The sequence below is a fragment of the Ruegeria sp. AF5 genome (assembly GCF_056541905.1).
Window position 1 is genome coordinate 112,142 of the sequence record NZ_JBQFYZ010000002.1, and the last position, 56,445, is coordinate 168,586.

At 57.8% G+C, this 56,445-nt stretch carries 54 protein-coding genes (2 of these 54 only partly in view); 33 read left to right on the forward strand and 21 right to left on the reverse strand.

Annotated elements, in window-relative coordinates; all coding sequences use genetic code 11:
• The 4 genes from ACR0DS_RS04050 to ACR0DS_RS04065 form a co-directional block, all read right to left on the reverse strand.
• Positions 1-573, reverse strand: the 5' portion of a protein-coding gene (locus tag ACR0DS_RS04050; RefSeq protein ID WP_209596891.1) for a glutamine synthetase family protein. The gene continues 786 nt to the left of window position 1, outside the view; the window shows 573 of its 1,359 coding nt (coding positions 1-573); its start codon is at positions 571-573; its stop codon lies off the left edge, out of view.
• Complete coding sequence (locus ACR0DS_RS04055) at positions 573-1,253, reverse strand: type 1 glutamine amidotransferase (protein WP_480473448.1); 681 nt, start codon at positions 1,251-1,253, stop codon at positions 573-575. The genes ACR0DS_RS04050 and ACR0DS_RS04055 overlap by 1 nt, the downstream gene beginning before the upstream one ends.
• Positions 1,254-1,312: 59 nt before the next feature.
• Positions 1,313-2,632, reverse strand: a complete 1,320-nt coding sequence (locus ACR0DS_RS04060) for a glutamine synthetase family protein (RefSeq protein ID WP_480558228.1) — start codon at positions 2,630-2,632, stop codon at positions 1,313-1,315.
• Between the two features lie 67 nt (positions 2,633-2,699).
• Positions 2,700-3,128 carry a hypothetical protein gene (locus tag ACR0DS_RS04065; RefSeq protein WP_480616689.1) on the reverse strand — a complete coding sequence of 143 codons (429 nt, stop codon included), beginning with the start codon at positions 3,126-3,128 and terminating at the stop codon, positions 2,700-2,702.
• Between ACR0DS_RS04065 and dusA the strand changes: the two genes are divergently transcribed.
• The 4 genes from dusA to ACR0DS_RS04085 are packed head-to-tail and all read left to right on the forward strand — an operon-like array spanning position 3,090 to position 6,427.
• Positions 3,090-4,040 carry a tRNA dihydrouridine(20/20a) synthase DusA gene (dusA, locus tag ACR0DS_RS04070; RefSeq protein WP_480558224.1) on the forward strand — a complete coding sequence of 317 codons (951 nt, stop codon included), beginning with the start codon at positions 3,090-3,092 and terminating at the stop codon, positions 4,038-4,040. The genes ACR0DS_RS04065 and dusA overlap by 39 nt on opposite strands.
• A gap of 18 nt (positions 4,041-4,058) precedes the next feature.
• Positions 4,059-4,883, forward strand: a complete 825-nt coding sequence (locus ACR0DS_RS04075; RefSeq protein ID WP_480558222.1) for a sulfite exporter TauE/SafE family protein — start codon at positions 4,059-4,061, stop codon at positions 4,881-4,883.
• Positions 4,880-5,662 (forward strand): hypothetical protein, encoded by a 783-nt coding sequence (locus ACR0DS_RS04080; protein ID WP_480558220.1) that lies wholly within the window; start codon positions 4,880-4,882, stop codon positions 5,660-5,662. Before ACR0DS_RS04075 ends, ACR0DS_RS04080 begins: the two co-directional genes overlap by 4 nt.
• Positions 5,663-5,698: 36 nt before the next feature.
• Positions 5,699-6,427: a SpoIIAA family protein gene (locus ACR0DS_RS04085; protein ID WP_480558218.1), complete on the forward strand. Its 729-nt coding sequence runs from the start codon at positions 5,699-5,701 to the stop codon at positions 6,425-6,427.
• A 622-nt stretch (positions 6,428-7,049) separates the two neighbouring features.
• On the opposite strand, the gene ACR0DS_RS04090 is transcribed toward ACR0DS_RS04085, so the two are convergent.
• From ACR0DS_RS04090 to ccmI, 3 genes are read right to left on the reverse strand one after another with little or no spacing between them, the layout of a single operon-like run.
• A complete protein-coding gene (locus tag ACR0DS_RS04090) occupies positions 7,050-7,283 on the reverse strand; it encodes a DUF1289 domain-containing protein (RefSeq protein ID WP_209503450.1) in 234 nt (77 codons plus the stop codon).
• Between the two features lie 18 nt (positions 7,284-7,301).
• The gene (gene ruvX, locus ACR0DS_RS04095) at positions 7,302-7,766 is read right to left on the reverse strand and encodes a Holliday junction resolvase RuvX (RefSeq protein WP_267365234.1); all 465 of its coding nucleotides are present in this window, start codon (positions 7,764-7,766) and stop codon (positions 7,302-7,304) included.
• Positions 7,763-8,983: a c-type cytochrome biogenesis protein CcmI gene (gene ccmI / locus ACR0DS_RS04100; protein ID WP_480558216.1), complete on the reverse strand. Its 1,221-nt coding sequence runs from the start codon at positions 8,981-8,983 to the stop codon at positions 7,763-7,765. Before ccmI ends, ruvX begins: the two co-directional genes overlap by 4 nt.
• A 176-nt stretch (positions 8,984-9,159) precedes the next feature.
• On the opposite strand from ccmI, the gene ACR0DS_RS04105 reads away from it, so the two are divergent.
• From ACR0DS_RS04105 to ACR0DS_RS04125, 5 genes are all read left to right on the forward strand, one after another.
• Complete coding sequence (locus tag ACR0DS_RS04105; RefSeq protein ID WP_480558214.1) at positions 9,160-10,404, forward strand: sarcosine oxidase subunit beta family protein; 1,245 nt, start codon at positions 9,160-9,162, stop codon at positions 10,402-10,404.
• Positions 10,405-10,479: 75 nt separating this feature from the next.
• The gene (locus ACR0DS_RS04110) at positions 10,480-10,809 is read left to right on the forward strand and encodes a sarcosine oxidase subunit delta (RefSeq protein ID WP_480473438.1); all 330 of its coding nucleotides are present in this window, start codon (positions 10,480-10,482) and stop codon (positions 10,807-10,809) included.
• Positions 10,810-10,876: 67 nt separating this feature from the next.
• A complete protein-coding gene (locus ACR0DS_RS04115) occupies positions 10,877-13,891 on the forward strand; it encodes a sarcosine oxidase subunit alpha family protein (protein WP_480485225.1) in 3,015 nt (1,004 codons plus the stop codon).
• Complete coding sequence (locus tag ACR0DS_RS04120; protein ID WP_480480299.1) at positions 13,884-14,450, forward strand: sarcosine oxidase subunit gamma; 567 nt, start codon at positions 13,884-13,886, stop codon at positions 14,448-14,450. The genes ACR0DS_RS04115 and ACR0DS_RS04120 overlap by 8 nt, the downstream gene beginning before the upstream one ends.
• Before the next feature lie 1,126 nt (positions 14,451-15,576).
• Entirely contained in the window at positions 15,577-16,086 is a 510-nt protein-coding gene (locus ACR0DS_RS04125; protein WP_480558212.1) for a hypothetical protein, read from the forward strand.
• 71 nt (positions 16,087-16,157) lie between these two features.
• On the opposite strand, the gene ACR0DS_RS04130 is transcribed toward ACR0DS_RS04125, so the two are convergent.
• The gene (locus tag ACR0DS_RS04130) at positions 16,158-16,913 is read right to left on the reverse strand and encodes an FkbM family methyltransferase (RefSeq protein ID WP_480538155.1); all 756 of its coding nucleotides are present in this window, start codon (positions 16,911-16,913) and stop codon (positions 16,158-16,160) included.
• A gap of 100 nt (positions 16,914-17,013) precedes the next feature.
• Between ACR0DS_RS04130 and ACR0DS_RS04135 the strand changes: the two genes are divergently transcribed.
• Both ACR0DS_RS04135 and ACR0DS_RS04140 read left to right on the forward strand, forming a co-directional pair.
• Positions 17,014-17,613 carry a superoxide dismutase gene (locus tag ACR0DS_RS04135; RefSeq protein ID WP_170704218.1) on the forward strand — a complete coding sequence of 200 codons (600 nt, stop codon included), beginning with the start codon at positions 17,014-17,016 and terminating at the stop codon, positions 17,611-17,613.
• Between the two features lie 4 nt (positions 17,614-17,617).
• Positions 17,618-18,496, forward strand: coding sequence for a metallophosphoesterase (locus ACR0DS_RS04140; RefSeq protein ID WP_480480305.1), 879 nt, complete (start codon positions 17,618-17,620; stop codon positions 18,494-18,496).
• Positions 18,497-18,600: 104 nt separating this feature from the next.
• On the opposite strand, the gene ACR0DS_RS04145 is transcribed toward ACR0DS_RS04140, so the two are convergent.
• On the reverse strand, positions 18,601-19,152 hold the full coding sequence (locus ACR0DS_RS04145; protein ID WP_267366848.1) for an LOG family protein: 552 nt from the start codon (positions 19,150-19,152) through the stop codon (positions 18,601-18,603).
• Between the two features lie 127 nt (positions 19,153-19,279).
• On the opposite strand from ACR0DS_RS04145, the gene ACR0DS_RS04150 reads away from it, so the two are divergent.
• Genes ACR0DS_RS04150 through ACR0DS_RS04160 form a run of 3 tightly spaced genes read left to right on the forward strand, consistent with a single transcriptional unit; the run spans position 19,280 to position 23,001 of the window.
• A complete protein-coding gene (locus ACR0DS_RS04150) occupies positions 19,280-20,662 on the forward strand; it encodes a LysM peptidoglycan-binding domain-containing protein (RefSeq protein ID WP_480538153.1) in 1,383 nt (460 codons plus the stop codon).
• 58 nt (positions 20,663-20,720) lie between these two features.
• Positions 20,721-22,544, forward strand: coding sequence for an ABCB family ABC transporter ATP-binding protein/permease (locus tag ACR0DS_RS04155; RefSeq protein ID WP_480558210.1), 1,824 nt, complete (start codon positions 20,721-20,723; stop codon positions 22,542-22,544).
• Between the two features lie 58 nt (positions 22,545-22,602).
• A complete protein-coding gene (locus ACR0DS_RS04160) occupies positions 22,603-23,001 on the forward strand; it encodes a DUF2147 domain-containing protein (protein ID WP_480558208.1) in 399 nt (132 codons plus the stop codon).
• A 43-nt stretch (positions 23,002-23,044) separates the two neighbouring features.
• Here ACR0DS_RS04160 and ACR0DS_RS04165 read toward each other — a convergent pair whose 3' ends face one another.
• Complete coding sequence (locus ACR0DS_RS04165; protein ID WP_480558206.1) at positions 23,045-26,824, reverse strand: efflux RND transporter permease subunit; 3,780 nt, start codon at positions 26,822-26,824, stop codon at positions 23,045-23,047.
• The gene (locus ACR0DS_RS04170) at positions 26,821-28,047 is read right to left on the reverse strand and encodes an efflux RND transporter periplasmic adaptor subunit (RefSeq protein WP_480558204.1); all 1,227 of its coding nucleotides are present in this window, start codon (positions 28,045-28,047) and stop codon (positions 26,821-26,823) included. Before ACR0DS_RS04170 ends, ACR0DS_RS04165 begins: the two co-directional genes overlap by 4 nt.
• 225 nt (positions 28,048-28,272) lie before the next feature.
• On the opposite strand from ACR0DS_RS04170, the gene ACR0DS_RS04175 reads away from it, so the two are divergent.
• The 5 genes from ACR0DS_RS04175 (at position 28,273) to ACR0DS_RS04195 (ending at position 33,632) form a co-directional block, all read left to right on the forward strand.
• Positions 28,273-28,944 carry a hypothetical protein gene (locus tag ACR0DS_RS04175; RefSeq protein ID WP_480473425.1) on the forward strand — a complete coding sequence of 224 codons (672 nt, stop codon included), beginning with the start codon at positions 28,273-28,275 and terminating at the stop codon, positions 28,942-28,944.
• Positions 28,945-28,988: 44 nt separating this feature from the next.
• Positions 28,989-30,311, forward strand: a complete 1,323-nt coding sequence (locus ACR0DS_RS04180; RefSeq protein ID WP_480473424.1) for a PQQ-like beta-propeller repeat protein — start codon at positions 28,989-28,991, stop codon at positions 30,309-30,311.
• A 49-nt stretch (positions 30,312-30,360) separates the two neighbouring features.
• Entirely contained in the window at positions 30,361-31,824 is a 1,464-nt protein-coding gene (der, locus tag ACR0DS_RS04185; protein ID WP_480480322.1) for a ribosome biogenesis GTPase Der, read from the forward strand.
• Positions 31,825-31,989: 165 nt separating this feature from the next.
• Positions 31,990-32,973 carry a fatty acid desaturase gene (locus ACR0DS_RS04190; protein ID WP_480558202.1) on the forward strand — a complete coding sequence of 328 codons (984 nt, stop codon included), beginning with the start codon at positions 31,990-31,992 and terminating at the stop codon, positions 32,971-32,973.
• A gap of 92 nt (positions 32,974-33,065) precedes the next feature.
• Positions 33,066-33,632, forward strand: coding sequence for a helix-hairpin-helix domain-containing protein (locus tag ACR0DS_RS04195; protein WP_480480326.1), 567 nt, complete (start codon positions 33,066-33,068; stop codon positions 33,630-33,632).
• Positions 33,633-33,690: 58 nt separating this feature from the next.
• On the opposite strand, the gene serS is transcribed toward ACR0DS_RS04195, so the two are convergent.
• Together serS and ACR0DS_RS04205 are read right to left on the reverse strand one after the other, a co-directional pair.
• On the reverse strand, positions 33,691-34,983 hold the full coding sequence (serS, locus tag ACR0DS_RS04200; protein ID WP_480480328.1) for a serine--tRNA ligase: 1,293 nt from the start codon (positions 34,981-34,983) through the stop codon (positions 33,691-33,693).
• Between the two features lie 72 nt (positions 34,984-35,055).
• Positions 35,056-36,720, reverse strand: a complete 1,665-nt coding sequence (locus ACR0DS_RS04205; RefSeq protein ID WP_480485242.1) for a mechanosensitive ion channel family protein — start codon at positions 36,718-36,720, stop codon at positions 35,056-35,058.
• Positions 36,721-36,921: 201 nt separating this feature from the next.
• Here ACR0DS_RS04205 and yajC point away from each other — a divergent pair, with 201 nt between their 5' ends.
• The 10 genes from yajC (at position 36,922) to ACR0DS_RS04255 (ending at position 43,922) form a co-directional block, all read left to right on the forward strand.
• A complete protein-coding gene (yajC, locus tag ACR0DS_RS04210) occupies positions 36,922-37,209 on the forward strand; it encodes a preprotein translocase subunit YajC (protein ID WP_209503494.1) in 288 nt (95 codons plus the stop codon).
• Positions 37,210-37,242: 33 nt separating this feature from the next.
• Entirely contained in the window at positions 37,243-38,904 is a 1,662-nt protein-coding gene (secD, locus tag ACR0DS_RS04215) for a protein translocase subunit SecD (RefSeq protein ID WP_480558200.1), read from the forward strand.
• Between the two features lies 1 nt (position 38,905).
• Positions 38,906-39,880, forward strand: a complete 975-nt coding sequence (gene secF / locus ACR0DS_RS04220; RefSeq protein WP_480480334.1) for a protein translocase subunit SecF — start codon at positions 38,906-38,908, stop codon at positions 39,878-39,880.
• A complete protein-coding gene (locus ACR0DS_RS04225) occupies positions 39,873-40,625 on the forward strand; it encodes a sulfite exporter TauE/SafE family protein (RefSeq protein WP_480480336.1) in 753 nt (250 codons plus the stop codon). Before secF ends, ACR0DS_RS04225 begins: the two co-directional genes overlap by 8 nt.
• 12 nt (positions 40,626-40,637) lie before the next feature.
• Positions 40,638-40,991: an Mth938-like domain-containing protein gene (locus ACR0DS_RS04230; protein WP_480480338.1), complete on the forward strand. Its 354-nt coding sequence runs from the start codon at positions 40,638-40,640 to the stop codon at positions 40,989-40,991.
• A gap of 144 nt (positions 40,992-41,135) precedes the next feature.
• Positions 41,136-41,750 carry a heme ABC exporter ATP-binding protein CcmA gene (gene ccmA / locus ACR0DS_RS04235; protein ID WP_480480340.1) on the forward strand — a complete coding sequence of 205 codons (615 nt, stop codon included), beginning with the start codon at positions 41,136-41,138 and terminating at the stop codon, positions 41,748-41,750.
• The gene (gene ccmB, locus ACR0DS_RS04240) at positions 41,747-42,403 is read left to right on the forward strand and encodes a heme exporter protein CcmB (protein WP_480480342.1); all 657 of its coding nucleotides are present in this window, start codon (positions 41,747-41,749) and stop codon (positions 42,401-42,403) included. Before ccmA ends, ccmB begins: the two co-directional genes overlap by 4 nt.
• Positions 42,404-42,464: 61 nt before the next feature.
• Complete coding sequence (locus tag ACR0DS_RS04245; protein ID WP_480558198.1) at positions 42,465-43,238, forward strand: heme ABC transporter permease; 774 nt, start codon at positions 42,465-42,467, stop codon at positions 43,236-43,238.
• Positions 43,235-43,393 carry a heme exporter protein CcmD gene (ccmD, locus tag ACR0DS_RS04250; RefSeq protein WP_209503508.1) on the forward strand — a complete coding sequence of 53 codons (159 nt, stop codon included), beginning with the start codon at positions 43,235-43,237 and terminating at the stop codon, positions 43,391-43,393. Before ACR0DS_RS04245 ends, ccmD begins: the two co-directional genes overlap by 4 nt.
• Positions 43,386-43,922, forward strand: a complete 537-nt coding sequence (locus ACR0DS_RS04255; RefSeq protein WP_480558196.1) for a DsbE family thiol:disulfide interchange protein — start codon at positions 43,386-43,388, stop codon at positions 43,920-43,922. The genes ccmD and ACR0DS_RS04255 overlap by 8 nt, the downstream gene beginning before the upstream one ends.
• Before the next feature lie 18 nt (positions 43,923-43,940).
• Here the strand turns inward: ACR0DS_RS04255 and ACR0DS_RS04260 are convergent, their stop codons facing one another.
• The gene (locus ACR0DS_RS04260; RefSeq protein WP_480480348.1) at positions 43,941-44,225 is read right to left on the reverse strand and encodes a putative quinol monooxygenase; all 285 of its coding nucleotides are present in this window, start codon (positions 44,223-44,225) and stop codon (positions 43,941-43,943) included.
• Between the two features lie 126 nt (positions 44,226-44,351).
• Positions 44,352-47,042 carry an aconitate hydratase AcnA gene (acnA, locus tag ACR0DS_RS04265; RefSeq protein ID WP_480558194.1) on the reverse strand — a complete coding sequence of 897 codons (2,691 nt, stop codon included), beginning with the start codon at positions 47,040-47,042 and terminating at the stop codon, positions 44,352-44,354.
• 226 nt (positions 47,043-47,268) lie between these two features.
• Here acnA and ACR0DS_RS04270 point away from each other — a divergent pair, with 226 nt between their 5' ends.
• On the forward strand, positions 47,269-47,970 hold the full coding sequence (locus tag ACR0DS_RS04270) for a DUF1223 domain-containing protein (RefSeq protein WP_480485251.1): 702 nt from the start codon (positions 47,269-47,271) through the stop codon (positions 47,968-47,970).
• Here the strand turns inward: ACR0DS_RS04270 and ACR0DS_RS04275 are convergent, their stop codons facing one another.
• The 4 genes from ACR0DS_RS04275 to purB form a co-directional block, all read right to left on the reverse strand.
• Complete coding sequence (locus ACR0DS_RS04275) at positions 47,971-48,894, reverse strand: lysophospholipid acyltransferase family protein (protein WP_480485253.1); 924 nt, start codon at positions 48,892-48,894, stop codon at positions 47,971-47,973.
• 120 nt (positions 48,895-49,014) lie between these two features.
• On the reverse strand, positions 49,015-50,115 hold the full coding sequence (locus ACR0DS_RS04280; RefSeq protein WP_480485254.1) for a flagellar motor switch protein FliG: 1,101 nt from the start codon (positions 50,113-50,115) through the stop codon (positions 49,015-49,017).
• A gap of 69 nt (positions 50,116-50,184) precedes the next feature.
• Positions 50,185-50,727 carry a tetratricopeptide repeat protein gene (locus tag ACR0DS_RS04285; protein WP_480480357.1) on the reverse strand — a complete coding sequence of 181 codons (543 nt, stop codon included), beginning with the start codon at positions 50,725-50,727 and terminating at the stop codon, positions 50,185-50,187.
• 378 nt (positions 50,728-51,105) lie between these two features.
• A complete protein-coding gene (gene purB / locus ACR0DS_RS04290; protein ID WP_480485256.1) occupies positions 51,106-52,410 on the reverse strand; it encodes an adenylosuccinate lyase in 1,305 nt (434 codons plus the stop codon).
• Between the two features lie 355 nt (positions 52,411-52,765).
• On the opposite strand from purB, the gene ACR0DS_RS04295 reads away from it, so the two are divergent.
• Both ACR0DS_RS04295 and ACR0DS_RS04300 read left to right on the forward strand, forming a co-directional pair.
• Positions 52,766-53,326, forward strand: coding sequence for a hypothetical protein (locus tag ACR0DS_RS04295; RefSeq protein WP_480485258.1), 561 nt, complete (start codon positions 52,766-52,768; stop codon positions 53,324-53,326).
• An 11-nt stretch (positions 53,327-53,337) separates the two neighbouring features.
• Positions 53,338-53,670: a hypothetical protein gene (locus tag ACR0DS_RS04300; RefSeq protein ID WP_480480363.1), complete on the forward strand. Its 333-nt coding sequence runs from the start codon at positions 53,338-53,340 to the stop codon at positions 53,668-53,670.
• Between the two features lie 32 nt (positions 53,671-53,702).
• Here the strand turns inward: ACR0DS_RS04300 and ACR0DS_RS04305 are convergent, their stop codons facing one another.
• Entirely contained in the window at positions 53,703-54,917 is a 1,215-nt protein-coding gene (locus ACR0DS_RS04305; protein WP_480558191.1) for a bifunctional alpha/beta hydrolase/OsmC family protein, read from the reverse strand.
• 275 nt (positions 54,918-55,192) lie between these two features.
• Between ACR0DS_RS04305 and ACR0DS_RS04310 the strand changes: the two genes are divergently transcribed.
• Positions 55,193-55,387: a hypothetical protein gene (locus ACR0DS_RS04310; protein ID WP_480545391.1), complete on the forward strand. Its 195-nt coding sequence runs from the start codon at positions 55,193-55,195 to the stop codon at positions 55,385-55,387.
• A gap of 10 nt (positions 55,388-55,397) precedes the next feature.
• On the opposite strand, the gene dddP is transcribed toward ACR0DS_RS04310, so the two are convergent.
• Positions 55,398-56,445 carry the 3' portion of a dimethylsulfonioproprionate lyase DddP gene (gene dddP / locus ACR0DS_RS04315; RefSeq protein ID WP_480558189.1) on the reverse strand. 296 nt of this gene lie beyond the right edge of the window, so 1,048 of the gene's 1,344 nt are visible here — the last part of the coding sequence; its start codon lies off the right edge, out of view; its stop codon occupies positions 55,398-55,400.

Genomic DNA, 56,445 nt, shown 5'->3' on the forward strand with positions numbered 1-56,445 from the left:
GTCATAGATATCGTCGATGACCGGGCCGAACTCGTCCACCGCAGTCATCGAATACGCCTGCCGCGCCGCAGCGGGGCGGCCAGAACGCCCCATCATCGGCTTGATTTCCTGTGCGGGATCGACGTTGGGGGCGACCAGAAAGAACTCCATCTCTGGCGCAACAACCGGTTTCCAGCCTCGGTTGTGATACAGCTGGACCACGCGTTTCAACACGTTACGGGGGCTATAAGGGATCGGATCACCATCCCGGTCATAGGCGTCGTGGATCACCTGCAGCGTCCAGTCCCCGGTCCAGGGCGCGGCTGAAGCCGTCGAATAGTCGGGCTTCAGGATCATGTCCTTTTCGATGAACCCGTCGTCACCCGCGGCTTCCCCCCAGTCCCCCGTGATGGTCTGGAAGAAGATGCTGTCGGGCAAGTGAAAGTAGGATTGCTTGGCGAATTTCGTCGCAGGCACGGCCTTGCCGCGTGCAATTCCGGGAAGGTCCGAGATGATACATTCAACCTCGTCCAGCCGCTGTCCGTGGAAATAGGCTTTGGCGGCTTCCGGCAGTTTATCAGTCCAATCAGCCATCAGGCTCTCTCTTTCTTTAAAAACTCGGCCATATGGCGCGCGATTGTGGCGTTGTCATCCGGAGCGGTTTCGCGATTTGCGGCTTCGCGCATCAGGTCTTCGGGGACGACGCCTTTTCCCCGTGTGCGCATCAGGCCCGCGACAAACCCATTGGTGAATTCAGGGTGGGCCTGAACTGTCCAGATCGTGTCTCCATAAGCCAGCATCGCGTTTTCGCAAAATGCGTTCTGACCAAGAACGCGCGCCCCTTCGGGTAGCTCGACAACCTGATCCTGATGCCAGGCATTCAGCCAGACTGTGTTGCCGTCAAACTCGTATTCAGTGCGTCCGACGGCCCATCCGCCCTTGAACTTCTCGACCTTGCCGCCCAGTGCCTGCGCGATGATCTGATGCCCAAAGCATACGCCGATCAGTGGCTTTCCGCTTTGCTGTATCTCTCTGACCAAGTCTTCCAGCGGGGCGATCCACGGCAGGTCTTCGTACGCGCCGTGGCGCGAACCGGTTATGACCCAGCCATCTGCGTCATCCGCGCCGCTTGGGAATATGCCGTCGACCACGGCGAAGGTCTGGAACTCGAATCCGTTGCCACCGAGAAGTGCAGGAAACAGCTCATCATAGTCGCCGAATTCGCCATGCAACGCATCTGGTGTGTGGCCGGTTTGTAATATGCCGATTTTCATGTGTCACCAAATTTGATCAAATTCACTCTAGCTGAGTCCGAATGAGGCGGCAAGGGGGGTCAAACCGCCTCGAGATAGCTCAGCCAGTGATCTTCAGGAGTGATACGCTCAAATCGTTCAACTTCCTGTCGCTTAGTCATGGTCAGGTACTGGATCAGGTCAGCCGAGAAAAGTCGGGCGACCAGGGGGTCGGTTTCAAACCTGTCAATTGCAGTTGCCCAGTCCGGCATCAGTTGGGGCAGGTCTTCAATATCGTAAGCATTGCCTGTGATCGGGGCAGGGGGGTGCAGGCCGTCTTCGATCCCGACAAGGGCTGCGCCCAATACCGCCGTCAGCATCAGGTAAGGGTTGATGTCACCACCCGCGACGCGGTGTTCGATGCGCCGCGCTGCCGGTGCTCCACCCGGGATGCGAATTGCGGCTGTTCTGTTCTCATAGGCCCAGCAGGCCCCGGTCGGCGCATGCGCACCCGGTACAAGCCGGGTGTATGAATTGCCATGCGGAGCAAAAATCAACGTGCTGCCTGGCATGGCCGCCACACAACCCGCGACAGCGGAATGCAGAATGCTGGTCCCTTCAGGCCCGCCATTGTCGAACACATTGCGACCGCGTTGGTCCAGCACTGAGAAGTGCACATGCATCCCATTGCCCGCATCATCGGCATAGGGTTTTGACATGAATGTTGCGGCAAACCCGTGTTTGCGCGCCAGGCCACGTGTCAACGCCTTGAAAAGCCACGTATCGTCGGCACAGCGCATGGCATCCTGATGATTCAGGTTGATCTCGAATTGGCCAACGCCACTTTCCGAGATGGCGGTTTGCGCGGGGATATCCATGGCGGCGCAGCCATCGTAGAGATCTGTGAAGAAATCCTCAAACGCATCCATTTCAGCGACCGACAGAACGGATTCATACAGCAGGCGGCGCCCGGTGATCGGGTTCAACGGAGGTTGCGGTTGCGCACCCGAAGCATCGATTAGTGTGAATTCCAACTCAGTCGCCGCAACGACCGACCAGCCGCGTTTGGCATAACGGTCAAGAATGGCAGACAGAGCGTGGCGCGGATCACCCGCAAACGGGGTACCTGCATCGTCATACAAGCTCATCGGAACCAGCGCCGTTTCTTTCGGAAGCCAGGGCACGGGCACCGGGCCCCGGTCGGTTGGGCGCAGCACGCCATCCGCATCGCCGGTTTCGAACACCAGCGGGCTGCCGTGAATATCCGCGCCCCAGAGATCGACATTGAGTGCCGAGAACGGCATGCGCACGGCGCCTTTCTCCAGCTTGCCCGCATACTCAGGGGGCACGCGTTTGCCCCGCATCTGACCGTTCAGGTCACATGCAGTCACGCGAAAACTGTGCAAGGCGCTCAGGTCCATTGGGGGCTCCGTCAATTCTGTTTCCCCGTGATGTACTTCAATGGATCAGATTTGTCACCAAATTTGATCAAATTTTGATATTTGGGACAGATGTGACTGCTCGGCATAGTTTTTGGGCGAGTACGAAATTGGTCTTGCGGACAAAGCTCGCGCCTTGCGTTTCCTTCAGTGAAAACATCACGGAAACATCTGTTAAGCCATTGATCATATTATCCAATGGCGTTGTCTGCGGCAAGTCAGGGAGCGGCTGGATTTTCCCAGTGTTGAAAGCGCGGCGATCGGATTTGATACGACGTCCGAACCCGCAAATCAGCTTCGTTTGCCCAGTCCTCAAGAATTGGCTTATTTTGGCGATTTTTCTATGATAGCTGCGGGTTTCGTATTCTTGAGGATGGTTGAGTTGACTGCACGTGGAAGAGATAATATTCAACACCATGCTACTCTGAGCATTGCCCCCATGATGGATTGGACCGACCGCCACTGTCGGTATTTTCATCGGCGGCTTAGCACGGAAACCTTGCTGTATACCGAGATGGTAACGGCACCGGCGCTTGTCCGAGGAGGGGCGCTGCATCTGTTGGATCATTCACCGCAGGAACATCCCGTGGCTTTACAGCTGGGCGGGTCCGATCCAGAGGAGCTGGCGCAAGCGGCGAGATTGGGTGCAGATGCAGGATATGATGAGATCAATCTGAACTGTGGATGCCCGTCGGACAGGGTGCAGTCTGGTACTTTCGGGGCGGTTCTGATGAAATATCCGGCGCGGGTTGCAGAATGCGTCGCAGCAATGCGCGACGCGGTAAATGTGGATGTCACGGTCAAATGCCGCATCGGCGTGGATGATCAAGAGCCCGAAGAAGTTCTGCCTGCGTTTCTTGAGCAGATCAGTGCGGCAGGTTGTCAAAGAGTAACGATCCATGCGCGCAAGGCGTGGTTGCAGGGGTTGAGCCCCAAGGAAAACCGCGATGTTCCACCGCTCGACTATGACCTTGTGCATCGGATGAAAGCCGCGTTTGCGGATCTGCATATATCGATCAACGGTGGTATCGCCAGTTTGGACGAAGCAGCAGCACATCTGGACGCGGGTCTTGACGGTGTCATGATTGGTCGGGCGGCCTATCATCAGCCCGGTGATATCCTGGCAGATGCTGACCGGCGCATATTTGGCGTTGGAACCGTTCGCGATCCGATGACGGTTGTTCAAGAAATGGTGCCCTATGTTGAGGGGCACCTTGCCAATGGCGGGCGTTTGCACCAGATCACGCGGCATATGCTGGGTCTCTTTGCGGGGCGTCCCGGTGCGCGGGCATGGCGGCGCGCCTTGTCCGAAGGGGCCGTGCATGAAGGGGCCGGGCCAGAAGTCATGCTACAGGCCCTGAACCACATAGCGCCGATGGTCGAGGTTTAGACGGCAAAAGGGGGGACGATGCCCGAGACAATTTTGCTGGCCCAGATGATGGGCCTTTTGCTTGTGATCGGCGCGCTGGCCGGTGTGCTTGCCGGGCTGTTGGGAGTGGGCGGCGGTATCGTGCTGGTCCCCGCGTTCTTCTATGCGTTTCAAACGCTTGGCTATGGCGGTCCGCAATTGATGCAGCTCTGTCTGGCGACGTCGCTGGCCACGATCATTGTAACGTCTATGCGGTCGGTTCTTGCCCACAACAAGAAGGGCGCGGTGGATTGGGATATCCTGCGCGGTTGGGGTCCGGGTATTGTCGTCGGCGCAATTGTCGGAGTGCTGGTCGCATCGGCCCTGCGGACCGAGGCTTTGCAGGCACTGTTCGGAATTCTGGGCATGGTGATCGGTGCCTATCTTGGGTTGGGTCGCGCAGAATGGCGGTTGGGCGACGCAATGCCCGGCGGTATCAAACGGGCCGTCCTGTCCCCACTGGTCGGGTTTCTTTCCGTTCTGATGGGCATCGGCGGTGGCAGTTTCGGTGTGCCGCTGATGAGCCTCTATAACACCCCTATCCACCGCGCGGTCGCTACCGCTGCCGGGTTTGGGGTGATCATTGCCGTACCGTCGGTCATTGGGTTCTTGTTTGTGGATATCGCGCCCGGGCATCGACCCCCGTTGACCATTGGCACGGTTAATCTTGTGGCCTTCGGGATCGTTGTTGCAATGACAATGGTTACCGCGCCCTGGGGGGTAAAGCTGGCCCATGCGATGAACCCAAAACCGTTGAAACGTGTCTTCGCCGTGTTCCTGACGCTGGTCGCGCTGAATATGCTGCGCAAGGCCGTGGGCTTATGAGCGATTTTTTGGCCCGGGGCTGGGTGAAATTCCCGTACGACCCGGTGCTGGCCGAATGGGTGGACCACGCCTTGCCTGCCGCACAGACGTCTGCAACGGACCCGGCCCATGCGGAATGGTTGGATTGTGAAGGGACGTGGTTCATCGGTGTCGACGCACTGCCCAATGACACGAAGGGCAGGGTCGGGCAGTCCGGGCCTCTGACCGGAAAGGCCATGGCGTTCATCGACAAGCACTTTGAAGATTTACCGCTGCACAAGGGGCAGGTTTCGGTTGTTTATCCGGGTTATCCGCGCCCGCGCCGGGGCGAGAATGAAGCGGCCACCCGGTACCGTCGAAACAGGGATGCGGCCCATGTGGACGGTTTGCGCCCGACAGGACCGGATCGCCGCCGCCGGGTTGATGAACCTCATGCCTGGATTCTGGGCATTCCACTGACCGAGGCCAGCGCAGACGCGTCTCCGATGGTGGTGTGGGACGGCAGTCATCACATTCTGCGGTCCGCGTTCAGGCAGGCGCTTGAAGGGATGCCGCCTGAGGTCCTGCACGACGTTGACATAACGGACATCTACCAATCCGCCCGTCGCGAGGTGTTTGCGACCTGCCCAAGGATCGAGGTGCCTGCAAAGCCGGGAGAGGCCTATCTGCTGCACCGCCATTGCCTGCACGGGGTTGCACCTTGGGCCGCAGGGGCGACGGCGGGGCAGGATGGTCGAATGATCGCCTATTTCCGCCCCGAATGCTCCGGTGGAGTAGCCGAATGGATCGAATCCGCCTAACGTCCTGTCATTATTTGGCTTTGGAGGTTTTGACCGATGATGACGGTTCATACGAATTCTGACGGTGCACTCATGGAAGTCGAGTTGTCGGGGCAAGTGACCAGCGCCGATTACGCCAATACTCTGGTTCCCGCGATCGAGGCTGCGCTGACCGAACATGACACGGTTCGGCTGCTGGCGATAATACAACCTGAATTCCAGGGGTACGATCTGGGCGCGGCCTGGTCCGACACCAAGCTGGGGTTAAGCCATTGGCGCGGGTTCGACCGGATCGCTGTTGTGGCGGATCAGGGCTGGGTGCAAACAAGCGTTCGTCTGGCGGCCCCCATTCTGCCCTGTCCGGTTCAGGTGTTCGATCTGACCGAGCTTGAGGCGGCCCGACGCTGGATGCGTGAGTCCCTGGGATCGATCCACGTGACTGACCTGAGCGGCCCATGTGTTCAGATCAGCCTATTGGGCAAGCTGGACCCTGAATGGTACAAACAGGCAGAACGTGATCTGGATGCATTGTTACAGGACCGGCCAGGGTTTCGCCTGCTGATAGACCTCAGGGAGTTTGACGGCTGGCAAGGGCTGTCAGCGCTTGCGGCGCATTTTCGGTTGGCCAGCCGGCACATCGGACAACTGGACCGAGCTGCCATCGTTGGGGACAAAAGCTGGCAGCGTATGGCGCAGAAGGTCGCGAGCCACGTGTTAGGGACCAGGACTCAGTTTTTCCCGTCTGAAGAATACGACAACGCCAGGGCATGGCTTGCCGCCGGATAAAACCCTCGACTGTGAAACGCCTGAGCAGGCATCACCCAATCGGTCAAGGTCCGTGACGCAGTCACTGATCCGGTTGTGCGATGTCAGGCATGATTCGGCTACTGACCGCGGATTTTCACAGCTTCAGCCCCAACTTTCCCAGTCTTGGCAAAGTCGGATCGAAAAGTGACGTAAGGAAATTATGTGCTTTTGTGAGTTTTTCTTGATTGAGGCGTCAATAACGATCAAACGCCGCGTGTTTTCCCCCTACTTGTGACGGGAAATACCTTTAGCCACACCCTGTCGCTGCGGGTTACCACTCACGTTGAACCACAATGTTCAAGAGCTGGACCCCCTCGGAGCTCGAACTCGACCCGCAGTGGCACGGTTACTGGAAACGGGACGTCCGCAATGCCACTTAAGACTTTGATCGGAAGACTCACTAATACCAGAAAGACCAAACGTGCGGCTGACGTGCTGCAATCAGAATGCGTGCGCAATGATGATCGGCGGTCCAAAACCAGCCAATCCGAGATTGCGCTTCTGTTTCAGAAAGAATTACGGGGCACCGCGCCGAACGCACCTATCCCGAGACGGGTCACACAGCCGGCAGAAATGTCATCAAAACGTCTACGCTGATCGGTCAGGAGCCATTCATGCGAGCGGCACGCCCGCCGCGCCGCTTGCTGAGCCGCGGTTTACGAGACGGCAGGTCGTTCATGATTTCAGCGCGTTCGCTGCTGTCCATCCTGGACCAGCGAGAGATCTCGTCAATCGTGCGGTAACATCCGGTGCAGATACGCTCGGCCGGGTGGACAACACAAATCTGGACACAAGGGCTTTCGACCTCATTGCGCTTCCAAACCATGTTCGTCATCGATCGGTCTCCGACCTGTTACAAAAAGCGCAGCCTGTCCAGCGCTCCCTGCAAGATATAACCTGCTGCAACGTGATCAATAACCTGTCCGCGACGTTTTCGTGACGTATCCGCCTCAAGCAGTGCTTTTTCTGCCGCAACCGTACTCAGCCGTTCATCCCAGAATCCGATAGGTAATTCCGTCAGACGGGACAGGTTTCGCGCAAATGCCCGCGTAGATTGGCAGCGCGGCCCCTCTGTGCCATCCATGTTTTTGGGAAGACCCAACAGAATGCCGCCAATCTCGCGATCCGTAGCAATTTCAATCAACCGGGCGGAATCGAGTGTGAATTTCTTGCGCCTTACAGTCTCCAACGGGCTGGCCACGCCCCGCATCCGGTCGGAAACTGCGACACCGATGGTCTTTTCGCCCAGATCCAGCCCAATCAGCGCTTGCATCGGGGGCAGCGCCTTGGCGAAGTCTTCGAAAACGTCGTGGATCATTTCGCAATCCCTGCTTGCAGGGCTGCGGCATCAATGATCTGCAAGGCCTCGGTGTTTCCGGCAAACACCTCCAGCGCCTCATTGTGGATATCCATGGCCCGTTGGCCCTGACCCAGAACACCCAGTGCGGCGATCAAACGAGCCCATTCCTCGGGTGCGCCGCCTTCTGTCGCCAGGCGGTCGGACAACTGATCCACCATTCCCTGAATCATCTGCTGCCGTTCCTCGGGGCTCATTTCCGCTGCTGCGGCCATGTCTTCGCGACTTGGGCCGGACGGTGCGCTCATGTCCGGTGCATTGAAAACCCCTGCCCGAAAGGCCAACTCATCAATCTGATCCCGGATCGCACCTGCCCATGGTGCGCCTGTTGGGGCTTCCCTCAGCGTTTCAACCCAAATGCGGTAGGCAAGGTCTGGTCGTCCGGTCTGAACCAGCATTTGCCCCCAGTAATACCGGGCCGGACCGTGATGAGGATCGCGTTTCAAAGCTTCGGCAAGGGCCTGTTCAGCTTCGGGCGACACATATCCACCCGCAGCCAGGATCATCATCTCGGCAAAATCCGCGTAATGCTCGGCTGTGGCTGCGTCGCTTGACAGTTCGATCACCCTTTGTTGCGCGGTATATCCGTCCTTGAAGTTCCCTGAATTGGTCTCATGCTGCGCCAAAAGCATCTGCCCCTGCAAATCATCCGGGCGGGCCGCAACGGTCTCTCGCAACTGCTTGAGAAGGGACGCGTAATTTTCGTCAAGCTGCGCCGCTTGAGGTGGGGTTGCCAGTTCTTCTGCGGCGCTCTGGGACGGACGATTGGCGTGCACCTCCTCGGCCAGTTCCAGCCGCGCGGTCAGGGGCATATCGGGCAACCCGACGGCACCAATACGATGATACATCGCCATCGCGCCCCCGATGATGATCAGCATGACAACCGGGATTGTCACAATCGAGACGGTCCGAGATGGCCCGGCACCCGAGCCACCCTTTTTCATCTGTTCGTCAGCGGCAAGAATTCGTCGGGAGATTTCGGTGCGGACCCGTTCCGCATCTGCCTCACCAATCACCCCGCGCGCCAGATCCCGGTCCACACCGGTCAGCTGTTCGCGATACACCCGCAGATCGTACGCCGCCGCAGGTTCATCCCCGCGGCGTTTGCGCAGCAATGTGAAGCTCAGAAATGCCGCAATCAGAAGCGCGACAAGAAAAATCAGAACCCAGAACGTCATGGCCCCTCCGAAGATACTGCCCTGACTTAGACCTGTGGGGCGTCCGACAAAAGGGACAAATGGCCGCGAATGAACGACATGTCGCAATAGTGCGATATTGCGGCGTTGCGCGGCGCGGTTAAACTGTCACCGCGCGGCATATCTGCGCGCAATCACCGAACCGGATGGATTCGCTTATGAAACACTACTCAGCCTTTGCTGTCGCGCGGGAGGCCCTGCGCTATCACACCGGATGGGAACGCGCCTGGCGTTCGCCCGAGCCCAAGAAACGTTATGACGTCATCATCATCGGTGCTGGCGGGCATGGTCTTGCGACCGCGTATTACCTTGGCAAGAACTACGGCATTCAGAATGTCGCGGTGATCGAAAAAGGCTGGCTGGGTGGTGGTAACACGGGTCGAAACACAACGATCATCCGTTCGAACTACCTGCAGGATCCTTCAGCGGCGATCTACGAGAAAGCACGTGGCCTTTATGAGGATCTGAGCCAGGATCTGAACTACAACATCATGTTCAGCCCGCGTGGCGTGATCATGCTGGCGCAGACCCAGCATGAGATTCGCGGCTATCAGCGCACGGCCCATGCAAACGCCCTTCAAGGTGTGAAGACCGAATGGATCGGACCCGAACGCGTCAAGCAACTTGTGCCTATCATCAATCTGGACGGTCCCCGCTATCCGGTTCTGGGCGGGCTCTGGCAGGAACGCGGGGGCACTGCGCGTCACGATGCCGTGGCGTGGGGCTATGCGCGCGCCTGTTCGGCGATGGGTATGGATATCATCCAACAATGCGAGGTCACGGGTGTCCGATCGCAGGATGGCCGTGCCGTCGGTGTAGACACCACCAAGGGTGCCATCGATTGTGACAAGCTGGGTATCGTCGTTGCGGGCCACTCCGGTCAACTGGCCGAGATGGCTGGTTTCCGTCTCCCGCTGGAGGCCGTCGCATTGCAGGCACTGGTATCCGAACCCATCAAACCCTGCATGGACGTGGTCGTGATGGCCAACACCGTTCACGGCTACATGTCGCAGTCTGACAAGGGTGAGATGGTGATCGGTGGTGGTACCGACGGGTTCAACAACTTCACCCAACGTGGCAGCTTCCATCATATCGAGGAAACCGTCCGCGCCTTGGTCGAAACCTTCCCGATGATCTCGCGCCTGAAGATGCTGCGCCAGTGGGGTGGGATTGTGGACATGACCGGTGACCGCTCGCCTATCCTGTCGAAAACTCCGCTGCAGGGCTGCTTTATCAATGGGGGCTGGGGCACCGGCGGCTTTAAGGCAATCCCGGGCTCGGGCTGGGGCATGGCGCAGCTGATGGCCACAGGTCATTCACCTTTGACCGAGGCCTTCTCGCTGGACCGCTTCAAGGAAGGCCGCTTCATCGACGAAAGCGTGGCCGCCGGGGTGGCCCACTGAAGGTGGGTCCGAGGTTGCCAAGAAACAGAATTCTGGTTGGCCGCTGCGCCAACCAACCGCCAAAAGGATGACAACATGCTGATCCTGAATTGCCCTTACTGCGGCGTTGATGCCGAAGAAACAGAACTGGCCGCCGGTGGCGAGGCGCATCTGAAGCGTTTTGGTCCCGGCTCGTCGGATGACGAGTTCCACGACTACCTGTTCATGCGCGAAAACCCCAAAGGCGTGCACTTTGAACGTTGGCGCCATGCCAATGGCTGTGGCAAGTGGTTTCACGCGGCGCGCTGCACAAGCACGCTAGAAGTGTTCGGCACTTACACGGCTCAGACCTCCGAGCCACCGCAGGACATCAAAGAGGCCATCGCCGCAAAGCGCCCTGGATGGACCTGGAGAGAGTTCTCCTGATGCTTCATCTTTTCACAAATACTCCCGCCGGAGGCTCCGACGCCTCCACCCGCGAAAGGTCCGCACAATGAGCACCCGTCTCGCAAAACAAGGCCGGCTGATTGACCGGTCGAAAAAGGTCACGTTTACCTTCAACGGCACGTCGATGCAGGGCTATGAGGGCGACACGCTTGCCTCGGCGCTGCTGGCCAACGATCAGATGATGATGGGCCGGTCGTTCAAATACCACCGCCCCCGCGGCGTTGTCGCCAGCGGTGCGGAAGAACCAAACGCTCTGGTCGGGCTGGGGCAGGGCAACCGGTTTGAACCGAACCAGCGCGCCACCACGACCGAGCTGTTCAACGGCCTGACTGCGATTTCGCAAAACCATTGGCCAAGCCTTGAACACGACATCGGCGCGGTGAATACGGCATTCGCCCGGTTCCTGCCGGCTGGCTTCTACTACAAGACGTTCATCCACCCCAAACCGTTCTGGAAGCACGTCTACGAGCCGTTCATCCGTCAGTCTGCCGGTCTGGGCAAAGCGCCCGACAAGGACAGCCGCGATGCCGATACCTATGAGCACTTCTATGCCTTCACCGATGTTCTGGTCATCGGTGGCGGTGTGGCTGGCCTACAGTCGGCAAAGGCGGCGGCAGCTTCGGGTGCCAAGGTTCTGCTGATTGAGCAGAGCGCACATTGGGGCGGTCGCGCTCCGGTTGACGGCGGCACAGTCAATGATGAGCCTGTGGATAAGTTCGTGGAGCAATTGGTTTCCGAACTCGAAACAATGGACAACGTCACCATGCGCTCTCGCTGCATGGGCGCGGGTGTTTATGACCATGGTTACGTTCTGGGTTATGAACGCCTGACAGACCACACGCCGGGCGTGCAAGGCCCGCGCCACCGCCTCTGGCGTATCCGCGCCAAGCAAATTGTGACTGCAACCGGCGCAATTGAACGCCCGTTGTCCTTTGCAGGTAACGATGTTCCGGGTGTGATGCTGGCTTCGGCCATGCGCGATTATGCCGTGAACTGGGGTGTCACCTCGGGCGAACGTGTCATCGTCGCCACCAACAATGACGACGCCTATCGCACCGCGATTACGCTGAAGCAAGCGGGTGTGGATGTTTTGCGTATTGTTGACGCACGGGCAACGGCTGGACCTTTGGCAGAGGAAGCCCGCCAGTTGGGTATCCGCGTTGATCCGGGCAAGGCCATTGCCAAGGTCAAGGGCGGCAAGCGCGTCAAAAAAGTCGCCATCTGCAACCAGGAAGGTGTTGGAGGCGCTCGTGAAGAGGTTGAAGCAGATGCAGTGGCCATGTCGGGCGGCTGGTCGCCGGTCGTTCATATGTGGTCTCATTGCGGTGGCAAGCTGACCTGGGATGACGCGAATGCCTTTTTCCGCCCCGATCCCTCGCGCCCGCCGCTGGGCGCAAATGGCGAAGGTTTTGTTCTGGCCGCCGGGGCATCGAATGGCGCGTTGGCGCTGGGCGATGTTCTGACTGACGCCCACACTGTAGGAAAAGCAGCAGCCAAGGCGGCCGGATTTAAGCCCAAAAACATCAAGGCTCCGGTTGGCGAAACCACTGCAGAAGCTCCTATGGAGGCTGTCTGGCTGATGCCAGCAAACGCAGAAATCCAGCTGCGCATGAAATCCTGGCTCGACTTCCAGAATGACGTCAAAGTCTCGGACGTCCAACTGGCTGCGCGCGAGGGCTATGAGAGCGTTGAGCACACCAAGCGTTACACCACACTTGGTATGGCGACGGATCAGGGTAAGTTGAGCAACATCAATGGCTTGGCGATCCTCGCTGATGCGCTGGAGTCCGAAATCCCGAAGGTCGGCACCACGACCTTCCGCCCGCCTTATACACCCATCTCGATGGGCGCGATCGGCGGTGAAGCGCGGGGTGAAGTGTTCCAGCCGATCCGTCAGACCCCAATGCACAACTGGCACGACAAGAACGGCGCGGACTGGGAGCCGGTCGGCCACTGGCGCCGGACCTACGCCTATGTCCGTCCTGGTGAATCCGTGCATGACGCCGTGAACCGTGAGGTGAAGAACACCCGCGAAAACCTTGGCCTGCTGGACGCCTCGACGCTGGGCAAGCTGATCGTCAAAGGCCCCGACGCTGGCAAGTTTCTGGACATGTTGTACACCAACATGATGTCCACGCTGAAGGTCGGAAAATGCCGCTATGGCCTGATGTGCTCGGAAAACGGCTTTCTGATCGACGACGGCGTGGTCGCACGCATCGATGAGGACACATGGCTGTGCCACACCACCACCGGCGGTGCCGAGCGTATCCATGGTCACATGGAAGAATGGCTACAAACCGAATGGTGGGACTGGAAAGTCTATGTCGCCAACGTGACCGAGCAATATGCTCAGGTCGCTGTAGTCGGCCCCAATGCCCGTAAGGTTCTTGAAAAGCTGGGCGGCATGGATGTCAGCCGCGAGGCGCTGCCCTTCATGGAATGGCGCGATGGCAAGATCGGCGCGTTCGACTGCCGCGCCTATCGCATCTCGTTCTCGGGCGAGTTGTCCTACGAGATCGCCGTTCCCGCCTCGCAGGGTCAGGCGTTCTGGGATGCCCTGATGGAAGCAGGCAAGGAATTCGGTGTGATGCCTTATGGCACAGAATGTCTGCACATTCTTCGGGCCGAGAAGGGCTTTATCATGATCGGCGACGAGACCGACGGCACCGTGATCCCGCAGGATCTTGGGCTGCACTGGGCGCTGTCGAAAAAGAAAGAGGACTACCTCGGTAAACGCGCCCATTTGCGCAGCCATATGGCGGACCCCGAGCGCTGGAAACTGGTTGGGCTTGAGACTGTGGATGGTTCTGTTCTGCCTGATGGCGCATATGCAGTGGGCGAGGGTGTGAATGCCAATGGTCAGCGCAATATGATCGGGCGGGTCACCTCGACCTATTACTCGGCCAACCTCGGTAAAGGGATCGCTATGGGCCTGATCAAGCACGGCCCGGACCGGATGGGCGACGTGGTCGAGTTCCCGGGCACCGACGGCAAAACCTACAAAGCCAAGATCGTGGACCCGATCTTCTTCGATAAGGACGGGGAGAAGCAGAATGTCTGAACCTATCAGCGCATTGAACCACGCCAGCTATGATGGCATCGCTAATGTCAGGGAATGTGGCCTGCAAGGCATGATCACCCTGCGCGGTGACTTGTCCGACAAAAGCCTCGCCAAGGCCGTCAAGGACGCGACTGGGCAGAACGTACCCGGTCAGCGCGAGGCGCTGGTCAGCGGCGATACCGGCGTATGCTGGATGTCACCGGACGAGCTGCTGGTGCTGGTCCCTTATGCCGAGGTCGAGGCCAAACTGGCCGCAATTATCAAAGCTTTGGGAAAAACTCACGCACTGGCCGTCAACGTCTCGGATGCCCGCGCGGTCTTCACAATATCAGGCGCCAGCGCACGAGAAGTGTTGGGCAAAGTCGCTCCGGTTGATCTGTCGGCCGAGGCCTTCCAACTCGGCCAAATCCGCCGTTCGCGCCTGGCGCAAGTGGCAGGTGCGTTCTGGATGGACGATGCCGAAACTTTCCGCGTGGTCTGCTTCCGTTCGGCTGCGGATTACGTTTTCAAACTGCTGAAGGTTGCGGCGCAACCGGGCAGTGAGGTTGGCGTTTACTGACCTGTCTACACATCTGACGTTTTATTCGATGGCCGCCTCGTCCTGGACAGGCGGCCATCGAATTTTGTGCTGCTGCAAAGCGATTTGAGTGTGGGACACACAACAGGGTCTGTCGAGAATTTCGTTGCGCGATTTCTCCTGTTGCGGGAGCGGTGTGATTGGGCTAACGATCACCAAAAGGCTGAAAAATAAGAACTTTATTATGAATTTCTTTAGACTAATCGCAAGCGGCTTAATTGCTATTTCAACTATACCTAATGTGGCCATAGCCGAGACTTATTCAGAGACATTTGAGTGTGTTTTTGCCAAAGGCCTGGCAAATCGGCCAACTCCGACCCGCGTTGTTTTTTCAGTTGACGTGTACGGGCGCCAGGCGTTGCTCCACGAAGTTGAAATGCGGGGTATAGACACGCCGAAAAGATCGGCTTCTATCAACAGAAACAGCTTTCGGGTACTTTCGATCAGTTGGCCGGGCGACGCCTATACGTTTTCACGAACTGGCAGACGAACCAGAAGCGGTGACCCTCGCAGGATGGTTCTTGATTTAGGGCGCCAAGAGTTTTCGATTTTCCTGAATCGCGAAACAATGAAGGCAATAGCCAGCTCGAATTCGGATGTACAATCTTCACATGACGGAAACGCAAACGGGATCTGCGTTGAGATACCATTCCAAAGGTAAGGAAAGAGCGGAGTAATACTTTGAAAAAGATAGCATTTGCATTGACGCTTGGACTGTTGTCCACACCTGTTGTTTCAGCTTCTCAAACCTTTACAGAGACGTATGAGTGCAAGTTTGGCCATGGCCTTGTCAACAAACCGACTCCCGAATTCCTTGTGTTTTCGGTCGATGAATATGGTCGTTCCGCCTATATCCATGAGATCGAGATGCCAGATATCGATACACAGCCAGGACCAGCCAGGGTCAAGCGCGACAGTATTCGAAACTTGTCGGTTGCCTGGGTCGGTCGAGACTATGTCTATTCTGCGACTGGCAGAAGCTACGCGTCGAACGAGTCGCGTATTGACGCGATCGATCTACTCAATCACGAGTTCACAGTGTTTCTGGACCGCCGAACTTTGAAGGCGACCACACGATCAACCTCACACAGTGCGTACCTGCCGCGAGATGGTTTTGCCCGAGGAAAATGCAAACAGATACCCACACCATCCAGTTGACAAAAAGGTGCTGAAAATGAAAAGAAAATTTCTTGCTATTGGTTTTTCTGTATTGGCCGCTGCCGCGCAAGCCGAAGTTGCGAACTATATGTGTGAGCTTCATAGTATGGAAGCTCGGGGGTGGATCCCGCCCGAGGTTTGGCTGAGTGTTGATGCTGAAAACAAGCGTGCTCGGGCTTATGATTGGGTGATCGGCGAAGACAACAGATCGGCGGGTAGGAACGAACAGCAACCCAAGGACACCAAGTTCAAGGTCAACCGACGCGGTGAATACCAGATGAATTGGCGGGTCAGCCTCATGGCGAACTCGGGCGGTCAAGTGCGTGTGTCCTACACCGCAATGATGAACCCGCAAACGAATGAGTTCGAGATGATTGCGCGTTTTCCGCAGGCGAATGTAACTAACCGGCCAAGCGGTGTCGGACGCTGCAAAGCGGTCAATACCCACACGCTATACTGATATTCGGATCGCGGAAGGGGGGAGCGTTTCGCGCGTTCTTCCCAATCCGCAGACAGCTGTTTCTGATCGTACTAGGACGTGAAAAGATAGGTCTGGAAGCGGGTCAAGGCACCCTCATCCGTCATCGAGTGATCTGACGCAGCACCTTCCCGCTGGCATGTATCGTAAAACGACAATAGGTCGGCCAGATGCTTCATTCTGTCGGCTCGGTCTTCCTCATTCAGTAGTGGCGCATGTGTTGACAGCAGCAATGGGGGACGATGCTGTTTGAGCCAGGGTATTAGCGTGGGAAGTACAAAAAACTCCGCCCCTTCAATGTCCATTTTGACCAGTGAAACCTTCGACAGATCACAGGTCGACTGGAACTGCTCCCATGTAATCGTCAGCGCGTCATTCCCATGGGCTTCATTGTGCAGCAGGGATGTGGTCGAATCCCCGGGCTCACCCCAGACCGACGCCATGCGGGCCACGCCGAACTTGTCAGACAAAGCGACCCCGAAGGCTGAGACATTCCTGATCTGGTTCAGGTCCAGATTCCACGCCAGAAATCGATAGGCCGAAGGATCTGGCTCAAAACACCAGACATGGCGAGCCTTGCGCGCGCCGTATAAAACGGTCGGTCCGATCCATGCGCCGATATCCAGGTAATCGCTTTCAGGCGAAAGATACCGGTCGAGAACAGCAAAGGTTTCAGGCTCCCACTGGCCTGTGGAGGCTTTGCGCCAGAACTTTGAGTGATAAGGGTCCAGACGAAACGGCTCACCGTTCAGGTTGCCCGCATAGTAACCGCGGGCGCGGTAGAACATCTTGCGCGCCTGTGTCAGCATCGCCTGCCTCCGGGTTTTCTTGTCTCGGCCCTTGACCTGCGGCGGCTGCCAAAGCATTTAACCTTGGGAACCGCAACTCAAATTTATACAGGGGGCCGACATGGCTTTTGAACTTCCTGATCTTCCTTATGCACATGACGCGCTGGCAGCCAAGGGTATGTCCGCGGAAACACTGGAATATCACCACGATCTGCACCACAAAGCCTATGTCGACAATGGCAATAAACTGATCGCCGGCACCGAATGGGACGGCAAGTCGCTGGAAGAGATCATCGTTGGCACCTACGACGCAAATGCCGTCGCGCAGAACGGTATCTTCAACAACATCAGCCAGCTGTGGAACCACAACCAGTTCTGGGAAATGATGGGCCCCGGCGACAACGCCATGCCCGGTGAGCTTGAGAAAGCTCTGACCGAAAGCTTTGGTTCGGTCGACGAATTCAAATCGCAGTTCAGCGCCGCTGGTGCCGGTCAGTTCGGCTCGGGCTGGGCGTGGCTGGTCAAGAACGCGGATGGTTCGCTGGCCGTGACAAAGACCGAAAACGGCGTGAATCCGCTGTGCTTTGGTCAGACTGCGCTGCTGGGTTGTGACGTTTGGGAACACTCATACTACATCGACTTCCGCAACAAACGTCCGGCTTATCTGTCGAACTTCCTCGACAATCTGGTGAACTGGGAGAACGTCGCGTCGCGGATGTAAGTCATTGAACCGACGCCGGTTTATCAAGGGCCTGCTGGCGGTGACGCTGGCAGGCCTAATCACATCAGTCTACGGGTTTTTCATCGAACCCGCCCTGCGGCTGCGCGTGCGAAAATGGCGCGTCCGGCGGGAGGATTGGACTGCGCCGCCGCTCAGGATTGCCGTACTGGCAGATTTGCATCTGGGCGAACCTTTGGTCGGGCTGGACCGAATAAAACAGGTGGTACGGCGTACGAATGCGCTTGCGCCGGATATGATCCTGCTGCTGGGTGATTTCTTCGCAAGCCACAAAGGCGTTTTGCGTCCTGTCGAAATGAAAGATCTGGCACCGGTTCTTGCCAACCTTGAGGCCAAGAACGGTGTCTTTGCTGTACTTGGCAATCACGACTGGTGGGATGACCGGCAGGCGCAGCGCCGTGGTGCTGGCCCCAACCAATATGTCGATGCGCTGGAGCAGAGCGGAATTACGGTTTTGTCGAATACCGCCATCAAGCTAGAAGCTCTTGGTTTCTGGTTGGCGGGTCTTGAAGACCAGCTTGCGATCTGGCGCAACGGTAAACCGCAGGGGCTGGATGATCTGTCGGGGACACTGGCGCAAATCACCGATGATGCCCCGGTTGTGATGATGGCGCATGAGCCCGACATCTTCCCTCAAGTGCCCGACAGGGTGGCTTTGACGCTATCCGGTCATACGCATGGCGGTCAGATTCGTCTGTTTGGCTGGTCGCCGATCGTGCCCTCCAAATACGGCAACAGATATGCCTATGGGCATGTGCGCGAAGGCGGGCGTGATCTGGTTGTGTCCGGCGGCATTGGATGTTCCATCCTTCCGGTTCGATTTGGTGTAACCCCCGAGATCACGGTTATCGAACTGTCTGCCTAAAGACCTGAGGCTTCACCAAATCGACCAGCCCAATGTCTTGCCCGCATATGTGCGGCAACGATGCACAGCTGCGTTCGGTCAGACACTTTCGCGACCTGCCGGGTTTACCGCAGCTTATCGCGCAGGGCCGTCATTGCTGTTTCTGCATCTTCAGCCCAAATGACAAAGTCACCCAGTGATCGATCTGCAAAGCCTTGCCCGATCACCTGATGCAACAGGGTTTTCAACGCATCCCAATAGCCGTTCACATTGACGATGACGATGGGTTTGTCGTGCAGGCCCAGCTGCCGCCAGGTCAGCGCTTCAAAAAGCTCGTCCAGTGATCCCGGCCCGCCGGGCAGAACAACGACGGCGTCAGCATTCATGATCATGACCTTTTTCCGCTCGTGCATGGTTTCGGTGATCACGAAATGGGTCAGGTCGGTCTTGCCGACCTCTCGTTTGACCAGATGCACCGGAATGACACCAAAGGTCTCGCCACCGGCTTGTTGCGCGGCCCGGGCGACTTCGCCCATCAGCCCGACATCTCCGGCACCGTAAACCAGCCGCCAGCCTTCCTGCGCAAGCAGGCTGCCAAACTGTCGTGCGGTTTCAGAATAAGCTTTCTCGGCCCCATTGCGTGACCCGCAATACACACAGACGGATTTCTGAGACATGAAAGAGACGCTCCGGGGTTGTGTCAGAGGTTTTGACCCCTGATAGCGGGATTGATAGATTGGCTCAACTGTCCGCTGGAAGGCTTTTGAAGACAAAGCTTTTGTACGGCGGGGTGAAAGGAAAACAATGGACGCCAAATCGGGAAACGGAAGCTCGGGCAATTTTGTCTGGGGTGTGATTGCGGGTCTGGTTGCCGTGCTGGGTGTTGGGGGTTTGTATCTGTCCGGCGCTTTCACCAAAGCGCCAGAGCCTGAGGCGGGTGCACCGCAGGAACCCGTGTCTGTTGCAGCTACGCAACCGCAGGAACAAGCGGCCGAAGCGCCTGCGGAAACTACCACAACAGAACCAGCTGAGCAGGCCGCCGTGACACCGGATGAGGTACCAACCGCTGATCCCGCCGAAGACACGGCTGCGGCAACAGATGTTGTTTCAGACACAGATACCACAACGGCCCAATCGGAAGAGAATGTACAGGCACCCACGGCCCCCCCGGTTTTGGATCAGATTTTTGTTGAAGCAGACGGAACGGCGCTTTTGTCAGGTGACGCCGAACCGGGCAGTCAGATTGAGGTTCTGTTGAACGGTGAAACCGTGCACACATTCACGGTGGACAGCAGCGGGCAGTTCGCCGAGTTCGTCTCGATCCCCTTCAGCGATGCCGCGCAGGGGCTAATCCTGCGCAGCAAAAGCGGCGGGCAAACAACCCGGTCTGACGACTATCTGATCGCCGCTCTGCCGAAGCCGGTCGAGGAAGAGCCGGTTGCGCAGCAAACTGATGCTGCCGATCAGGGCGAAACAACCGAAGCTGAAGAACAGATAGCCTCGGCGGTTGTCGATCCAGAGACCGAAACCCCAGCTGAAACCGAAACATCAGACCCTGTGGCGACCGCGCCAGAAGCCAGCGAAGCGCAGGTTGCCGACCAGTCGGCAGAGACATCTGAAACGGGTCAGCAGATCGCGGTACTGCGGTCGGGCGAAGAAGGCGTTGAACTCGTGCAACCGCCCGTGGTTCGGGATACCCCGCCGGAACAGGTCGCGCTGGATACAATCGGGTATTCCGAAACCGGTGACGTCCAGTTGACCGGGCGAGTACAGGACGGGGCGGCCATCAGGGTGTATCTGGACAATCGTCTGGTTGCCGACCTTGCTCCGGAACAGGATGGATCCTGGCGGAGTGATCTGGACGGTATCGACCCCGGTGTTTACACGTTGCGTGTTGACGCGGTGAACACGGACGGGAAGGTCCTCAGCCGGGTCGAAACCCCGTTCAAACGCGAACCTGTGGAAGTTTTGGAAGCAGCATCAGGTGGCGGTGACGGAACAGCCGCGCAGGACAATGCCCCGGCAATTCGGTCGGTCACTGTGCAGCGGGGCGACACGCTGTGGGCGATCTCGCGTGACCGCTTTGGCGATGGCATCCTGTATGTGCGCCTGTTCGAAGCCAACCGCGACTTGATCCGCGACCCGGATCTGATCTATCCGGGGCAAATCTTTACGATACCGGAATAATCAACGCGCTGGCCCTTTGCGGGCCAGAGCCTTTCTCTGACCGCAGACAAGGTACGTGATGAGACGAACATCTCCGATGGCCTCGAGTGACGGGGTGCAGAGCGGCGAGCGCAGTTCAGGCTGGCGCACAATCCGCAAGGTCGCGCCCTACCTCTGGCCGCAGGACGAGGTTTGGGTAAAGCGCCGCGTGGTTATCGCAATGGCGATGCTGGTAATGGCCAAACTGATCGCCGTCTATACCCCGATCCTTTACAAAGGCGCCGTTGACTCGTTGGCAGGTGAAGGCGTGCCGCCGCTGGCGCTGGGCGCAGTGGGCGTGACGGTTGCCTACGGCGTGGCGCGCATGATGACAGTTGGGTTCCAGCAATTGAGGGACGCCGCCTTTGCCCCTGTTGGACAGCGGGCCTTGCGGGCGCTGGCGCTGGAGACGTTCAGACATATCCATAACCTTTCCATGCGCTATCACGTCTCGCGCCGCACCGGCGGGTTGAGCCGTATCATCGAGAGGGGCGTCAAAGGCGTTGAATTCCTGCTGCGCTTCCTGCTGTTCTCGATCGGGCCGCTGATCCTTGAGCTGTTGTTGGTAGCGATCATCCTGATGTGGTTGTTCGACGTCTGGTATCTGGTGGTCGTCGCCGTCACCATCGGCCTTTACATCTGGTTCACCTTCGCGGTGACCGAATGGCGGGTAAAGCTGCGGCGTGAGATGAACGATCAGGACACCGAAGCCAATCAGCGCGCCATTGACAGTTTGCTGAACTTCGAAACCGTCAAGTATTTCAACGCGGAAGCCCGCGAAGCTGCACGTTACGACGTGTCGATGAAAGCCTATGCCGGGGCGGCGCTGAAAACCGCCTATTCGCTGGCGTTTTTGAACTTCGGCCAATCCTTCCTGATCACCTGCGGCCTGATCGGAGTCATGGTTCTGGCCGCAATTGGCGTTCAGAATGGAAACCTGACCGTGGGCGATTTTGTCATGGTCAACGCCTACATGATCCAGATCACCGTACCGCTGAACTTTCTGGGGACGGTCTATCGCGAGATCCGGCAATCGCTGGTTGATATGGGGCAGATGTTTGATCTGCTCGAACAACCCGCCGAAGTCACCGATCAGCCCGATGCACCCGACCTTGCGGTCAATGGTGGTGAGGTCACACTTGAAGATGTGCATTTTGGGTATGACCCTGAAAGGGAAATCCTCAAGGGTGTTTCCTTGATGGTTCCGGCCGGACAGACGGTCGCAATCGTCGGGGCGACTGGGTCTGGCAAGTCGACCATCGGGCGGCTGTTGTTCCGGTTTTACGACGTGACCAAAGGCGCGCTGAAGATCGACGGGCAGGACGTTCGGGACGTGACCCAGACCAGCCTGCATGCAGCGATCGGCGTTGTGCCACAGGATACGGTGCTGTTTAACGACACCATTCGCTACAACATTGCGTATGGGCGCGACGATGCCACCCCTGAGGATGTCGAGGCCGCAGCCCGCGCCGCCCAGATTCATGACTTTATCACTTCGCTGCCCGACGGGTACGACACCATGGTGGGTGAGCGCGGTCTGAAACTGTCCGGCGGCGAAAAACAACGGGTTGGCATAGCGCGGACATTGCTGAAGAACCCTCCGATCCTGTTGCTGGACGAGGCGACCTCGGCCCTGGATACCGACACGGAACAGGACATCAAGGATGCGCTGGCGCGCGCAGGGGAAGGGCGCACCGTGATCACGATTGCCCATCGCCTCAGCACCATTGCCGAGGCTGATCGGATTGTTGTTCTTGAGGCCGGTGAGATCATCGAACAGGGCACACATGACGAGCTGTTGGCACGGTCTGGGCGATATGCTCAACTGTGGAACCGCCAGCAGTCGGACAGTGAGGCCGCCTGAGGGGCTCATCTTGCCCTGCGGAATGTGCTAGGATGCGCCGTGCATGAAGGGGAACGCCATGATCAATGGATTAGCAAGACGAATAGTACCTGTCGCTGTTGCGGTTCTTCTTCCGGCTATGGTCGCAGCTGACCCGATCGAGGGCGTTTGGAAGACCGAGCCTGATCGAAAGAACCTGATCTCGCATATCCAGATATCCGCCTGCGCGGACAAGTTCTGCGGCACGATACTTTCGGCTTTTGATTCATCGGGCAAAGAAGTTCAAACGCCGAATATCGGGAAAAAGCTGTTCTGGGACGTGGCCAGCGAAGGCGGTGGAAAATACGGCGGGGGTGAGTTCTGGGTTCCCCTGATCGACGTTGACGCTGTTCCACAGATGACGTTGCAGGGTGACAAGCTCATGGTCAAAGGCTGTGAACATTCGATTTGCGCGCACCAGACCTGGTCCCGACTGTGACGACAGAAAACGAAAAGGACCGGAAATCCCGGTCCTTTCATTCTTATTCTGCGGCTTTTAGCGGCGATCCAGGAATGTGATCTATAGGCTCGTCTCGCGGCCGGGTCTCGGATTGTGACGGCTCATCCCACACAATCTCGGTCGCCTGGAGCTTGCGGGCCGAGCGGCCAATAGCCATGTCCTGCGCGATCTGACTGGACCGCCCCGCAGTCACACGGGCAAGCCCGCGGCTGAGCCAGACAGCGTAAGTTGTCACCCAGACACGCAGTGCCAGAAGCGACGGCGTCACGATCAGTGTAAGAACAGTGGCGATGCCAAGACCAAAGACAACCGCTGTGGCCAGCTGTTTCCACCACAGGGCGGTGGGACTGTCGATGGAATAGCCGCCGTTGATAAAGTCCAGCGAAAGCCCAAACATCATCGGGGTAAGACCTGCCATCGTGGTCAACGTAGTCAGCAGAACCGGGCGGATGCGGGATTCCGCAGTGCGGACGATTGCATCGATCCTCGGCATATAGGCACTGTATTCCTGATAGGTATCGATCAGAACAATGTTGTTGTTCACCACAATTCCTGCCAGCGCAACGATACCGGTGCCCGTCATGATGATCGAGAAGGGTTGCTCCATTACGATCATGCCGATCAGAACCCCGGTGGTCGAAAGAACAACCGCCAACAGCACCAGCACCGAATTGTAGAACGAGTTGAACTGGGCCAGCAGGATCACGAACATCAGCCCCAATGCGCCCATGAAGGCGTTCACCAGAAATGCGCCGGATTCTTCCTGCTCTTCCTGATCACCGGTCCATTGCCAGCTGATCGAGTTGGCAAAGGGGCTGGTTTCCAACCATTCGGTCAGAACTGCGATCCGCTCATTCGGGTTGATCAGGGCGAACTGCGCGTCTCCTGCGTCAATCACGCTACGCAGTTGATCAATACTCTCTGCACCGGTCAGTTGAACCAGTTCGTAGGACTTTCCACCGTCGCCGTCCAGCACGGTGCCGGTAGGAGTATAACCGTCGGTCACTTCACGCATTACGGCCAGACGTTCTTCTTTCCCGTCCGGCCCTTTGGTCACAACCTTGCTCAGCCCCGGTTCGACATCCGCCTTGACGTCATAATAACGTTGCTGGTCGACACGGTTGATCTGGGCCAGTTTCGCCACGGGTTCCCGGGTCACGAAGTTCGACAGCGGAACCAACCCGTCCGGAGTGCGGACCTTGAGCGTGTCCAATGTCGACAGCACGCGATCCTGTTCCGGCAATCGGACACGGATCTCGATCTCTTCATCCGTGCTGTCGGGGCGCATCTCACCCAGCAGGATGCCGCGTGTTACCAACTGCACCATGGCACCGACGGTGGCCACATCAGCACCGAACCGGCCGGCCTTGGCCACGTCGACGTCGATCTGCCAGTCGATGCCCGGCAAGGGCAGGGTGTCTTCGGTTTTGATCAGCCCCGGCGTTTCGTCAAAGACCTGGCGCGCGGTGACGGTGGCCGATGTAAGCTCGTCCCAACCATCCCCCTTGATGCGCAGGTGAACGGGCTTGGCCGAGGCTGGGCCCTGTTCCAATGCCAGAATTTCAACAACGATACCGGGTATTGTCGCAAGTTTGTCGTTAAGATCGTCGATTACGTAATCGCCATCAAATTCAGGAGCTACAAAGTGGCGTTCAAACAATCCCCACAAAGCGGATTCTGAAACGTTCGGGCGATCTTCCCATGGGATAATTTCGAACTGGACGCGCCCCACCGTATCGGCCGGTGCCTGCGCGCCGCCGGTATTCTGGTTCAGACCGCCTTCGCCTGCAAAGGAAAAGACGTTGATTACTGCCGGATGAGATCCAATGATCTGTTCAGCCTGCAGCACCATCTCGTCTTTTTCGGCCAGTGACAGGTTGCCACGGGCACGGACGTAAGCAGTTGCCTGTTCCGGTTCGCTTTCAACGAAGAATTCGACACCTCGGGATTCCTGCGGGAACCAGACGAAGGTCACGAAATACACGGCAGAGAAAACTGCCGCCAGCGACACGATCGGCATGATCGGGTTGCCGACAAGGAACCCGATCACATGTCCGAAAGGTGTGTGTTCGTCCGCCGTGTGAACGTGGTTTTCTTCCGCCCGCTCGAACTTGGCTGCGCTCAGCGTTACAGACCCGGCAAAGGCCCCGAACAGGAACAGCAGGGCACCAGCGACCACTCCTCCGGGCAGCAGATAGTCAGGGTTCAGAACTTGCATCGCACCCAGGAAAATCATGTAGAGCGACGGGGGTACCATCACTGCCCGAACCCACCACCGGGTACGCGCCCGGAGCCAGTTCGAAGACCGGTCGAAAACACGGCTCAGACGCCCCGAAACGCCTCCCATGACCGGCAGGTAGATCAGCGCCACAATCAGCGAAGCCGACAGAACAAAGATCAGCGTGACCGGCAGCATCCCCATGAATTCGCCCGGTATACCGGGCCAGAACAGCATGGGCAGAAAGGCACATAGCGTCGTCGCGGTCGAGGATACGATGGGCCAGAACATACGTTGGGCCGCCTCGACATAGGCATGCATCGGGCCGACACCTTCCTTGATGCGTTTGTCTGCGTATTCCACCACCACGATGGCACCGTCGACCAGCATCCCCACGGCCAGGATGAGGCCGAACATAACGATGTTCGAGATACTGATGCCCATGACCGCAAGAAACGCGAAACACAGAAGGAACGAGGTCGGGATCGCAAAACCGACCAAAAGCGCGGCCCTCGTACCCAAAGATGCCAGAACCACGATCATCACCAGGGCGATTGCAGTCAGAACCGAGCCTTCAAGCTGGCTGACCATTGAACCGACAATGCGGCTCTGGTCGTTTGACGTCCCAAGCTCGACCGCCGCCTGAAGCTCGGGCGGCCATTTTGTCTTGGCCTCAGCAATGGTTTCCTTCACCTGCGTTACGGTGTCGATCAGGTTATATCCCTTGCGTTTGACAACCTGCAGCGCGACGGTCGCTTCGCCGTTGAAACGGGCGGTACCTTCGCGATCTTCAAAAGTGTAGTTGATCTGTGCAAGCTCACCCAGCGTTACAACCCGGTCGCCATTGACCTTGACCGGCAAGGCATAGACATCCTGCGCCGTTTTGAATGACGATGGGATCTTGACCGAGAATGTACCCTGTGCGGTTTCGACTTCGCCCGCTGCGATCAACTGGTTGTTGTTTCGCACGACATTGATCAACTCGGCCGCGGTCACGTTGTACGCCTCAAGCCGCAGGGGGTCGATGATGACCTCAAGCAACTCGTCACGATTGCCCGCGATACCCGCTTCGAGAACGGAATCCAGCGCCTCAAGCTCGTCCTGCAAATCCTTGGCGACACGGGCCATTGTGCGTTCCGGAACAGCTCCGGTCAGGTTGACGATGACGATCGGGAATTCGGAAAAGTTGATTTCCGTCAGCGAGTATTGTTCCGCACCTTCAGGGAAATCAGCCTGGGCCGTGTTCATGGCATCGCGCACGTCCGCCATGATCGAGGTCTTGTCCCAGCCGAATTCAAACTCCAGCGCGACCCCGGCATAGCCTTCGGCCGCAGTCGACGTCATTTCCTTGAGCCCGTCGAGATCCGCCAGCTCGGTCTCCATCGGCTTGACCAAAAGGTTTTCCGAGTCTTCTGCTGAAATTCCGGGAAACTGCACCGAAACGAAAAGGGCAGGGATTTCGATATCCGGTTCACCCTCTTTCGGAAGCGAGACATAGGCTAAGCCGCCTACGACCAGTGAAATGGCGATGAACGCCATAACCATTCGGGCCCTGCCTGCGGCCCATGCGACGATACCCGTCATTGCGAGGCTTCCCGATAAGTTGGTGCAACGGTAACACCGCGGATCACGAATTCCTGCCCGACCACGATGATATCAACCGTTTCCGGAAGACCGTCGATCCAGACACCTTCGGCGGTGTCGCGCAGGATGCGGACTGGCATGAAGTCAACAACGTTGCCTGCGCCAACTGTGCGCACACCCAATTGCCCTTCGTTGCTAAGAGTCAGCGCCGATTGCGGCAGCAGGTGGGCTTTCGCGCCCTCGGCGGCGATGCTGATTGTCGCCGTCTGACCGTCGCGAATGGTCAAGTCGGGGTTCGGAACGGTGATTTCCACCTCGAATGTACGTGTTGTCTCGTCCGCGGACCGGCTCAGGAACGTGACCCGACCGCCCAGTTGCCGACCGGTCACAAGTGTTGCCGATGCTTCGGACCCAACAAGCACCCGATTGACTTCGGTCTCGGGTACGAAGCCGACCAGCTTGATCGGGTCCAGTTGAATGACAGTCGCGCAAAGCGATCCGGGTTGCATTAGGCTGCCCAGTTCCGCGGTGTCGCTTTCCAGCAAACCTTTGAAGGGGGCTTTGATGGTCAGGCGGCCAATCTCTCGCTGTGCGGCCTCGACTGCTGCTGCGGCGGCTTCGATGCCCGCGCGCGTGGCCTCCAGCCCGGCTTCGGCGGATTTCACACCTGCTTTTGCAGAGCTCATCACAGCTTCGCTGGAAATCCGGCGGGTTTCCGACGCATATCCGGTTTCAGCCAGCTTGCGTGAGGCTGTCAGATTGATCTCGGCCTCGGCCACAAGCGCATGTGCCTCTATCAGGCGTGCTTCGGCTTCGGGAATGCGGCTTTGGGCTTCCAGCTTGCCCGCCATGGCCTCGGCCAGTTGTGCCGGGCGCGTGCCGGGGTCAAGTTCGCATAATATATCGCCCGCCTCAACAAACGCACCTTTGCGTTTGGGCTCAGAGACAACGGTGGACGTGGTTTCCGAAAGCACTTCGACCTGCCGGTTCGCCTTCGTCTGCCCGCGCAGCAGCACGGCGCTGTCAATTTCGCGCGCTTGCGAGCGCACGGCGACAACGCCCACTGCAGAGATATCGGAGTTTTCGGTTTCCGTGGCTTCGACTTGTGTTGCTTCCACGGCATCACCGCGTCCGGCAAAGGCGAACAAGGTGTCACGTTCAAACACCAGAAAATACAGTGCAACAATCACGAGAAGGGCGTTGATGAATGAAATCAAACGCATAAAGTGTTTCTCCTAAGAATCTGCGCCATTAATACTTGGGCTGTCACGCCATGAAATGGGGTCTGTTCGGCATCTTTTCCATACTGAACTGAATAGTTCGGTTTGCATTTTTTCGCAAGAGGGAAGCAAAGCGGTGAAAATGCGCATATTCGGACCCTTGGCTTGGCGTTGGTGCCGGGGTATGACATGGCGCACTAATACAAGATAGACAGCCCGGGGGCTTGGATGAGCGATATAGACAGTTTCATTGATGAGGTCACCGAAGAGGTGCGCCGTGACCGGATCTATCTGTTGCTGCGTCGCTGGGGCTGGGTGGGTGTCGTCGCCGTCGTGTTGATCGTCGGCGGTGCCGCTTTCAATGAATACCGCAAGGCGCGGGACACGGCGCAAGCTCAGCTATTGGGTGACACGATTCTTGCTGCATTGTCCGAAAATGACCCGGCGGCAAGGGCTGCTGGTCTTGCACAGGCAGAGGCGATGTCACCGGGCGGGAAAGCCGTGCTGGACATGTTGTTGTCTGCGTCACAGGTCGAATCCGGATCCCGAGAAGACGCGGTCACCAGCCTGAACGCGGTTGCCGTTCAGGGCGACCTGCCCGAGATTTACCGCGCGATTGCAAGCTTCAAGTCGCTGCTGTTGCAAGGCGATACGTTGCCTGCCGCCGACCGGCGGCAACAGTTCGAGGCGTTGGCGGCCCCCGGAGCGCCGCTGCGGCTGCTGGCGGAAGAGCAGTTGGCCCTGATTGACGTGGCCGAGGGGAATGTCGATGCTGCGCTGGATCGATTGCAGGCGCTGCGGCAGGATGCAGAGGTTGGGATCGATCTGCAACAGCGCGCGGCGCAAATGATCATTGCTTTGGGTGGGGAACCTGAACCATTGGTGGCGCAGCAAGGCTGACCAGGCGGGACAAAAGACTTAACGACAGGCGAGTTCGGAATATCATGGTAACAAGATTTTTTTCCCGTACGGGATTGCCTTTTGCGGCTCTGGCCTTGACAGCACTGGCGGCCTGTGAGCCGCCCGAAGCCATTCTGCCCGGTGAACGCGAGGATATTCGCCCTGTTTCAGATCTGGAAACGGTCGAAAAGCGCGGCTCGCAACCGATCAGCCTGCCGGCGCAACAGGTCAACGCCAACTGGTCACAAAGTCCGGGAACGTCCGCATACCGAACCACCCATGCCGCTTTGCGCGCAACACCACAACGGATCTGGTCTGTTTCGATCGGGCAGGGCGACTCGCGCAAGCAACGCATAACTGCCGAGCCGGTGGTTGCGGGCGGATTGATCTTTACACTGGATTCAGGAGCGACGGTTTCAGCCGTCACCCAGCAGGGGCAGTTGGCATGGGAAACCGATCTGATCCCGCCAAGTGATGGCGACTCGGATGCAACAGGGGGTGGTTTGGCTTATGCCGACGGCGTCCTTTATGTGTCGTCAGGGTTCGGTCGGTTGACCGCGCTGGACGCCAAATCGGGTGCCGTGCGCTGGCAAAAACGCCTGGAAGCGACCGGCAGCGGCGCTCCGCTGGTGAACGACGGGCTGTTATACGTTGTGGCCGGAGATGAAACCGGCTGGGCTGTAAACACCAAGGACGGACGCATAGCCTGGCAATTCGAAGGCACACCCAGCGTCGGGAACGTTCTGGGTGCGCCTGCGCCTGCAATCGCATCTGATCTGGCGGTATTTGCCTTTGGCTCGGGTGACGTGGCGGCCACTTTCCGCCGCGGTGGTATCCGCCGCTGGAACGCGTCTGTTGCAGGGGGGCGTCGCGGGCGCGCCGCGGCGCAAATCGTCGATGTGACTGGCGGTCCGATGGTTGTCGGCAACAGTATCTACATCGGCAATCACTCGGGCCGGACCGTCGCATTTGATGCCGCTTCCGGTGAGCGCCGGTGGACTGCAGACGAAGGTGCGGTCGATACGGTCTGGCCTGCGGGCAACAGCATCTTCCTGATCAGTGATCGCAGCCAGCTGGTGCGTCTGAACGCGGCGGACGGGTCTGTCATCTGGGCGCAGGATCTGCCGGGCTTCGTCAAGGACAAGCGTGGCCGCCGGGGACCGATCTTTGCGCATTACGGCCCAATTCTGGCCGGGGGTCGTATTGTGGTTGCGTCCAACGACGGGTTTCTGCGGTTCTTCAATCCAGTTGACGGAACACTGGTTCATCAGGCTGAGGTTCCCGGAGGCGCGACAGCATCCCCTGTTGTGGCCGGGCAGACGCTGTATGTTGTTTCGACCAAAGGTGATCTACACGCTTTCCGTTGACGGCAAGATGCGTTAAAGGGCGCAACTTGAGTCTTGAAAGTAGAGTATCATGTCGCTGACCCTCGCCATCGTGGGGCGCCCGAATGTGGGCAAATCCACATTGTTCAACCGCCTCGTGGGCAAACGTCTGGCCCTGGTCGACGATCAGCCTGGTGTGACGCGTGACTTGCGCGAGGGCGAAGGGCGTTTGGGCGATCTGCGCTTTACCGTAATCGACACGGCCGGGCTTGAAGACGCGACAGATGACAGTTTGCAGGGCCGGATGCGCCGCCTGACCGAGCGCGCCGTGGACATGGCCGATGTCTGCCTGTTCATGATCGACGCGCGGGTCGGGCTGACGCCCACGGATGAGATGTTTGCAGAAATCCTGCGCAAGCGGTCCAAGCACGTGATCCTTGCGGCCAACAAGGCTGAAGGCAGCGCAGCGGATGCCGGGGTGCTCGAGGCATACAATCTGGGTCTGGGTGAACCGGTGCGCATGTCGGGTGAACATGGCGAGGGGATGACCGACCTTTATGCTCAGCTGATGCCATTGGCGGATGCAGCCGAGGAAAAGCAGGTCGAAGAAGCCCCGGAAACAGATATTGAGCTGGATGAAGACGGTGAGGGCGAAATGCCCCTGATCACCGCTGCCAAGCCTTTGCAAGTGGCCGTGGTTGGCCGTCCGAATGCGGGCAAATCCACGCTGATCAACAAGATCATCGGCGAAGACCGCCTGTTGACGGGGCCCGAGGCCGGGATTACCCGTGACGCTATCAGCCTGCGGATCGATTGGGCCGACCCGGACGGAGAAAGCACTCCGATGCGGATCTTTGACACGGCGGGAATGCGCAAGAAAGCAAAGGTACAGGAAAAGCTTGAAAAGCTTTCGGTGTCAGACGGTCTGCGCGCGGTGAAGTTCGCCGAGGTTGTCGTCGTACTGCTGGACGCGGCCATTCCGTTTGAACAACAGGACCTGAGAATTGCCGACTTGGCCGAACGTGAAGGCCGGGCTGTTGTTGTTGCCGTAAACAAGTGGGACGTCGAGGAAAACAAGCAGGAAAAGCTGCGGGAGCTGAAAGAAGCCTTTGATCGCTTGCTGCCGCAGCTGCGCGGTGCCCCTCTGGTTACCGTCTCGGCGAAAACGGGCCGCGGGCTTGAGAGATTGCGCGCCGCCATCCTGCGCGCCCATGATGTCTGGAACCGCCGTGTGCCAACCGCGGCGTTGAACCGGTGGCTGACTGCCATGCTGGAACAACACCCGCCGCCGGCCCCGCAGGGCCGCCGCATCAAGCTGCGCTATATGACCCAGGCGAAAACGCGGCCGCCGGGTTTTGTTGTGATGTGTTCCCATCCCGATAAGATGCCCGAAAGCTATACCCGCTATCTGGTCAACGGGTTGCGTCAGGACTTTGACATGCCTGGCACCCCAATCCGTCTGACGCTGCGCGGGCAGGGTGACAAGAACCCATATAAGGGGCGGCGCAAGAAAAATGCGGGCGCATTGGCCAAGCATCTCAAGGGCCGCGCGTAACTGCGCCAATTTTCAGCATCTTACCTCACGGGGGCGTGACAGTTTCTGTTCACCACGCTAGCATTCATGCGTGTGCATTTGTTTGGGCACGCACTGCTTGCACGCGGACTAGCCGCACCTAGATTTGAACAGAAAACTGAACGGCCATCGTAAGGAGACGGCTGGATGGATTTGAGGGAATATACAAGACATTACGCGGTGCAGGACAACAGATTGGCCGCGGCAAGTTATTTTGGCACATTTGCGGTCTATTTCGCGTCGCTGACCCTTGCGATCACCTTTGTTGATCGATGGTACATCATGATACCCGCCGGGATCGTGTTCGCCTTTGCCGCAGTACGGCTTTATGTGTTGCAACATGATTGTGGGCATCACTCTCTGTTTGAAACACGGATTCAAAACGAATGGGCAGGGCATGGCCTGTCACCTTTCACTTTCGCCCCGTTCGAGGTGATGAAGCAAAACCACAATCTGCACCATGCGGGCATCGGAAATCTTGAACACCGCGAGACGGGTGAAATTCATACGATGACTCTGCGAGAGTGGAATACGGCTGATTGGAAAACACGTTTGTTTTACCGGCTGTATCGCAATCCGTTCATCCTGGTTCCGGTCGGCGCGTTGTTCACCTACTTCATCCGATACCGCTGGCCCAAGAATACGGCGCGTTTTGGCGCCAAAGGTGTGGTGTTGCACAACCTGTCGATCGTTGTTTTTCTTGGATTGTTGTATCTGATCGCGGGTATGACGGGCATTTGGGTCTGGCTGGTGTTTTCCTTTTTGGGTGGAATGCTGGGCGTCTTCCTCGTTTATCTTCAGCACAACTTCGAAGACACCTATTGGGATCGCCGCCCCGATTTGAACCCTCAGACAGCAGCGCTTGAGGGGTCATCCGCGCTGGATTTCGGATGGTGGTTCGATATGGCTGTGGCTTGCATCACGTTGCATGACATCCACCATTTCAACGCGCGTATCCCATCATATCGCCTGCGTGCCTGCCACTATAACCTGCCGCCGGAATATACCCCCCGCCGGATCAAATTTCCCGAGGCCGTGGCAGCATTGAACCTGAAGCTATGGGACGAAAATGCCAAGCGCCTCGTACCCTTTCCGAGAGACAACCGAACCGCTGGTCTTGCCCATAACTAAGCTGGCAGAACAGAGGCGACCACCACACAGCTTGCGGGCTCGTGTATCTTTTGTATATACGAGTCGGTAACGAGACAGAGAGAGGACCTATAATGACCGCAGTGACCGACATAAAAGGTGTAGGAGAGGCACTTGGCCAGGCCCTTGTTGCCAATGGCTTCAAGACGGCCGAGGCGATAGCCAAGGCCACTCCTGCTGATTTGGTCAAGGTCCCTCGGATCGGTGAGGCGCGCGCGCTGGTTTTGATTGCATCTGCCAAAGATGCCGTTGCTGCAAAACCGCCTGCTGCGAAACCGGCAACACGCCGAACTGCGGCCCGGACGCCCGCGACGCGCAGACCGACCGCACGCAAAGCCGCACCCCGCAAAACAATCGCCGCAGCCGCAGCCGAGAAACGGGTCGAGGAAGCCGCACGCAAGGCGGCAGAAGAAAAAGCAGCCGCCGAAAAAGCCGAGGCTGCTGAAAAGAAAAAGGCCAAAGCCAAGGCTAAGGCCGAAAAAGCCGCGAAGAAGCGCAAAGAGATGGAAGCCGCCTTTTCCAAGGCCAAAGACAAGGTGAAAGCCAAGTCCAAAAAGGACAAAAAGTCAAAAAAGGACGGAAAAAAGAAAGACGGCAAGATAGGCGGAAAGAAGAAGGACAAGAAAAAAGCGAAGAAGTAAAACCTCTTCGCCTTCAGTTGATGTCCTAACCGGTGCCTGACGGTGCCGGTTTTGTGTGTCAGGCCAAAGTACCGTCAAGTTGCAGGGTCAGCTTGCCGCCCAGATAGGGGCCAAGTACCTCGGGCAGCGAAACAGTGCCGTCTTCATTCTGCCCATTCTCCAGAACTGCGATCAGACAACGCCCGACAGCCAGACCGGAACCGTTCAGAGTATGAACAAATTCGGGTTTGCCACCACTTTCAGGCCGGAAACGGGCATTCATCCGACGCGCCTGAAACGCACCTGTGGTCGAGACCGAGCTGATCTCGCGATAGGTGTCCTGTCCGGGCAGCCACGCTTCGATGTCATAGGTGCGGCGCGCGCCAAAGCCCATATCACCGGTGCACAAAACAACAGTGCGATAGGGGATACCCAGCTGTTCCAGCAGATCCTCGGCGCAGCGCAACATGCGCTTTTGTTCGTCATCTGACGCGTCGGGATGGGTGATCGAGACCATCTCGACCTTTTCGAACTGGTGCTGGCGCAGCATTCCTGCAGTGTCCTTGCCCGCGCTTCCTGCCTCGGACCTGAAACAGACGGTATGGGCGGTCATACGGATGGGCAGGGCAGACTCTTCAAGAATGTCACCGGCCACTGAATAGGTCAGCGTGACCTCGGAGGTCGGGATCAGCCACCAGCCATTGGTCGTCTGATAGCTGTCGTCACCGAATTTAGGCAGTTTATCAGTGCCATACATCGCCTCATCCCGAACCAGAACCGGTGTCTGCATTTCTGTCAGCCCGTTCTTGTCGATATGTGTGTCCAACATGAACTGGGCCAGCGCACGGTGGAGCCGGGCAACCCCCTTGGACAGGTTCACAAACCGGCTGCCGCTGGTTTTAGCGGCGGTTTCGAAATCCATTGCGGCTGCGACGGCGGGAATGTCGTAGTGCTCTTTCGGTGCAAAGCTGAAATCGCGCGGGGTGCCCCAGCGGTTGGCTTCGACATTGTCGTTTTCGTCCGCGCCTTGCGGTACGTCATCGGCGGGCAGGTTGGCGATGCGGGCCAGTTGATCGGTTAGCAAGGCATCCAGATCCTTGGCCTCGGTCTGCATCCGGGCGACTTCGGCCTTTTTCTCGGCGACCAGCGCGCGCAGGCGTTCGAATTCAGCCTCGTCGCCGCGCCCTTTGGCTGCACCGACTTCCTTGCTGGCCTTGTTTTGTTCGGCCTGTGCGGTTTCGGCAGCCAGAATCTTGGCACGCCGGCTTTCGTCCAGCCTCAGCAGATCTGACGACACCGGCGCGTCCCCACGGCGCGCTAAGGCGGCGTCGAAAGCGGCAGGGTTTTCGCGAATGGCGCGGATGTCGTGCATGTCTCAGATCCTTGAATGCGTGAATCACTGAACCCGCTTATGCACCATCTGCGGGGCAGGGTGTAGCACCGGTTACGTCTTATCAGCGTCTTCGTGGGTTTCATGCGCCAGATGGCCCTCCCATGCCCCGGCCGGTATTTTAGGCTCAGGCGGGTCAGCCACATAAGAAGGCGTCATGATCTGCACATTGTTTTCGTTAAATACCGCAACAATGTTTCGATGCAGGTCCGAACGGATTTTGGGAATGATGCTGCCGCGGGTGGTATAGCCGTTGATCTGATAGTTGATCGCGTAATCGGCCAACGCCGTCCACAGCACAAAAGGTTCAGGATTGGCCTTGATACCTTTGGTGCGGTTGGCGGCCTCAATCAGCATCGCCTCAACCTTTTCAGGGGGTTCTTCGTAGCCGATGCCAACGGTCGTGTGCAGCAACAGCCCGTTACCATCAGTTTTCTTCGAAAAGTTCACGACATCTGAATTCATCAACTGTGCATTGGGGATTGAAATCAGTTCGTTCTTGATCGACTTAAGATGGGTCTCCATCAGTTTGATCTGAACGACATCGCCGATATGGTCTCCGATTTGGATACGGTCGCCGATTGAGGTAGACCTGCGGTAAATCACAAACAGCCCGGCCAGCATGTTGGACACGACTGAATTCGCGCCCAAAGACAGCATGGCGCCGACCAGAAGGGTTAACCCCTGGAACGCGGCCGAGTCTGAGCCCGGAATATAGGGAACCGCAAAAACCAGCGCGATCAGAATAACGACGACACGGGCAATGTTGAACGTCGGGTTGACCCAGTGTTTTTCGAAATCACCCATTTCGAACGAACCGGCTTCGACCGCATCAAAGAACACGCGCAGACCTTTGATGATATACAGCGTGACCCATGTGATCAGGCCCAGCATAATCAGATTGGGGATATAGCTGAGGATGCCCCGGAAGATAAGCAGCACCGGCTCGGTCAGATAGGTTAGCAGAAGCTGTGCGAAATATCTGGTTTCCGCAAAAGCCAAAAGAACAAAGGACAGGTAATAGTAGAAACCGAGAAAGAAGATGATCAGCAGCACGAAGTTCAGACCATAGCGGATAAGGGCCGCGATTGCTTCGGCCTGAACGCTTTTGGCTGTCGCCGTTTCGACATCCTTTAAGTAGCGTTTTACCAGCTTCAATGTGCGACGCCTGATCCGACGGTGCAGCCACAGGATTGTGACAACAAACAGGGCAAATCCCAACGTCCAGGCAGCCGCTTCGATAGCACCGGAAACGCGCGCCTGATCGGTTCGGTTGGCTCGATACGCCTCAATGGATTGTTTGATCGCATTGCCATGCAAAACGCTCAGAACACTTAGTTCCATCTGATCCAGTTCAGAGTCAGCTTTAGTAACGATCGAGATTCTTTGGCCATCGGCCAGAATCCAGATGCCAAATTCGGTCTCTTCATATGTGATCTCGACCAAAGGTGCTTCCGACGCTTCCGCAACCGCAATGATCTTGTTCTGTACGTCCTCGGCGCGCTCCGGAGCAGGCAGAGCGCTTGATCCTCGCACCTGAAACAGAACGTCCCCGTCCACGATGACCGGGGCCATGAACGTGTCCGATTCCGAAGTCTCGGACAGGGGCGATTCAGCGGGTGCTTCCTGCGACAAGGCCGCACCAGACAGCCACACGCTCACCGACAGGGCAGTCAGTAAATAAAGCAACGAAAGGAAAGGCTTGAGTGGCCGTGTCATGTGTCCCCCTTCAGATAAACTATACCCGGTTTCGGTTATGTTCCTAGGACATATCTGCAACGCTTTGCCCGTAGTTGCCGGGACATGCCTGTATTCAAGTGGGTTACATGACCGCCTTTGCTTGCAAACCGACATTTCAAAGCATAGGTTCCGCCCAAATTTGCGGAACTGTGCCGCAAGACTAGAACAAAGGAATGTCCCATGGATGGTGGCGCAATCGCCCAGTTTCTCCCGCTGATCCTGATCTTCGCGATCATGTATTTCCTGCTGATCCGTCCGCAGCAAAAGAAGATGAAGGAACATCAGGCCATGGTTGATGCCGTGCGTCGGGGTGATCAGGTGATCACGCAAGGCGGCGTGATCGGCAAGGTATCGAAGGTCAAGGAAGGCGATAACGAGATCGAGGTCGAAATCGCCGAGGGCGTCAAGATTCGCGTGGTCAAATCGACCATCGCCCAGGTTCTTAACAAGACCGAGCCGGCGAAGTAGCTTCGCGCGACAATTCCTTGAAAAGGCAGGGTAATGCTGCAATTTGATACCTGGAAGCGGGTTCTGATCTGGCTGGTCTGCGTGACCGGTCTGCTCATGGCCCTGCCAAACGCTTTTTACACGCGGGTCGAGCAATCCAACGACGCCAAGGCTGCGATCGAGCTGGGCAATGACGCGCCGCAGATACAGGCTGAAGCCGCGCAATGGCCGAACTGGCTGCCGTCATCCCTGGTCAATCTTGGCCTCGACCTGCGCGGCGGTGCGCATCTGCTGGCTGAAGTTCAGGTGCAGGACGTCTACGAATCCCGGATGGAGGCGATGTGGCCGGAAATCCGCGACGCGCTGCGCGATGAACGTGCCACGGTGGGAACCATCCGCCGTCAGGACTCGGCCGCGGATGAGATTCGCGTGCGCATCAGCCAGCCCGAAGGAATGCCACAGGCGTTGGAGGTTGTTCGCGGTCTGGCCCGGCAGGTGCAGACACTGACAGGTGTAGGTGCCACAGATATCGAAGCCCGTGCGGATGGCGACACGATTGTTGTTCAACTGTCCGAGGCAGAAAAACTGGCCTCGGATGATCGCACGGTGCGTCAGGCGCTGGAAATCATCCGCCGCCGGATCGACGAAGTCGGTACGCGAGAGCCCACAATCCAGCGCCAGGGGACGGATCGAATCCTGATTCAGGTGCCGGGTATCGGCAGTGCGGGCGAACTTAAGGAAATCATCGGAACAACGGCACAGTTGACGTTTAATCCGGTTGTCGGGCGCGGAACCGATCCGGATGCCGTCGCAGGCGTCGGTGAAAAAATCGTGCCGTCGATTGACGAAAACGAAGTTTATTACAACATCGAATCCGCTCCGGTCGTGACAGGAGAGGAACTGGTCGACGCCCAGCCGTCCTTCGATCAGAACGGCCGCCCTGCGGTCAACTTCCGGTTCAACACATCCGGTGCGCGCAAGTTCGGGGATTATACCCGTGACAACATCGGCGCACCCTTTGCCATCGTGCTGGATGACGAAGTGATCTCGGCACCCGTGATCCAAAGCCATATCCCGGGCGGGTCGGGCATCATCACCGGTAACTTCACCGTTGAGGAAAGCACCAATCTGGCCGTCCTGCTGCGTGCCGGTGCTTTGCCTGCAGGGCTAGAATTCCTGGAAGAACGCACCATCGGCCCCGAACTGGGGCAGGACAGTATCGACGCAGGTAAAGTTGCCACAATCGTGGCCTTTGTCGCGGTGCTGGTATTCATGGCGCTCAGCTATGGCCTGTTCGGTGTCTTCGCCAATATCGCGCTGATCATCAACGTGGGCCTGTTGTTCGGCTTGCTGTCCCTGATCGGCGCAACACTGACACTGCCGGGGATTGCGGGGATCGTTCTGACGGTCGGTATGGCAGTGGATGCCAACGTGCTGATCTTTGAGCGCATCCGCGAAGAACTGAAATCCGCCAGAGGTCCGGCCCGCGCCATCGATCTGGGCTATGAAAAGGCGTTGTCGGCCATTCTGGACGCCAACATAACCACTTTCATCACCGCCGTTATCCTGTTTGCCATGGGCAGCGGCCCTGTGCGCGGGTTCGCGATCACTCTGGGCCTGGGTATCCTGACATCCGTCTTCACCGCGATCTTCGTGACGCGCCTGATGGTTGTCATGTGGTTCGAACGCCGCCGACCGAAAACGATCGAGGTTTGACATGAGACTGAAACTCGTACCGCAGAACACCTCGTTCGACTTCTTCAACCGTTGGAAAATCTGGCTTGGAATCTCCGGCCTGATGATGGTGATTGCGTTCACCTCATTTCTGCTGCAGGGGCTGAACTTCGGCATCGATTTCCGCGGTGGAACCACGATCCGGACCCAAAGCAATCATGCAATCGACGTGGGTGTATACCGCGATGCTTTGTCTCCGCTGCAACTGGGTGACGTCACCATCACCGAGATTTTTGATCCAAGCTTCGGTCCCGATGAAAATGTCGCGATGATCCGTATTCAGGCTCAGGAAGACGCCGAAGCGGTCACCGCAGATGTGATCACCCAGGTCGGCGAAGCGCTGGCTGCCGCAGACCCCGGACTAAAACTGCCCTTTGAAAGCGTCGAATCCGTTGGCCCAAAAGTGTCGGGCGAGCTGATCCAGACTGCTGTTATCGCGGTTGTCTTGGCCATCGGCGCCGTTCTTGTCTACATTTGGCTGCGCTTTGAATGGCAGTTTGCACTGGGGGCAGTTGCCGCATTGGTGCACGATGTGATCCTGACCATCGGCATCTTCTCGGAACTGCAAATCCGCTTCGATCTGGCGATCATCGCGGCGCTGCTGACCATCGTCGGCTATTCGCTGAACGACACGGTTGTCGTCTTCGACCGGGTGCGCGAGAATCTGCGGAAATACAAAAAGAAGGACCTGAAAGAGGTTCTGAACGTATCGATCAACGAAACCCTGAGCCGAACGGTGATGACCTCGGTCACAACTTTACTGGCGCTGATCTCGCTTTATCTGCTGGGTGGGGACGTCATCCGCGGATTTGTCTTCGCGATGATCTGGGGTGTCGTTGTCGGGACCTATTCGTCGGTCTTCGTGGCCTCAACCATCCTGCTGTGGCTGGGGGTCAAGCGCGACTGGTCCAAACCGTCGAATACGGCGGGCAACCAGTTTGCCAATATTGATGCCTGAGGCTCTACAACAGGCCTTGGCCCTGCCGGGCCTCACTTGGCTGATCCTTACCATCGGAGCCGCGGGACTTGTCCGCGGCTTCACAGGTTTTGGCACCGCGATGATCTTTGTGCCGGTGGCGACCCAGTTCCTGCCTATTGCAGAAGTGGTCTTTCTGATGGCCGCCACCGGTATTGCATCAACCTTTGCCTTGGCTCCGCAGGCGTGGCGGGATTGTGACAAGGTCGAAATCAGCACTCTGGGCTTTGCCGCAACGATAACCGTGCCGCTGGGGCTGTGGATCATGGTGCAGGTGGACTCGGTTGCGCTGCGCTGGGTTGTTTGCGGCATTACCGGTCTGACCCTGCTGGCCGTGGTTACTGGCTGGCGGTGGGAGGGTAAACTGGGACTGCCCGGACGTCTCGCCATCGGCGGTAGCGCAGGCGTTGTCGGCGGCATGACCGGGCTGACCGGCCCGGTTGTCATCGTGTTCTATCTGGCCAGTTCCACAGATGTGCGCAAGATTCGTGCCAACACCATCATTTTTCTGGCATTGCTCGACGTTGTCATCGTTTTCAACATCCTCATCAGCGGTGCCGCAGATTTGTCGATCCTATGGATTGTCCTGCTGCTGTGTGTGCCTTATCTGATCACTACGCTTATCGGCAAAGCATTGTTCGACCCGAAACTGGAACGGATCTACCGCCTCGCGGCCTATTCGGTCATCCTGATTGCGGTCATTTCCGGACTGCCGCTTCTGGATTGAAGAAGGGACATCATGCGTCTGAATCAGATTACTTTTACAGATGCCAAACCCATAGACGGTTATGGCCCCGGTTTTTTTCGAATTGGCGGCGATGTCTTCCACGGCGCTGTCCTGACAGGCCCGGCAGGCCCGGCAGAGTGGGGCGGCTATGACGACCGACACCCCCTTCTGGACCTGGCGGGCAGGATCGACGTCCTGCTTATCGGCACGGGCGCAGACATGGCCCACATCCCCCAATCGCTACGGGTTGAGTTGGAAAATGTCGGACTTGGTGTTGAAATCATGAACTCCCCCGCCGCCTGCCGCACCTACAATGTGCTGCTCGCCGAAGGTCGCCGCATCGCACTTGCCCTGATCCCTGTCTGACGGGATTCTCTTCATCTGGCCAAAAATATCCCGGGGAGTGTGAGGGGCTGGCCCCTCACTCCGACATGTGCCAGCTGTGGTGCGCTGGCATCCTGCGGCAAATCTCGCCTTTTGCCCCTGCGGACAATCCGCTAAGCGGGTCTCATGACTTTGACTGTAACAGATCTGTCGATCACACGTGGCGGTGTTCCCGTCCTTGAGGGCCTCAGCTTTCAGCTGTCGCCGGGCAAGGCTCTGATCCTGCGGGGCCCAAACGGGATCGGCAAAACGACGCTTCTGCGCACGTTGGCTGGCTTGCAGCCTCCGCTGGAAGGCAAGATCGAAGGGGCCGAGGACCGGATCGCCTACGCGTCCCATTCGGACGGGCTCAAACCGACATTGTCGGTGACTGAAAACCTGACATTCTGGGCAGCGGTCTTTGGTACATATGACATCCAGCCGGCGCTGGACGCTTTTGAGTTGAACGAACTCGCCGACCGTCACGCCGGCAATCTGTCGGCGGGCCAGAAACGGCGGTTGGGGCTGGCGCGGATGCTGGTCACAGGGCGGCCAATCTGGATGCTGGACGAACCGACCGTCTCGCTGGACAGGAACGCGGTGCAAATGTTTGCCGATGCGGTGGGGGCACATCTGGGGCAGGGCGGGTCAGCCCTGATCGCGACCCATATCGACCTTGGCCTTGATGGCGAGGTTCTGGACGTCGGTCCTAACAAGGCCAAACCCAAACCCATCGACGATTTCGACGGAGGTTTCCTGTGATCGCCCTGTTGCTGCGCGACCTGAAACTGGCTTTCCGCGCAGGCGGCGGGTTTGGGCTGGGTCTGGCCTTTTTCCTGATCGTGACTGTGATGGTGCCATTTGCCGTGGGGCCGCAATCCTCGCTGCTGTCCACGATTGCGCCCGGTGTGCTCTGGCTGGGGGCCTTGCTGGCCTGCCTTCTGTCGCTTGACCGCCTGCTGGCACTGGACTGGGAAGACGGCTCGCTCGACCTGCTGGCCACGGCACCGCTGCCGCTTGAATCGGTTGTCACAGTCAAGGCGCTGGCCCACTGGCTGACCACTGGTCTGCCGCTGGTTCTGGCCGCGCCGTTTCTGGGTGTCTTGCTGAACCTGCCGCTACCGGGGTTTTTCTGGCTGGTGATCTCGCTCCTGATCGGTACCCCGGCCATGAGCGTCATCGGGACATTTGGTGCTGCGCTCACCGTTGGTCTGAAACGTGGCGGGCTATTGCTGTCGCTTCTGGTGTTGCCGCTTTACGTCCCCACCCTGATTTTCGGGGCCGAAGTTGCCCGGCGTGGAGCAACAGGGATGGAGGTGCAGACGCCACTGCTGATGCTGGCCGGGATCACGGCGGCAACCATCGCATTGTTGCCCTTTGCCAGCGCTGCCGTGCTACGTATCAATCTGCGGTGAACCGCGACAAGTTTGATGGATGTCAATTGAGAACCACCCCAACTCGGACTAGATAGGGCCCATGTCAATCGCAGCCAAAGCCAACGCCCTCTGGGAATATGCCAACCCGCGCAAGTTTCTTGAAACCAGCGAACGGGTCCTGCCGTTTTTCTGGATCGTCTCGATCCTCTGCATCGTTGTCGGTCTGACCTGGGGCTTTTTCTTTACACCGGACGACTACAAGCAGGGGTCGACGGTCAAGATCATCTATTTGCATGTTCCGGCGGCCCTGATGGCGATCAATTGCTGGCTGATGATGCTGGCCACCTCATTGGTCTGGCTGGTGCGTCGCCACCATGTCAGCGCGCTTGCGGCACGGGCTGCTGCACCGATCGGGATCGTTATGACCCTGATAGCGCTGCTGACGGGGGCCATCTGGGGACAGCCCATGTGGGGTACATGGTGGGCCTGGGATCCGCGCCTGACGTCGTTTCTGATCCTGTTTCTGTTCTACCTTGGCTATGTCGCCTTGTGGGAAGCTATCGAGGATTCTGATACCGCAGCCGATCTGACCTCGGTTCTGTGCTTGGTTGGGTCGGTCTTTGCGATCCTCAGCCGATACGCGGTGAATTTCTGGAATCAGGGCCTGCATCAGGGCGCATCGGTCATGCGGGCCGGGGCCGTTACCGGGGCGGATACGGAAGAGAAAGTCAGCAATGTCTTTTTCTACCCTCTGCTGGCCTGCATCATCGGGTTTGTTCTGCTGTTCATCGCCTTGGTGTTGTACCGCACCGGAACGGAAATTCGCGCCCGTCGTATCAAGGCGCTACAGGCACGGGAAAGGGTAGGCGGATGATCCCCGATCTTGGAAAATATGCAGACGCTGTTTTGTCGTCTTATGCTGTTTCCATCGCTCTTATCGTGGCGCTAGTTGCGTTCAGCGTGATGCGCGGGCGCAAGGTGCGCGCGGAAATGGAGAAGGTCGAACAGAGGATGTCGCGCAATGGCTAAAGTCTCGCCCCTTATGATTGCGCCGCCTCTGATTTTTGGCGCATTTGCGGTTCTCGCAGGCATCGGCATGTTTCGCGAAGATCCCAACGCCTTACCCTCGGCCCGCGAAGGGCAACCAGCGCCGCCCGTGGTTCTAACCGAGTTTCCGGGAAAGACCCTTTTCGACGACGAAACGCTGCGCGACGGAGAGGTCAAGCTGGTCAACTATTGGGCCAGTTGGTGCGCGCCATGCCGTGCCGAGCATCCCAACCTTGAGGCATTGGCAGCTGAAGGCATCCCGGTTTACGGCATTAACTACAAAGACAAGCTGAGCAATGCCGTGGCTTTCCTGGATAATCTTGGCGATCCGTACACTGCCATCGGCCGCGACGAACAGGGCCGCATGGCGATTGATTGGGGTTTGTACGGTGTTCCCGAGACCTACGTGATCGACGGTGATGGAACGATCATTCTGCGCTTTGCAGGCCCGATCACGCAACGTGTCATCGAAAGCACCATCCGGCCTGCGCTTGAGAAAGCGGCTGAGTAGGGCCTTTCAACCTCTGGTTCAGGCGAGCTGGTAGGTTTGGAAATCCTGCTCGACCTCAAGAAACTCGTTGATTCGCAGAAAATCGCCTTTGTCGGCACGCCAGTTCAGGTAGGCTTCAAGCGCGTCGGGGTTTTCCCAGATGTGAACAACGACTTGTTCGTTGTTTGCGGGCGAGAGCAGAAGATAAGCGGCACGACATCCGGGGAATTTTCGGGTTTCGGCAACCAGATCCCCGATCAGTTTGGCAAGCGCCGCGAATTTCCCCGGCAGGGGCGTGGATTTGACAATGACGACTTCCTGCATACGCGTCTCCGGTTTTTGTAGCAGGGTCAAGGAATCCACTTAAAAATGCGTGAACGGGATACTGAAATACAGAAAAGGAAAGAGCGCCCCGCAGGCGCCCTTGTCATTTGTCCAGACTGGTCAGGCTTAGTTGGCCTTCGCCAGATTCCTCAGCACGTATTGAAGCACGCCACCGTTTTCGATGTATTCGATCTCAGGCGCGGTATCGATCCGGCATTTCAACTGGATGGTCGTCTCAGCCCCATCTGCGTAGGTGATGGTGCAGGGCACGTCCTGCAACGGCTCGACCGTATCCAGCCCGTGAATTGAGACGGTTTCGTCCCCCTTCAGACCCAGAGTTTTGCGGGTATCTCCACCGGTGAATTCGAACGGGATCACGCCCATGCCAACCAGATTGGACCGGTGGATACGCTCAAAGCTCTCGGCGATTACGGCCTTGACGCCCAGCAGCGCCGTGCCCTTGGCCGCCCAGTCGCGGCTTGAGCCCGCGCCGTATTGTTCGCCGCCGAACACGACCAGCGGGGTGCCATTGGCCTGATAGGCCATCGAGGCATCGTAGATCGACGTCTGTTCGCCATCCGGACCTTTGGTGTATCCGCCTTCAACTCCGTCCAACATCTCGTTCTTGATGCGGATATTGGCGAAGGTGCCGCGCATCATGACTTCGTGATTGCCCCGTCGCGAGCCATACGAGTTGAACTCGCGCGGCTGAACCTGACGGTCGGTCAGATACTTGCCAGCCGGCGTCGTGGTAGCGAATGATCCCGCAGGTGAGATGTGGTCGGTGGTTACCATGTCGCCCAGAATGGCCAGAACCTTGGCGCCTTCGATGTTCGAGATCGTGCCCGGTTCCGCCCCCATACCCTGGAAATAGGGCGGGTTCTGGATGTAGGTCGACGTTGGCGGCCAGTCATAGGTTTCCTGTTGCGGAACCTCGACGCTTTGCCATTTCTCATCCCCTTTGAAGACATCCGCATATTTCGACTGGAACGCTTCGCGGGTTACGGTTGCTTCGACCAGTTCCGCGATTTCGCTTTGGGTTGGCCAGATGTCCTTCATGAAGACGTCGTTGCCATCCTTGTCCTGACCGATGGGCTCGGACGTCAGATCGATGTCGAGCGTACCTGCCAGCGCATAGACAACAACCAACGGCGGCGAAGCCAGGTAGTTTGCACGGACATCCGGTGAGATACGGCCTTCGAAGTTCCGGTTGCCGGACAGAACCGACGTGGCGACCAGATCGCCTTCGGCAATGGCTTCCGAGATTTCTTTCTGGATCGGGCCCGAGTTGCCGATGCAGGTGGTGCAGCCGTACCCAACAAGGTTGAAACCGACCTTGTCCAGATCTTCTTGCAGTCCAGCGGCCTCAAGATAGGCCGATACAACCTGCGAACCGGGTGCCAGCGAGGTTTTAACCCAAGGTTTGCGGTTCAGACCCAGAGCTGCGGCTTTGCGAGCCACAAGGCCTGCACCGATCATCACGTAAGGGTTCGACGTGTTGGTACAGGAGGTGATCGAAGCAATTACAACCTTGCCCGACTCCATGGTGTAGTCTTCGCCCTTGACGGCGACTTCCTTGCCCATGGGGCGCTTGAAGGTCTCTTCCATTTCCTTGGTGAAAGCGGCCTTGGCGTCGGTCAGCGCGACGTAGTCCTGCGGGCGTTTCGGGCCTGAAATTGCAGGAACGATTGTGCCCATGTCCAGTGACAGAGTGTCAGTGTAGATCGGCGCATAATCCGGGCCTCTCCAGAACCCGTTTTCCTTGGCATAGGCTTCGACCAGCGCGATGCGGTCTTCGTCGCGGCCGGTGTTGCGCATGTAGCGCAGGGTTTCTCCGTCGATCGGGAAGAAGCCGCATGTCGCTCCGTATTCCGGCGCCATATTGGCGATGGTTGCACGGTCAGCCAGCGGCAGGCGGTCCAGCCCCTCGCCATAGAATTCGACGAATTTGCCCACCACGCCCTTGGCACGCAGCATTTCGACAACTTTCAGAACAAGGTCTGTACCGGTGGTGCCTTCGACCATCGAGCCGGTTAACTCAAAACCGATCACCTCAGGGATCAGCATCGAGATCGGCTGACCCAGCATTGCGGCTTCGGCCTCGATCCCGCCAACGCCCCACCCCAGAACGGCCATGCCGTTGACCATGGTGGTGTGGCTGTCGGTGCCAACCAGTGTGTCGGGATAGGCAACTTCTTCGCCGTTCTGATCGGTGTCAGTCCAGACAGTCTGTGCCAGATATTCCAGGTTCACCTGATGACAGATACCGGTGCCGGGAGGCACAACGCGGAAATTGTTGAACGCGTTCTGACCCCATTTCAGGAACTGATAGCGTTCCATGTTGCGCTCGTATTCGCGGTCGACGTTCATCTGGAACGCACGCGGGTTACCGAACTCGTCGATCATGACCGAGTGGTCGATAACCAGATCGACCGGGTTCAGCGGGTTGATCTTCTGTGCGTCACCGCCCAGGCCTTTGATCCCGTCGCGCATGGCGGCCAGATCGACCACCGCAGGAACACCGGTAAAGTCCTGCATCAGCACGCGGGCAGGGCGGTACGCAATCTCGCGCGGGTTCTTGCCGCCATTGGCACCCCATTCGGCAAATGCTTTGATGTCATCGACCGAGACCGAAAAGCCGCTGTCTTCAAATCGGAGCATGTTTTCCAGCACGACTTTCAGCGCGGCAGGAAGGTTGGAAAAATCACCCAAACCGGCCTGCTGCGCGGCGGGGATCGAATAGTAGGAAATGGATTTGCCATTCACGTTCAGGCTGCGGCGTGTCTTGGCGGTATCCTGTCCGACTTTAATGGGCATCGGGTGGCCTCCCTTCTCAAATGACTTGGATTTCGGGCATCGCTGAATGTTATCTGCATCACCCAAGCCGCTGGTTCAAGGTTCAATGACACTGGATTTGCGATTTTGTATACCATTGCACACATTTAGGCGGAGAATTGCAGACACCGCCCTCAAGAAACGTTGATTAGCGGTTGAGCGGCAAAACGGCTATCCCAGAGAACACCCGCTTTATCCGAGAGTTTTGATGTTCAGACCCGCTGCTTTGACCGTCTTAATATCCTGCCTGTTCGCCACCCAGCCCATGGCCGGTGGGGATCCTGTGGTGGTTGAGCTGTTCACCTCACAGGGGTGTTCGTCTTGCCCGCCGGCAGATCGGATCATGCATGAGCTGGCGAAACGCGACGATGTCATCGGGCTGGCGCTGCATGTCGACTATTGGGATTACATCGGCTGGAAGGACGAATATGCCGATCCTGATCACACGCTCCGGCAACGGGCCTATGCCCGCGAAAACGGAAAATCCATGATCTATACGCCCCAGATGATCATTAATGGTCAGCACGATATTGTCGGCGCTCAGGCTCAGGAGCTCGACCGTCTGATTGATGCGCATCTAAAGGCCGCCCCCGAAGCAGCGGTTACAGCAATCCGAGACGCTGACGAAGTGACCGTGAGTGTGACGCCTGTGGAACTGCCCGAAGGTGAGACCTATGACGTGCGTATCGTTCAGTATTCGCCTCTGCGCCATGCCTCGATCCGCCGTGGTGAACTAGCAGGGCGGGAATTGGATTATGCCAATGTTGTCGAGACCTGGCAGATTGCGGGCCGGTGGGATGGGCAAACGCCGCAGACATACTCGGCGCAGCTTGAACCAGGCTTGCCAGCCGTCGTGCTTGTGCAAAGGGCCGGTCACGGGCCAATAGTTGCCGCGTCTTGGGCCAAGTGATCAGGGCATGTCGTCCGGTTGAACGCCAAGCCCGTTCCAGCTTTTCCAACGTCGATGGATCCAGAACCACTGTCCCATATGCTGCCGCACGATCTGTTCCAGATCGTCATTGGTGAACTGAGTCATCGTCTTTGGGTCCGTGTGCGGAACGGGATCATGCAGGATGATTTCAAAGTCGATGCCATTAGGCTGGCGCACGGCATAGCACGGTATCAGTACGGCCTTGTACTTGATGGCCAGCTCTGCGTTCAGCACGGATGTCACGGCAGGCTTGCCAAAGAATGTCAGCTCTTCGCCCCCCAGCGCATGCAGGTCGGACACGATGGCAATGATTCCACCGTTCTTGAGTGACCGGACCATTTCGACCATACCGCGCCGCCCCTGTTCAAACATCGGTGCGCCGGTTTTGTAAAAAGCCTCGACATAAGCGTCGTTGAAATAGGGATTGGCCATCCGCCGGTAGAGGCATCCAATCGGCTTGCCGCTGTGTTTCTGCAGGGCAACACGAGCGGCCAGATAGTGACCGAAATGCGCAGTGATCATCATCACCGGGCGCCCTTCGGCAATCGCTGCATCAAACGCAGCAATACCCGGCCCGGATATCTTGGCGTTCACCTGACGTTCGATGAAACCTTCGGGTGAAAAATGCTCCATAATTGCCCGACCGGCATTATCCGACACGTCACGATAGATCTTTGTGATCTCGGCGTCAGACAATTCAGGGCAGGTGAGCTTTAGATTCCGGCGGACACGGGTGCGAAATCCAACGACGGGTGCAAGGGTTTTCATGATTGCACCCATGGTTGCTATGCGCTTTTCATAAGGAAGCTGGCGCATAGCGCCGATGATTCCCTGCAGGAACAGATTGGCGACATAGTATTTTCCAAGCTCAAACCGGCTGAGCTCCGACTTTTCGACGGGCATGGAGGTGTCTCACCGCGTGTTGCGAAATGTTGCCTCAGACATACAACCCGGTACCCGTAACCTCAAGCACCCTGGCGAAATGGCTGCCCTAACGATCTGGCGGGTGCGCCTGTTCCTGCCTCAACCCGTGTTTTCGTCGTCTTCCTTTTCAATCAGCGTAATTGTTCCGGCGTCAGACAAGGTACGAACCGCCCCAACGATCTGGGTCATGGCATCTTCGGCCTCAGATTGCTTGACCCGCCCGCGTTCCGCGATTTCCTCGCGCAGGTTTTCTGCCATGCGGGAGGAGATATTCGACAGCAGAAACTCGACAGATGCCTTGTCATCATCCGCGGCGGCACCAGCAAGGGCCGCGACCAGAACAGGCTGATCGACTTCCCTCAATATGGCTGGAACATCACGGGGCGAAATCCGGCTGGAGATATGGGCGAAGGTAAAGATCGAGCGGCGCACCAGATCGGCAAAATCGGCGTCGTCCTCATCCAGCGCGTTCAGCAGGTCGTCACGTGTGGCGGACGCAGACTGGTTCAGAATTGCACCCACCCGCGCGCCTGGACCGTCATTGAAGGCCTGAACAGGCCGCTGATCCAGCTGAGCAGCCAGTGACCAGCCGATCCGCTCAACCGCTTCGGGCGTGACATTTGCTGTTTTCGAGATTGCGTAGGTGATCCGCCGTGCCACCGGACCCGGCATGTGGCCCAGCATCTGCGCCGCCTGTGCCGTATCCATTTTTGAAAGCATCACAGCGGCCACTTCAGTGCTTTCCGCCTGTGCCATGGCCGCAAGGTCCTGGGCTGGAATGTCGCGCAACCTTTGCCAGGGATCACCGATCTGACGAACTCCGGCAACTTTGCGCAAACGCGCGGCTGTCGCGGGTGTGATTTTTCCACTGACGGCATCCAAGGCCCCGGCAAGACCATGTGGAAAGGCCAGACCGACATTGTCCAGGGCTTCGCTGAATTCCTGCGCCACAGCACCCAGAGTCGCCCGGTCTACAAGGCCCATTTCCCCCAATTGATGTGTCAGTTTCTCTTGCAGGTCATCGGGAAGCTCCTCCAGCGGAAGATCGGCGCCGTCGTTCAACAACAGGCGCACGACAACAGCCGCCTTTTGACGGCTGGTCAAAGATCGGGGAACAAGGCGCGGGCTGTCGCCACCTCCTGCGGAAAATGGGGCCGAAGCCCCTTGAACCGTTTGAATTAATGCGTTGGTGTTCTGCATCTGCCTGTGGAGCTAAAGTTTTCAAACCACAGGCAGATTAGAGAGAGTCGGGTTAAATAACCCTGAACCTTAATAGCTGTATGTCAGGCCCGTTCGGATCGCTTCGCGCAACGATGCCTCGGCCCAGGTGCCTTCTCCGCCACGGGACTTTATTTCGCGCCATTGCTCGATCGCCAGATCGGTTCGGCCTTCGGACACAAACCCCTGCGCCATGTAGCTGCGCGCCAAAAGATTGTCTGGGTTGGCATTGATCGCGTTTTGATAAAAGACATTTGCCAGTTCCAGCTCGCCCATCTTGCGATAGGTGAAACCCCAATAGGTCAGGACACGATCGTCGTCCTGATCCATGATGCGCAGAATGTCCTGAGCGTGCCCGTATTGCCCGTCATACGCCAGTTCGCGGACCGCATCATACAGCTGATCATCTGTCAGGCTTGACTTGTCGGGTTTGACGCATTTTCCACGGGTTTCGTCATATACACGGCCGAACAGGCATTTCTTGGTTGTATTCGTCGGTTTCGGCGGGCTGCTGCTGTCACCACCTGCGGCATGGACAGCTGGCGCGAAGGCAAAGGCTTGCAAAGCAAGGGCAGAAGCTAACAAAAGGCGCATTTCTTTACTCCGTTCTCGGGGCTCTTATTGAAATCATAGTGTGATCTACAAAAAAGCTAACAGGGGAACGGTCGCTTTTATTCACGAACTGGACAAAAATTGTCAGCTGTTGACAGATTTCGCGCAGCTTTTTGTTTCAGTATCCCACGTTGTCCCGGGTGCGCAGGATTGGGTCTGTTTGGAATGTTGTTCGCAGGCAAGCCCGGCCGAGGCCACAAGAACCAGTGCCAATGCGCTTAGGAGTGTTCGGATCATGATGTTTCCCTCGTATGGAAAAAGCACATGCAGGATACCGCATTTCCGTTGGTCTGGCAAAAAACAAGGGGGTACAATGCACGTGGCAGAACACCCCCGGCTAACAGACTGAAAAGATAACCGTTAGTCGCCAAACACGCGCGCAAAGATCGTATCGACATGCTTGGTGTGATACCCGAGGTCGAATTTCTCTTCGATCTGCGCAGGGCTGAGTGCGGCAGTTACATCAGCATCCGCCAACAGTTCCTCCTTGAAGTCGGTGCGGTGTTCCCAAACCTTCAACGCGTTGCGCTGTACCATGGCATAGGCGTCCTCACGGCTGACACCTGCCTGGGTCAGGGCCAGCAGAACCCGCTGGCTCATGACCAGCCCGGGGAACTTGTTCATGTTTTCCAGCATGTTTTCCGGGAAGATCAGCATTTTGTCGACCACACCTGTCAGGCGGGCCAAGGCAAAATCCAGCGTGATTGTGGCATCCGGACCGATCATGCGCTCGACAGATGAATGCGAGATGTCGCGTTCGTGCCAGAGCGCGACATTCTCCATTGCCGGTATTACGGCTGCGCGGACCATGCGCGCCAGACCGGTCAGGTTCTCAGTCAGCACCGGGTTTTTCTTGTGCGGCATCGCCGAGGAGCCTTTCTGGCCCATCGAGAAGAACTCAGCCCCCTCCAGTACCTCGGTCCGCTGCATGTGGCGGATTTCGATGGCAATGTTTTCGATGCTGCTTGCGATGACGCCCAGCGTTGCAAAAAAGGCCGCGTGGCGGTCACGCGGAATGACCTGCGTGCTGATCGGCTCAGGCACCAGACCCAGCTTGTCACAGACATGTTCCTCGACTTGCGGGTCGATATTGGCAAAGGTACCAACCGCGCCGCTGATCGCTCCGGTGGCGATTTCCGCACGTGCATCGCGCATCCGGGACAGGTTGCGGTCCATCTCGGCGTAGAAGCGGGCAAAGGTCAGACCCATGGTTGTCGGTTCGGCGTGGATGCCGTGGCTGCGTCCAATACGAACCGTGTTCTTATGTTCCATCGCGCGGCGCTTGAGCGCAGCCAGAAGCCCTTCAAGGTCGGCAATCAGGATGTCGGCGGCGCGGGTCAGCTGTACGTTGAAACAAGTGTCCAGCACGTCCGAGCTGGTCATGCCCTGATGCACAAAACGCGCCTCTTCACTGCCGACATGCTCTGCAAGATGGGTCAGGAAGGCGATGACGTCATGCTTGGTGACGGCTTCGATCTCGTCGATGCGGGCGACATCGAATTCCACATCCTTGGCTTTCCAGACAGCTTCGGCATTTTCACGCGGGATCACGCCCAGATCCGCCATGGCATCGCACGCGTGCGCCTCGATCTCGTACCAGATGCGGAACTTGGTCTCGGGCGACCAGATGGCAACCATGTCGGGGCGGGAATAACGGGGAATCATAGGCGACGGCACCTTTTTTGCAGATTGGATGAGGCGTTGGCGCGGGGTTTAACCGCGTGCGGGGTAGGGAACAAGATGCGAGAGCGTATATGAGACGGTTTGCCCTGATTCTTGCCGTTTGTTCGGGCTTTTCAGCAGCAGACGGGTTCGGAAAACTGTCCTGCAAAGGATTTGGTACGGTATTGACGGGCAGGGTTCCGCAACAAGGCAGGTTTTGCGCCTGCAACTAGGTCTCACCGGATCATGCCGCCAGTTGGGGTGGATGCCTGTCCTGCCCTTGCTGCCAAGCGATGCTGGACAAACAGCGCTGCAACAGTTCAATCTGATCGGAAGGAAATAACCAGGTTATTGAGATATGCGTTTTTTATCATGTTCTGTACTTGCCCTCTGTGGTGTGTTTTGGGTCGGCGCAGCTGCACCAGCACTGGCTGACACACCCGTGACATACACCGATGAAGGCCAAGCGCTCTTTCGGTTTGACGTTCCAGACTTCTGGGTCCTTCGTACCGGCGGCCCGCGCGAGATTGAGGATACCGAACTGGGCGACGCCCGTGCGGTCGCGCGGGTCATGGGGTTCCGGCCGGTGACAGACGACGCGGTGTGGATGGGTTTCGTATCACCTGCGGGGGTTGGAACAATTCAGGGCGGCGTCCGGTACTTGCAGGATATCGACAAGTTTCTGGTCAAAGACCCTACGACGACCAGCACCAGCGATACCCGTATCGGCGGATTGCCAGCCCGCGTGTTTCGGGGCACCGGGCACCGGGACGGCAAGGGAGTAAGCTTTACCGCCACCGTCATTGACCTTCCGCAAGGCCGGGTTGCCATCGCAGTTGCTATTCTGCGGGACGGGGCAGACCCGATTTATGCAGATGATCTGAACGCCGTTTTCGCGTCGTTCCGGGCACTTCAGTGAGGGAGGGAGCGATGAGCGTTAGACTGATCAAACGGATGTCCCTTACGCTAGGGTTTGGGATCGCGACTTTGACGCTGTCGGCCTGTGACGGTGTGACGGTTGGGGTCGGGTACGGGTATGACCCGTTTTACGACTCGATGCTGTGGAACGACTACTACCATGACGTTAATGTGGATATTGACGTTGATCGTCCCAACCGACCTGATCGACCAGTGCGCCCCGAGCGTCCGAAACCGCCTGTTGCCAAACCTCCCGCGCGCCCGCGCCCACCTGTCGCGCGCCCACCTGTCGCGCGCCCGCCGGTTGCCCGCCCGCCCATTCATCGACCGAGCCCGCGACGCTAAGGAACAAAAGGCCGCCTGTCAGGCGGCCTTTCTTATGAAAGAAGCTCGGTCGTTATGTGGGCCGAGCCTTCAAGCGTCCGGTGAACCGGGCACTTGTCCGCAATCTCAAGCAAACGTTGCCTTTGCTCCTGATCCAGCGGGCCGCTCAGGCGGATTTTCCGGCGAAACTGGTCCACCTTGCCGTCATTCACCAATCCGGCATCCTGCGCGTGAACCTTGTCATGACACACATCGACGCTGACATTTGTCAGGGGCCAGCCTTTGCGCCGGGCGTACATGCGTATTGTCATCGATGTGCAGGCCCCCAGACCGGCCGAGACAAAGCCATAAGGCGACATGCCCTTGTCCGTACCGCCATAAGATGCGGGCTCATCCGCGACCAGATGGTGGTTTGGACCCGCCTGAATATCCTGCATGAACCCGCCCGGATCTGCTTCGGTTATGCGCACAACGCCCTCTGGCGCACCCGGTGGCGGAGCGGGTGGGCACAGTTTCACATAGCGTGAAACCCAAGCAGCAATAACATCCGCTGCATATTCGGCGTCAGAGGCGCGCGTGATCAGATGATCGGCGTTGTCGAGAGTTACAAAGCTTTTGGGGTGTTTCGCGGCCAGAAAGATCGCGCTCGCATTGTCGATGCTGACCGTTTCGTCGCGTGGGGCATGAAGGATCAAAAGGGCAGCTTTGAGGTCGGCGATTGCAGATGACAGGGCCGATTTGGCAATGTCGTCCACAAAAGCTTTACCAATGCGGAAGGGGCGACCACCCAGAGAGACCTCGGCACTGCCGTCCTCTTCGATCTGAGGCAGCGCCGCCTCAAAGTGATGCGACACATGGGCGGGGTCCGCCGGTGCACCCAATGTCACGACGGCTTTTACAGTCGGAATACCAGCCCGCGCCCGCAACACCGCCGCGCCCCCAAGCGAGTGGCCGATCAGCAGGGCAGGTGCCATTTTTCGACCAGCCAGATATTGCGCGGCTGAAATCAGATCCTCGACATTCGAAGTGAAGGTCGTATTGGCAAACTCGCCTTCGGAATGGCCCAGTCCGGTGAAATCGAACCGCAGCACCGCAATGCCCATGGCAGCCAGTCGGGCAGAAATGCGCCGGGCGGCCGGGATATCCTTGGAGCAGGTAAAGCAGTGGGCGAACAGGGCCGTCGCCAGCACCGGCCCGTCCGGCAAATCCAGTCGCGCCGCCAATTGGCTGCCGTCATGTCCGGCAAAAGTGATGCGTTCCGTGGGCATGTCGGCTCCTTGAATGGTACGGGGGAACACGCCCAATACTGTGTATTTGCCCCTTGGGTCACAACCCTTAAGTCACACGCGTAACGGGAAGGTGAGAACGAATGGGTGTTTCACAGACTGCGCAAGATCCCTGCCGCCTTCGGGCCGCATGGCGGCAGAGCTCTTACCTTCTTTTATTATCAAGATTTTTGATGGTGATCCAAACAAACATTCGTTTCACTTATGTCTCTCCACATCCCATTTGTGGTTCCTGAAAGCTGAAACAGGAGACACAGATGTCACATGCAGATATTGCACCCCGGATACCCGACCTGCGTTCACGTATGATCCTGGCTATAGTTTTGGCCGGCGTTGCCGGGTTCGCGGTTGGCCAATCCTGGCCCGCGCCCCAAGGTGGTTCACAGGTTCAGGTCAGCCTTGCCACGGAAGATTGGCATGGAAATGTCCGCCGGTCCCATTGGTCGAATTGAGGGCCCGGCCTTATTCGATTCCCATCAATTGGGGGTCAAAGGGATATCTGGACAGGTTCTCATACCCGGTTTCGGTAATGAGAACCTGATCCTCAAGCTTGATGCTGAAATCGCCACCGACTTCGCCAACGCAGGCTTCGACGCACAGCACCATGCCGGGCTCCAGCGGATAGTCATATGCGCCTTCGACGGCTTTGTCCGGATACGCAACCAGCGGCCATTCATCACACAATCCCACTCCGTGCATCAGGCAGCCGTATTTCTGCGCCTGAAACTTGTCGTCAAGCCTGTGCGACATGGCGGTAAGTTCCGGGATCATCACACCGGGCTTCAGCATCTGCATGTTGGTCATGATGTGTTCATGCGCGTGCTGCATGGCATAGATCATGTCAGGGCGGGGTTTTTGGTCGCCAATCCACCATGTGCGCGAGATATCGATGCAAATCCCGTAAGACCCGATCAGGTCGGTGTCGAAGGCGATGATTTCGTTTTGCTGCGTGATGCGTGGGCCGCATTCCTGGAACCACGGGTTCGTGCGTTGGCCTGACGCCAGCAGGCGGGTTTCAATCCATTCGCCACCGCGCCGGATGTTTTCCGCGTGCAGAACAGCCCAGATATCATCCTCGGTTGTCTTGCCATTGCCGACATTCGCGCGTGCAAAGCTCTCCATCTCCGCCACAGCGGTTTCGCAGGCGTGATTGGCACAGCGCATGGCCAGAATCTCATCCGGCCCCTTCACGGCACGGGTTTTTTCGGTCAGCTCTTCGCCTTCCATGACCTCAAAGCCCTGCGCCTCAAGCGCGCGCAGACCATGCAGCATGATCTTGTCGACGGCCAAACGTTTGTTGCCGCCACCATGCGCATCGATCAGCACGCGCACCTCGTTCGAAAAGATATCCGCCGCGATATCCACCTTGTCGCCACGGTCGAAGTAAAACAGGTCCGCACCTGAACGCTGTTCGCGCACCAGCGGATTGAACGTGCTGAGGAAAGGCGAGTTCTTGTAGTCCCATATCACCATATAGCCATCGGCACATAACAGCACTGCGCGAAACGGG

Coding starts and splice junctions, on each gene's coding strand:
- ACR0DS_RS04150 (WP_480538153.1), top strand. CDS start 19,280: ATGGACGCCAAATCGGGAAACGGAAGCTCGGGCAATTTTGTCTGGGGT.
- ACR0DS_RS04130 (WP_480538155.1), bottom strand. CDS start 16,913: ATGCTGACACAGGCGCGCAAGATGTTCTACCGCGCCCGCGGTTACTAT.
- ACR0DS_RS04255 (WP_480558196.1), top strand. CDS start 43,386: ATGGCTAAAGTCTCGCCCCTTATGATTGCGCCGCCTCTGATTTTTGGC.
- ACR0DS_RS04085 (WP_480558218.1), top strand. CDS start 5,699: ATGATGACGGTTCATACGAATTCTGACGGTGCACTCATGGAAGTCGAG.
- ACR0DS_RS04075 (WP_480558222.1), top strand. CDS start 4,059: ATGCCCGAGACAATTTTGCTGGCCCAGATGATGGGCCTTTTGCTTGTG.
- ACR0DS_RS04225 (WP_480480336.1), top strand. CDS start 39,873: ATGCCTGAGGCTCTACAACAGGCCTTGGCCCTGCCGGGCCTCACTTGG.
- ACR0DS_RS04300 (WP_480480363.1), top strand. CDS start 53,338: ATGAGCGTTAGACTGATCAAACGGATGTCCCTTACGCTAGGGTTTGGG.
- ACR0DS_RS04110 (WP_480473438.1), top strand. CDS start 10,480: ATGCTGATCCTGAATTGCCCTTACTGCGGCGTTGATGCCGAAGAAACA.
- ACR0DS_RS04245 (WP_480558198.1), top strand. CDS start 42,465: ATGTCAATCGCAGCCAAAGCCAACGCCCTCTGGGAATATGCCAACCCG.
- ACR0DS_RS04260 (WP_480480348.1), bottom strand. CDS start 44,225: ATGCAGGAAGTCGTCATTGTCAAATCCACGCCCCTGCCGGGGAAATTC.
- ACR0DS_RS04180 (WP_480473424.1), top strand. CDS start 28,989: ATGGTAACAAGATTTTTTTCCCGTACGGGATTGCCTTTTGCGGCTCTG.
- ACR0DS_RS04305 (WP_480558191.1), bottom strand. CDS start 54,917: ATGCCCACGGAACGCATCACTTTTGCCGGACATGACGGCAGCCAATTG.
- ccmD (WP_209503508.1), top strand. CDS start 43,235: ATGATCCCCGATCTTGGAAAATATGCAGACGCTGTTTTGTCGTCTTAT.
- ACR0DS_RS04160 (WP_480558208.1), top strand. CDS start 22,603: ATGATCAATGGATTAGCAAGACGAATAGTACCTGTCGCTGTTGCGGTT.
- ACR0DS_RS04115 (WP_480485225.1), top strand. CDS start 10,877: ATGAGCACCCGTCTCGCAAAACAAGGCCGGCTGATTGACCGGTCGAAA.
- serS (WP_480480328.1), bottom strand. CDS start 34,983: ATGCACGACATCCGCGCCATTCGCGAAAACCCTGCCGCTTTCGACGCC.
- ACR0DS_RS04105 (WP_480558214.1), top strand. CDS start 9,160: ATGAAACACTACTCAGCCTTTGCTGTCGCGCGGGAGGCCCTGCGCTAT.
- ACR0DS_RS04270 (WP_480485251.1), top strand. CDS start 47,269: ATGTTCAGACCCGCTGCTTTGACCGTCTTAATATCCTGCCTGTTCGCC.
- secF (WP_480480334.1), top strand. CDS start 38,906: ATGAGACTGAAACTCGTACCGCAGAACACCTCGTTCGACTTCTTCAAC.
- ACR0DS_RS04125 (WP_480558212.1), top strand. CDS start 15,577: ATGGTTTTGCCCGAGGAAAATGCAAACAGATACCCACACCATCCAGTT.
- ACR0DS_RS04285 (WP_480480357.1), bottom strand. CDS start 50,727: ATGCGCCTTTTGTTAGCTTCTGCCCTTGCTTTGCAAGCCTTTGCCTTC.
- ccmI (WP_480558216.1), bottom strand. CDS start 8,983: ATGACGTTCTGGGTTCTGATTTTTCTTGTCGCGCTTCTGATTGCGGCA.
- ACR0DS_RS04280 (WP_480485254.1), bottom strand. CDS start 50,115: ATGCAGAACACCAACGCATTAATTCAAACGGTTCAAGGGGCTTCGGCC.
- ACR0DS_RS04065 (WP_480616689.1), bottom strand. CDS start 3,128: ATGAAAATACCGACAGTGGCGGTCGGTCCAATCCATCATGGGGGCAAT.
- ACR0DS_RS04310 (WP_480545391.1), top strand. CDS start 55,193: ATGTCACATGCAGATATTGCACCCCGGATACCCGACCTGCGTTCACGT.
- ACR0DS_RS04170 (WP_480558204.1), bottom strand. CDS start 28,047: ATGCGTTTGATTTCATTCATCAACGCCCTTCTCGTGATTGTTGCACTG.
- purB (WP_480485256.1), bottom strand. CDS start 52,410: ATGATTCCCCGTTATTCCCGCCCCGACATGGTTGCCATCTGGTCGCCC.
- ACR0DS_RS04230 (WP_480480338.1), top strand. CDS start 40,638: ATGCGTCTGAATCAGATTACTTTTACAGATGCCAAACCCATAGACGGT.
- ACR0DS_RS04195 (WP_480480326.1), top strand. CDS start 33,066: ATGACCGCAGTGACCGACATAAAAGGTGTAGGAGAGGCACTTGGCCAG.
- ACR0DS_RS04155 (WP_480558210.1), top strand. CDS start 20,721: ATGAGACGAACATCTCCGATGGCCTCGAGTGACGGGGTGCAGAGCGGC.
- dusA (WP_480558224.1), top strand. CDS start 3,090: ATGATGGATTGGACCGACCGCCACTGTCGGTATTTTCATCGGCGGCTT.
- ACR0DS_RS04145 (WP_267366848.1), bottom strand. CDS start 19,152: ATGTCTCAGAAATCCGTCTGTGTGTATTGCGGGTCACGCAATGGGGCC.
- ACR0DS_RS04135 (WP_170704218.1), top strand. CDS start 17,014: ATGGCTTTTGAACTTCCTGATCTTCCTTATGCACATGACGCGCTGGCA.
- ACR0DS_RS04175 (WP_480473425.1), top strand. CDS start 28,273: ATGAGCGATATAGACAGTTTCATTGATGAGGTCACCGAAGAGGTGCGC.
- ACR0DS_RS04120 (WP_480480299.1), top strand. CDS start 13,884: ATGTCTGAACCTATCAGCGCATTGAACCACGCCAGCTATGATGGCATC.
- der (WP_480480322.1), top strand. CDS start 30,361: ATGTCGCTGACCCTCGCCATCGTGGGGCGCCCGAATGTGGGCAAATCC.
- yajC (WP_209503494.1), top strand. CDS start 36,922: ATGGATGGTGGCGCAATCGCCCAGTTTCTCCCGCTGATCCTGATCTTC.
- ACR0DS_RS04165 (WP_480558206.1), bottom strand. CDS start 26,824: ATGACGGGTATCGTCGCATGGGCCGCAGGCAGGGCCCGAATGGTTATG.
- ACR0DS_RS04190 (WP_480558202.1), top strand. CDS start 31,990: ATGGATTTGAGGGAATATACAAGACATTACGCGGTGCAGGACAACAGA.
- ACR0DS_RS04055 (WP_480473448.1), bottom strand. CDS start 1,253: ATGAAAATCGGCATATTACAAACCGGCCACACACCAGATGCGTTGCAT.
- ACR0DS_RS04275 (WP_480485253.1), bottom strand. CDS start 48,894: ATGCCCGTCGAAAAGTCGGAGCTCAGCCGGTTTGAGCTTGGAAAATAC.
- ACR0DS_RS04205 (WP_480485242.1), bottom strand. CDS start 36,720: ATGACACGGCCACTCAAGCCTTTCCTTTCGTTGCTTTATTTACTGACT.
- secD (WP_480558200.1), top strand. CDS start 37,243: ATGCTGCAATTTGATACCTGGAAGCGGGTTCTGATCTGGCTGGTCTGC.
- ACR0DS_RS04090 (WP_209503450.1), bottom strand. CDS start 7,283: ATGACGAACATGGTTTGGAAGCGCAATGAGGTCGAAAGCCCTTGTGTC.
- acnA (WP_480558194.1), bottom strand. CDS start 47,042: ATGCCCATTAAAGTCGGACAGGATACCGCCAAGACACGCCGCAGCCTG.
- ACR0DS_RS04295 (WP_480485258.1), top strand. CDS start 52,766: ATGCGTTTTTTATCATGTTCTGTACTTGCCCTCTGTGGTGTGTTTTGG.
- ccmA (WP_480480340.1), top strand. CDS start 41,136: ATGACTTTGACTGTAACAGATCTGTCGATCACACGTGGCGGTGTTCCC.
- ruvX (WP_267365234.1), bottom strand. CDS start 7,766: ATGATCCACGACGTTTTCGAAGACTTCGCCAAGGCGCTGCCCCCGATG.
- ACR0DS_RS04080 (WP_480558220.1), top strand. CDS start 4,880: ATGAGCGATTTTTTGGCCCGGGGCTGGGTGAAATTCCCGTACGACCCG.
- ACR0DS_RS04060 (WP_480558228.1), bottom strand. CDS start 2,632: ATGGACCTGAGCGCCTTGCACAGTTTTCGCGTGACTGCATGTGACCTG.